Here is a 57671-nt window from a genome sequence, read left to right as displayed (position 1 = left end):
GGTCTGCTCTTTTGGTTCTGCTGATCTCCGCCGTCGAAAGCGGACGGCTTCCGTCGCGGGTTGAGCAGCAGTGTCCGGCGCAGCAGGATGACGAAGCCGGACCCGACAAGTGGCCTTCAGTCTCACGCAAACCTTGCGCCAGTCTGTCGCCAACGCGTGCCGCGGAAAAAATCGCCAGTAGACATGAGGCCAGCTAACGGGCGTGAGCGTGGCCGCAAATACGCCCGCGAATGCAATTTCTGTCGGTAGAAGACCGGCCGGAACTGGTCGCTCCACTGCGGGCAGTGCCACGCGCCATGACATGCTTGTCGATCACGCGTCGAACCTGTCTGATGCCGAGGCGCTTATCGGGAAGGGCAAATACGACGCGGCCGTGCTCGATCGCCGACTATACCGGCAAGACGCTCGCTGCCGCGCGACGGGCGGTCTCCGGCGCGGAGGCGAGCCCGAACGCCGTCCCCAACCCGTTCAAGCCGAGCATCGCGCCGTCGTACTTCACGTTCCAGCCGGACACCGTCACCTCCAACCTGCACGCCGGCGACGGCCGCAATATTCTGGTGGAAGCTCGCAGCGGCGACGTCCTCAACCTCGCGATCGGTGCGGTGGCGCAGGTCTGCAACTCCACCACCGGAAACACCGACATTTGTTATCAGGGCGGCATGCCGGTCCGGGGCCGGGCCGGGCGCGACATCGTCAATTTCGGCCGCGTCGGCTACAGTGATCAATACAACAAGGTGTTTCCCGGTCTGATCGTCGGTGCCGATCCGACCGACGTGTCGATCGTCGCGGCCGGCCGCAACATCCTGTACCTGAACGTCCAGATCGCCGGCCCCGGTTCCCTCGACGTGTCGGCCGGCGGCACCGTCTATCAGGGCAACCTCGGCGCCATCACTTCGTCGGCCCGCTCGCCTCCGGCGACACGCGGTCCGGCGCCTCGATCGTCGTCGCCGCGGGGCTCGGGAGCGACGGGGCGGACTACGCGGCGCTTCATAAGTATCTCGACGCCGCCAATCTCGCCGCCGTCGGCATCCCGCTCGCCGATCATCCCGGCAAGGTCGCTCGGACCTACGAGGCCGAACTGATCGCCTGGCTCGCCGATTACGACGGTTGCCGGGCACAACACGCCGCCGATGCCCGCGCGGTGTTCGCCGCCAAGCCGGTCGAGCAGCAGGCCATCTTCCTGCGCAGCGTGTATTTCGCCGAGCTCAAGGCCGGCGGGCGCGGCTACAACGATCCGGCGTCGAGCCGCTACGGTTCTTACTTGCGCGGCCGTCAGGCGATTGCCGCGCGGTTCCCGGAGGACCGCAGCTACGCGGGCGATCTGATCATGTTCGGCGACTCGGGCATCCGCGCACTGTATGGCGGCGATATCTCGATCCTCATTCGACGGGAGTAAGGATCTGCCTGCATGCCGATCGCGTCCCATGATGTGGTGTAGCTGGCGGTTGCTAACTCGACCAACACGCGAGTCTATCGTGGTGGATAGATAATCCTTCACTCCCAAACGAAACGCAGCTCTTCCCGGAATGCGAAGCGCTCGATGTGGCTGACGACGACCTGCTGGAAGGTCGTCATGTTGGCCGCATCGGTCGCGGTCAGATCGATCATCAAAGCGTCGGACGTGGCGGTCAGCCGAGCCTCTCCCAGCGGCAAAGAAATCCGGCCCTGGGTCGAATCGAATTCGGTTTCGAATTTGTGCGCCCAGTGCTTGCAGAGTTGCTGAAGATAGCGGCTGGCGTTGGCCGTGGGCACGGAGGCGTGGGTCGTTTGTGGGCCGGAGGTCGGGGATGAGTTCATGCACGATCTCGATGTTGCTTGGTTGATGAACGGCTCAGGCGGGGCGCTGCCTGAGCCGTTTCGTTCGTTTGGACGGCGTCGCCGATCGCGCGCCGCACGATCGGCGATCAGAAGTTGAAGGTCGCCGACACCATGTAGGTGCGAGGCGCGCCGACGGCCAGATAGCCGCGCGCAGCGGACAGATAATAGGCCGTGTCTGCGACGTTCTCGATGGTGGCGCGCAGGACCGCCGGTTTGCCGTTCGGGGCCACGAAGGTGTAGCGGGCGCCGAGGTCGACCCGCGTCCAGCCGGAGACGGTCTGCGTGTTGGCCTGATCGTAGAACACGTCGGCCGTGTGGATCACGCGACCGGTGAGGGTGACGCCCGGGGCCATCCAGGCCGGCAGATCGTATTCGCCGTAGAGGGTCAGCGAGGTGGTCGGCACGCCGGGCACGTCGTTGCCGTTGTAGCGGCCGCCGATCGTCGATACCAGTTTGGCATCAATCAGTGCGATGCCGCCAAGCAGCCGGAACCCCTTGAACGGTTCGCCGAAGACGTTGAATTCGGCACCGCGGTTGCGCTGCAGTCCGTCGACCGAGAAGATGTTGGTGGTGGGATCGGTGTAGGCACTGGGCTGCTCGATCTGGAACAGTGAGGCCGTCAGCGCCACGAAACCGAAATCATACTTGGCGCCGACCTCTTGTTGCTTGCTCGCCGTCGGCGGGAAGACCGTGTTGGAGTTTCGCGCCGTCGCGGGCGCCGTCGGTCCGGCTTCGAGCGCTTCGATATAATTTCCGTAGATCGACAGCTCATCCGTCGCGCGGATCACGGCGCCGACAGCGGGGCTGAACCGGGCTTCGTTATAGTAGGACGAGCGGGTTCCCTGCGTTGGCCCTGCGGCAGTGACGAAGCCGCTGAGCGCGATGTCCTGCCATCGGCCGCCGAGGGTCAGAAGCAGCCGGTCGTTGAACAACGAAAGCGTGTCGGAGACCGCGACGCTGCGAGCGGTCAGTCGCGACAGCAGTGGCCGGTCGTCGGACTGCGCGAAGCCGCTGGTCTGAAACGCCCCCGGACGTGGACGCACGGGATTGTAGATGTTGGTCACGTAGCTGTACGGCGTGAAGCCGAGCGTTCCGCCGCGATACAGCTCGTTGTTGGCTTCGACCGCCGAAATGTTGAGCTGGTGGCCGATCACGCCGGTCCTGAATTTCGACCGCAGCCCGATCTCACCGGTGTAGCCTTGCAGCTCCTGCGGCTGGATTGCGAGCGTGTTGGTCGCCGTCCCGTTGAAATTGGTGATCCGATAGGACGAGGTGAGGAAGTCTTCGTTGTAGATGCTGCCGCCGCCGGCAAGATACAGCGTGGTGTCCGGCAGGATGTCGTATTCGGCCCGGCCGGCGATCATCTTGTAGCGGCTGTCGATGTACTCGTCCTTGCTTGCGGTATTGATGCGGCCGCTCGGCGCGGGCGGAATCACGATGTTCGGTGCCGCCGAATTGAACAGCGACGTTGGCGCATTGATGTGCTGGACCGAGCTGTTGAGGTCCAGCGAGGCGCGGAAGTCCTCGCTGCGATAATCGAGACCCAGCGAGGCGACGCCGACTTCGACCGAATTGAGCTCCAGCGGCGTATCGCCCTTGCGGTAGGAGCCGTTGAAGCGAACGCCCCATTCCTTGAAGTCGCCGAAGCGGCGACCGACATCGAGGTGATTCCAGATCTGGGAGTCGCTCATCCAGCCGGTCGTCAGACGCGTCAGCGGTTCGTCGCCGGCCCGTTTCGGGATCAGGTTGATCGTGCCGCCGACCCGGGCGGTGCCGCCGCTGAGCAGCGCGCTCGGGCCTTTCAGGATCTCGACCCGCTCGATGCCCTCGAGGAAGCTGCGCCGCGGATTGGCGAGATAGAACAGTCCGTCATAGGCGGTGTCGAGGTTGGTCACCGAGAAGCCGCGGATGAAGAACGAGTCGCGCTCGCTGAACGGAGGGGCGTCGTTGCGCACCGACGGATCGTTCAACACAACGTCGGCGATACTCCGCGCCTGTTGATCCTCCATCAGCTTGGAGGTGAAACTGGTGATGTTGAAAGGCGCCGAGAAGATCGAGGTGTTGCCGAGCAGGCCGAGCCGCGCACCGCTGCCGACCTGTCCACCGGCATAGGGCACTGGCGGTTGTCCGACCGTTCCGGTCTGCGGCACACCGGGCGTGGGGAATACCGCCGGGGGCGCCTCGGCCTGCCGCGCACGCGGACGGGATGCGACGCGGCGCGGATTGGCGGCGGTGCCCGCAGGCCGGCTCGCCGCGCGCGGACGCGCTTGCGGTTCGAGGATTTCGATCGGCGGCAAGTTCGTCGAGCGCGACGACGATGTTTGCGCCGAGGCCCCATCGGTAAGCGGCATCACGCCGAAGCCCGAAACGACTATGGCGACCTGACCAATGTTCTTTCTCATCAATCTCTCCGAGATGTTCTTCGTGGAATGTCGTGGAGGGCTATCGTCGCGCCGCGGAAGTTTGCGGGCGATCAGCTGTGATCTGGGGCCACGGTTCGCGGCCGCGTCGAGCGGCGCTTCGAGGCCGAATGGGAGGGAAGGAGCGGCAGTTCATCGCAGCCGCGCCATGCAATGGGCGTCCACGAACTCGCCGTCTCTAAAGCTGGCGGCCTTGTGGGTGCCCTCGATTGCGAAGCCGAACTTCGCGTACAGCGCCAACGCTGCGACATTGTCGGTGAACACCGTCATCTCCAGCCGTTTGATGTTCAGCCAGTTGTCGGCGGTGTCGACCATCGCGGCGAGCAGTTTCGAGCCGACGCCGATGCGCGCGTAGTTTTCGTGAACGCCGATCCAGAATTCCGCGGCGTGGGCGCGGCGCCCGTAAAACGGGCGCAAGGCTGACGCGCCGATGACGCGTCCATCCAACTCGGCCGAGTAGTGCAGGTCGCGCGGGGACTGCGGCTCCAGCCATTTGGCGATGGTTTCGAACGACTCGAAGGGAAGGGCGAGAGTCCAGAATCGAAAGGCGTGCTGATTGACGATTTCGTAGATGTCGGCCGAATCTTCCCGGCGCATCGCTCGAATGATCACATGCATGTCGTTGTCCATGGCGCGGGCCAGCTAGAACGTCAGCTTGGCGCTGACGAGGTAGGAGCGGCCGGGGTCATAGAGTGGCCGCACGACGCCGCTGCCGTATTCAAGGCCGTAGGTGCCGCGTGCCGCATAAGTCTGGTTCAACAGATTGCGAACCTCGCCGCGAAGCGTCAGCGACGGCACGGCGATCGGACGGTGTTCGGCAAAGACGTTGACGACTTCGTAGCCGTCGAGCCGGCCGATCCCGGTGGCGGGGTTCAGAAGGCTGTCATCCTCGAACGCGATCTCGACATCACCACCGATCGTCAGGCTCAACGGTACGAAACTGTGCGCGACCTGAACCGTCAGGATGTCGCCGATCGGAGCGGTCAGGTACTTGCCGAGGTAGCTGTCGGCCGGCCTGCCATTGATCGTTGCGTCGGTGCGAACGAACTGCAGGCGAACAAAGCCATCGTCCCAAGAGTAGGCGCCGCCGACGTGGAAGCCCTGGCTCTGCACATCGAAGGCGCGCAGCGCCATGTCGGCGGCCCACAGCGGGACGCGGGCATCCCAGATTCGAGTCCGGAACACGCCACCCTCGATCCGGAAGCTCGCAAAGTGCGCTACCAGGCCGGCGGTGGCGTTGTCCGAGGTGACCGCACGCGGTCCGGTGCCGTAGTTCCAGGCCGGGTTCTGGACATAGTTTTCTGCAAGCGGAACGCCGGCCCAGACGTTGGAGTAACCTGCCTTGGCGGTCAGGTGACTGGTCAGGGCGTATTCGCCCGATACGTTGCTGCTCAAGCCCTGGTCGCTGGAGCGGAAGCCGTTGATGCCGCCGAACTGCTGATGGTCGCCGCGTAGCCCGAACGACAGCTTGGCGTTGTCCAGGAATGTCAGCCGGGCCTGGGCATAGGCGCCGACATTGTCGGAGGTCTCGGCAGTTCGATAAGCCCGTTCGATCGATCTGGCGCGGTCGCGGTAGAAATCGATGCCGGCGACCATGTCTCCGATCGGCAGCGCGAACTTGTTCTCCAGCTTCCCGTTGAGACTGTCGGTGACGCCTTCGCTGGTGTAGCTGTAGGTCTCAGGCGTGGCACCGGCGTACTGATCGACCGCGACCTGGGTGCGGTTGTAGCCAAGCACGACGTTCGGATTCCACCACCCCTCCGGCGAGACATTGGAGTAGCTGACGACCGTGTTTTGCCGGTCGAGCTTGTAGGGACGGACGAGCGGCGTGGTCTGCGAACCGTAGATCTGCACCGCATTGGCGCGGAACGGCCGGATGGCGTCGTCGCGGATCTGCTCGTGGCTGATGGACAAGCGATGTCCGTCGGCGTTCTGATAGGCGAGCTTACCGAGCCCGCTCAGGACATTGGTGGCGCTGCCGAGCACCTGTTCGCCGTTACCGGCTCGAAATTCGCTGCCTTTGCCATAAGTGAACGAGCCGAGCGCCTCGAATTCGCCCTGGCGGCTGTAGCTGGTGAGGTTGGTGGTCGAGACGTTGCCGTTGAAATTGAACGTGGACTTGATCGAGCCCCCGAAACCGTCCGCGGAGAGGAAGTCTCGTGCGTCCTTGGTGAAGTAAGCAATCGCGCCGCCGAGCGCGCCGGGGCCGGCATCGGCTGGCGCCACACCGGCATCCACACGCACCGCCCTAAGCAGGCTGGGGTCGATCATCGTGGTGGCGTTGTGGTGGAAGACCTTGTTGTTCTGGCGTGAGCCGTCGATCGAGATCGCCAGATTGGTCTCCTCGATGCCTTGGACATAGAGCTTCTGAGACATCGGCAATGACGAGCCGACCACGATGCTTGGTTCGCCGCGGAACACGCCTCTCAGGTCCGTCGCATTTCGGCGTTCGATATCGGCGCTGGTGATATCGATCTCGCTGATGCCGCCGCGCCCGATGCTGACCTCAGTCACGCTGATCGTTTCGAGCGCGATGGCGGCGTCGGGCGCCGATTCGATGGTGACGGTGCGTGGGCCGGTGAAGCGATAGGCGAGGTTCGATCCGGCGAGAATTTCGCGCAGCGCGGTCTCGGCGGCAAGGCGGCCGCTGACGGCGGGTGAGGCGCCACTGATTGCACCTCCGCCGAGCCGAACGACCTGAATACCTGTTGTCGTCGTGAAATCGGCCAGCGCCGACAGGCGCGACTTGGGCGCGATCCGGAAGTCGAACGTCGCGTCCGCTCGCGGCCGGGCTTCGGACGCGGTCACGAAAAGTGCCAGCGCACAGAGGGAGGCCCCGCACCTCGATCCGGCGACACTGGCAAATCTTCGCATGGTCTTGACGTCCCCCACGACGGTCGAGGGGTACGCATTCAGAGCCCTCGCTGATCAACGTGCGTGCGAGGCAAAACCCGTAAAAATAATGAGAAGCATTACCGGTAGATCAGCGTGGCCACGCCAGGCACCGACAAGGTGCGCACCCCAAGGGTGGCGCGGAGCGCCTCCAGCACCGTCTCCTGATCGTCGGCGCGAAAAGTACCGGACAGCGTCGTCCGTTCGAGTTGCCGATCGACGATCAGAACGTGACCGGGTGCCATCTTGTCGAGCTCTTTGACCACCTGCGACAATGGCGCGCGGTCGACGATGATCAGGCCGCGTCGCCAGGCGAATGCCTGGTCCGGTTCGATCGCGGCTGGCGTGCTGAGGCGACCGTTCTGGAACGCGACCCGCTGCCAATCGGTCAAATCGACTTCAAGATCTGTCGTCGGAGGGCCTGAGACAGCAACCCGGCCGTGCTCGACAGTCACCGCCGCAGCGTCGCGGTCCACCTCGAAGGCGGTCCCGCGAACCTGAACGTCCACCTGTCCCGCGTGGACGGTGAAAGGACGTGCGGAGTCGGCAACGACGTCGAACCAGGCGCGGCCGCGCAACAGGGTCACGACGCGGCGGCCGCCCGCCATGTCGCTGTTCAGGGCCGTGTCGCCGTCGAGCACCGCCAGCGAGCCATCGGCGAGGCGCACGTCGCGCCGCTCACCAGGGCGCGTGGCCGCATCGGCAAAGGCCCGGTCGATGATGCCGGGATCGCGCCACATCAAGATCGCCGCGACCAGCGTCAGCACCGCCGAAGCGGCGGCGAACTTCACTCCGATCTTTGCCGGGCGGCGAGGACGCGGAGTTGGGATCGGCGCCGGGGTGTCGCGGTGCCATCCGGAAGCGGCGAGCTGTGCCGCCGGCTGGTCGAGTGCACCCCAGAGCTCCGAGACGTCTTGCATCGCCGCAGGATGCGTTGCATCCGCCCTGAGCCAGATCTGGTAAGCGCGGCGGGTTTCGTCCGACACGAGCGGATTGTTGAGGCGGACGAACCACTCGGTGGCCTCCTGGAGCGCCCGCTGACGATCGTCGTTATTCGATGCGGTGTTCATCTCCACGCCATCTCTCGCGACGCGCGGGGGCATGATCGACGCCGCGCGTCTCCGACGCGCGGCCGTAGCCGCATTCTCGCGTATGATCGTAGGATGCCGTGTTTCAATGCATCAAGACTTCATAAGTGGTTCAGAACGATCGGCTTGCCGTGATAGCTTTCGACCGGCATCTCATAGCCGAAGATCCGCTGCAAGCTGGTTGTGTTTGCGATCAGCGCCGGAGGGCCGCTCGCGACTACCGCGCCGTGCTTCAGGGCGACGATGTAATCGGCGTAAGTCACCGCCTGATTGATATCGTGCAAAACGATCACGATGGCCCGCCGTTCACTGTCGGCGATCTCGCGGAGGGCGCGCATCAGCTCGCGCGCATAAAACATGTCGAGATTGTTGAGCGGCTCATCCAACAGCAACCATCGCGTGCCCTGACAGAACGTCATCGCCACCAGCACGAGCTGCCGCTGTCCGCCGGATAGCGTGTCGATGAAGCGGTCGGCGAATGACGTCAGATCAAAGCGTTCGAGCGCGGCCTGGGTCAGTGCCCGATCTTCGTCGGTGATGCGGCCGCCATTGTGCGGGAACCGGCCGAAGGCGACCAGCTCACGCACGCGCAGCCGGCTGGCAATCGCCGGATCTTGCCGCAGGATCGCGAGCGTGCGGGCGAGTATGCGGCTCGGCGTCGCGCCGACGGTCAAGCCGTCAACCGTGATGGTGCCTTGCTGCAATGGCTGAAGCCGGGCGATCAGCGATAACAGGCTCGATTTGCCGGCTCCGTTCGGCCCGATCAACGCGGTGACGCCGGTCTCCGGGATTTCCAGATTGATGTCTTTGAGGATCGGCGCGCCCTGATGGGCGAGCGAGACGTTGTTCACGACGATCATCGCCGGACTCCGTGCAGAAGCATTACGAGGAACACCAGACCGCCGACGAACTCGATGACGACGCCAAGTGTTGAGGCGCCGCCGAGAACATGCTGCAGGATGGTTTGGCCGCCGACCAGCACGATCACGGCGACCAGCGCCGCGGCCGGAAGCAGGATCGCGTGGCGCCGCGTATCGATCAGCCGTTCGCCGAGGGCGACGACCAGCAGGCCGAAGAACGCCACCGGCCCGACGAGCGCGGTCGAGACCGCGACCAGCGCCGCGACCAGCATAATCATGCCCGCAACGACGCGCGGCCATTCCAGGCCAAGGCCGGTCGAGACATCGCGGCCGAGCGCCAATACGTCGAGGACATGGCGCATCCGCCAGACGATGGCGATGCCGACCAGCGTCAGCGCGCAGGCGGCGATCAGAAGCTCGCCGTGGATCTTGCTGAAATTGGCGTAGCTGGCGCCCTGCAGCACCACGAAGTCGTTGGGATCGATCAGCCGGGCGAGCAGCGACGACAGGCTGCGGAACAGCACGCCGACGGTGACGCCGGTGAGCAGCATCAGGATCAGGTCCATGCGGGCCTTCAGCAGCGGCAGAAACAGCAGCGCCGCGAGGATCACCATCACTGTGGTCTCGCCGGCGAACTTGAGGCGCGGGTCAAGCACCGCGATACCAAGCCCGCCGACGGCGAACACCAGCAGCGCCTGGCCGAACACGTAGAGCGCGTCGAGTCCCATGATCGACGGCGTCAGGATCCGGTTGGTCGTCACCGTCTGAAACACCACCGTCGAGACTGCAATCGAGACCGCAACTACGATCAGCGCAGCCAGGCGGACGGCGCGCAGTTCGAGGGCGAACCAGACGTTTCCACGCAGCCCGACCGTCATGTAGGCTGCGATGCAAGCGAGCGCGACCACGCCGAGCGAGGCCAGCACAATCGGCGATCTGTCACGCATCGGACGGACGGCGCAATAGAAGCCACAGGAATGACGCTGCGCCGACGACGCCCAGCACGGTGCCGACGGGGATCTCGTAGGGGAAGTGCAGCAGCCGGCCGATGATGTCGCAGGCGAGCACCAGGGCGGCGCCGCTTCCCGCGACCCAGGGGATCAGCGACCGCATGTTGTCGCCGATCAGCCGCGAAACCATGTTGGGGACCACGAGACCCACGAACGGGATCATCCCGACGATCACCACGGTCAGCGCGGTGACGATCGAGATGATCAGCAGCCCGATTTGCATCATGCGGGCATAGTCCAGCCCCAGCCCGACACTGACGTCGCGTCCGAGCGACATCAAAGTGAGGCGGTCGGCGAACGCCCAGGTCACGGCGAGGACAGCGGCCGAGACCCAGAGGAGTTCGTAGCGACCGCGCAGCACGCCGGAGAACTCGCCGTTGGTCCAGATCTCGATGAACTGCAGCAGATCGGTGTGCCAAGCGACGAAGGTGACGGCGGCGCCGACCACGCCGCCGTAGACCAGCCCGAACAGCGGCACCAGAAACGGCTGTGTCGGCGGCAGCCGATGGGCGATCGCCAGGAACAGCGATGTGCCGGCGAGGGCGGTCAGGCTCGCGACCAGTGTCTTGGTGGCGATCGAGGCCGAAGGGAGCAACAGCGCCACCAACAGGATGCCGAGCGCGGCGCTCTGGCCCGTGCCCGCCGTGGTCGGCTCCACGAACCGGTTGCGTGCCAGCGTCTGCATTACCAGGCCGGCAATCGCGAGGCCGGCGCCGGTCAGAACGGCGGCCAGCGTGCGCGGCAGCCGGCTCGCGGCAACGAGATAAAGCGTATCGGGATTGGTCAACACGTCGCGCGGCGCGACGTCGCCGACGCCGACGAAGATGCTGACGGCGAACAGGGCGACCAGCGCCAGCAGCGCGGTCGTCCCAGCGGAGCGCGAGGCGGCTCGCTCGACTGCAATCATCGCGGCTCCGAGAAGCCGCGGGTGAGAGCCGCCAGAACGCGGGTCATCGCCTGAATGCCCCCGCCGGCGATGTACAGATCGGCGGAGGGAAGATAGATCACGCGGCCGCTCTTCCAGGCCCTGGTGTCGCGCACCAGCTCGTTGTCGAGCGTGGCTCGCGCCTGATTGTCGCCGGCGCCGATCGCCATCGCGCGGTCGACCACGATCAGCCAGTCCGGATCGGCCTTGCGGACGAACTCGAAGGAGACCGCTTCGCCATGGATCGAGGGGGCCATGGTGGTCACCGCCGGCTCGATCTGGAGCGTGCTGTGAATCCAGCCGAACCGCGATCCGAGGCCAAAGGCGGAAATTTTCGGCCCGTTGGTCATCACGATCAGCGCGCGTCCTTTACCCTTGGCCGCATCGCGCGCCGCGGCGATTGCCGCGTTGAACTTCTGCTTTTCTTGCTCGGCGGTCTGCTCCCGGCCGAACAGCCGGCCGTAGGCCTGAAGCCGGGCTTCGGCATCCCGGACCAGTTCCTGTCCGTCGATCGTCATGTCGATCGTGGGCGCGATACGCGAGGTGAACTTCGCCTTGGGCGATGAACGACCACCGAGAATGATCAGATCCGGATCGAGCGCGCTAAGGGCTTCGAGATTAGGTTCAAACAGCGTGCCGACGACCTCGCCGCCGGCAGCGGCTGATTTCAGTTCGGGCAGGAACACCCGATCCGGAACGCCGGCAGCCTTGACGCCGAGCAGGTCGAGCGTATCGAGCGCTGCCATGTCGAATACGGCGACGCGAGACGGTTTTGCCTGCACTCTGACGATGCCCGTCGCGGTCGGAATCTCGATCGTTTCTGCGGATGCCATCGCAGGCAGAGCGAGGGCGGTCAGCACGGTGATCATGCGGATCAAATACATGATTGTCCTTTGGCTGAAGCGGCGAGCCAATGCCGCCCCTTGCCGAAGTGAAGTTTGATGGCGGAACGTGATGGTGCAGACCGAGAGTTTCATCACCGCACACCGGCTCGGCGCTTTTGGGGCGCCGCCCCGGTCAGGCCTTGGCGGGCACACCAACAGACGAACACCTCGTGCAGCTTGGCCTTGATCGCGGTTTCCAGCGCATCCAGCTGGTCCAGCGCCTGATAGATGTCGGCGGCGCAGGCGCGATCCTCTGTCTGGGCCAACCGCAGGATCTTCAGATGCAGCGCCGGCAGGCCGAGCGCGAGCTCTTCGATCCGGTCGCACCACGTCAGGAACGTGTCGTTCGGCAACTCCAGTTCGCGCCAGAAGAAGGCGAAGCCGTGCTCGTAAGCCCATTTCCGGATCGACAGCACGGGAAGCTCACGCACCGCATCGCCGAGCGCCTGCAGGCGCAGGCCATCGCGGCAGCCGAGATGGGCATCGACGACTTCGCGGATGCGGCGGATCAGCGGATTGTCGTTGGATACGAAGCACGCCAGAAAATAGTCGCCGATGTCGGCCGCGGCCGGCAGCTGAATGGCGCGACGATCGAACATGTAACCACCGGCGACGCTCGGTTGAGCGACGGCGTTGATGATACGGTCTTTGGCGATCGGCCCCTCCCAGCGGAAGTCGGGATCGCGAACCCGCCAGATTTCCGGATCTGCCGTCGCTTCGACCATCAGATAGTGCGGAAATGGGTTCTGGTTGAACTTGTTCTCCCGCTCCGGCAGATGGAACATGTCCAGCATCACCATCACGCTTTCGGTCGGCTGCCGGGCGGCGACCAGACCAATCAGCCTGTCGAGATTGGCCTGCTTGGTCGTCGAGTGATCGTACCATTCGGTGACATGCACGCCGTAGAGCCGCTCGAACCAATGGCAAAAGAAGCCGTGGCTGATCTGATCGGTGTGATAGCGCAATTGAAACTTGTCGGAGACAGCGAAGTCGGCGTCCCAGAGACCGAAATACATCGGACGGTGATCGAGGCCGGCGGCCTTCACCGCGTCGCAGAGACACGACACGACGCAATGTACTTTGATGTCCGGACAGACGTCGGCATGGACGTCGGGTGCGTCCGCGACTGCAGTATCACTGGCGCTTGCGGCAGCCGGGGAGGGGACGGCTAACAACTCCACCAGATCGCTCACTGTTTCGATCGCGGTCGCTGCGACAGCCGCTTCGGGGACGACGATGCCGTGATCGAGCTCCAGATGCAAAAGCAGGTCCAGCAGCAACACCGAGTCGAGATAGAGGTCGGCGTTCAGCCGCGATTGTGGGCCGAAGCCGTCGAGATGCCGGTTGTTCATCCGCTCGGCAAGCACCTGGTGGATCGCGGCCGTGATCTCCTGGCGAGTCACGCCGCGGTCTCCTCTGCCAAAAGCTCGAGGCGCCCTTCGGCATGCAAGGCGGCGATGTCTCGCCGGTTGATCTTGCCGTTCGCCTGCCGTGGCAGCCGGGGCAGGCGCACCGTCTCCATTGGGACCTGATGGGGAGCCAGGTTCTTGATACACCAGTCGCGCAGGTCCGCCGCCGCAATGCTGTGGTCGGCGCTGAACGCCACAGCGACTCGCTCGCCCGCGAGGGAATCTTGCCGTCGGAAGACGACCGCGTCGGTCACACCCGGCATCGCCATCACCACGTCCTCGACCTCCTTTGGATAGACGTTGAGGCCAGAGACATTGATGGTGTCGTCGAGGCGCCCGAGGAACACCAATGTGCCATCGTCTTTGGTGTAGCCGAGATCGGCCGTCCGGATTGCGCGTTCGCCGACGTGGACCACGATCTCGCGCGGCTGACCAGCATCTCCGGCCTCGACACGGAGATGGGACAGTGGCACTCCCATGTCGCTTGATGCGGCCAGGTTCGGATTGATCGCCACGCATCCGGCTTCCGAGCAGCCATATTGCTGAAACAGATGCGTGGTCCGGGCCCGGATCGTCATCAGCCATTGGTCGGGCAGCAGGGTGCCGGACGTCATCGCGGCATGGATCGTCTCGCCTGCGGGCAGCAGGCGGGCGATGGTGTGGAGCATCGCGGGCGATGAATACAGCAGCGGCCGGTTGGTCTGGCGCAGGCGAGCGATGAGATATTTTGGATTGGCCGTGCCGAGAATGTGCGGAATCTGGCCGCGGCGGAGCCCGACCAGAACGCCGCAGATCAGTCCATAGGAATGTGTGATCGGGCATGCGATCAGCGGTGTCATGTTCTGTGGGGCGGTGAAAGTATTCACATAGCTGTCGATCTCGCGATCGATCTCAGCCCAACTGCGGGCGACCCGCTTCGGTTCGCCGGTGGTGCCGGATGTGGTCTGCAGCAGCCCGCCGGGACCGGGACCTTCGCCGCCCAGATCCTCGATAGTGAGATCATCGGTCACCAGCCGGTGGCAGCCGAGGTCGATTGCCAGCCGGCGCGCCGCAGCGCGCGGCGTCGACGGATGGATCGGCAGCACGCTGGCACCGGCATCCCGGATGGCGAGCAGCAGTGCCAAGAATTCTGCCGGATCGGACAGGCAGACTGCAAAGCTCAGCTTGGACCGATCATTGAGGCCCACAGCCTGAGCGGCGCGGGCGCCCATCGCCTGCAGCTGGGCCTGATCGTAGAATTTGTCGCCGGCCTGGATCATGCGTACTCCCGTGCGATCGGCGCAACGGCCGTAAGTGGATTTGGGACTTTGTGTTGCAGAGCGTCGCCCGACAGGCCGAGTTTTCGAGCGAGCAGGCTCTCGATCACGATCTCAGGTGCGCCGAAGCCGAGACGGGCGACGCGTTCACCGAGGCCGTGTTCGGCGATGTCGGCGGCCAGACGCAACGACACCCGATGCCAGAAGGCGCCCTCGCTGATCCCGTAGAAGCTCTGCACCAGATGCGAGATCTCGGACAGATTGAACACGAACAGGCAATCGACGAACAGATCGCGCAAGTCCTCCGGCCGTTCCATCCAATAGTACTGGTTCGGCAGCGCGCCACGATAACGAGGATCGAGAGCTGGAAAATCCGGTGCCAGGTTGGGATCGGCGAGGAAGTCCGGCACGAATTCCAGGCTGTCGTGGAAGTCCCGCAGGATCAGACGTTCGGGCCAGCCGTCGCGGTGGACCAGCACCATGTTTTGGCCGTGCGCTTCAGTGGCGATGCCATGGACGACGAGGAGCCGCCACACCGGCAGCACCGCGACGTCGATCAATCGGTCGAGCCATGGCTTGATGCCGTAGCGCTGCAGCCACGGATCGATGAAGGGCAGGCCATCTGCTTCGATCGCCATCAGCGCATTGAACGGCACTGCACGCTCGCCGTCCGCAAGCTTGCTCTCGACGCTCTCCCGCCAGATCGCCGCGACGTCTCCCTCGAGCGAACCATCCCGATCGACGATCGCGCCGGCAAATTCGCGGACGATGTCGAGCCGATAGCGGGTTTTGAACAGCGGGTCGCCGTCGAGAACTGCGTCGAGCCAGCGCGACAGCAGCGGGGCGGTCGCGACCGAATGCGCCTCGATGTTGCGGCGAGTCGAGGTGTTGACGATGCCGAGCGACAGCTTCACGTTGCTCCGGCATGGGCTCTGAGCGTTACAGAGCGTTCGCACGGACTGGCTGGCGCGATACGCGTCACCAGCGGCTCCGAGATAGTGTATATGGCCGGCCTCGAACAGGGGACGCAGGCGGCTGGTCGACAGATCATGCCATTGCCACGGATGGATCGGCATCAAGCCGAAACGTTCGTGTTCGAGGCCGAGGGCGGCAGCGCGCGCTTCGATCTCTGCGAGTCCCGAGGCGCCGAGCTCACGCTGCCAGAACGTCTCTTCCGTGTCTGGCAACGACAGATCGATGTGGTCCCGGGCCACCGCGAGCCAGACCAACTGGAACGAGCCACCCGCTTCAGGGCCGTAGCAGCGGTGGTCGTGCTCATCGAATCCGGTGCGCGACTTGAAGCAGGGGTGGTAGGGGTGCCCTTCGTCGATCGCAGCGTCGAGTGTGGAGAACGACATCAGTCGCCGGTCGTGGCGCGGAGCATTGAGCCGATTCCAACGCACCAGCGCTTCGGTCTGACCGAGTTCCTGAGCGAGCCGCGCGTGCTCTTGCGGGGCCCCGGGAAGGGCCGCGACCGCATCGGCGATCGACGCCTGACGCCACGCGCTGCCGGTACGGCACTCGACCGTTCCCGGCTCGAGCCGAGGCCGGCCGAACGCGCCGAGCCGGCCTCGCGCTCGCCAAGCTTGCGCGCCACTGCGCCACTCGAAGGGCCGCGCCGGGGCGGCCGCCGACGCCAAAGGACCGAACAGGTTTTCGTACAAGGCCGCTGCAATAAGCTGGCGTACGATCCGCTCCTCCGGTCGGGCAGGGATGTCACCGGGAAGCGACACGAGCTTCTCCCCGTCGCGCCGGACGGCGATTGCCGAACAGCGGATTTGCTAACTGCACATAGATCGCGCGGCCGTCCTCGGCCTCCAGCTCATCGATGCCCAACATCCGTGTCAGCAAATTGGCCTTCGCGGCAACGGTCGGGCGCTCGACAAGGCCGATGGCGAAGTCGCGTCCGACGCCGCCGAGTTCGTGCGCCAAGTCGTCGAGCCGCTCGCGCAACATGATCAGCAGCGCTTCTTCGTCGATCAGCCGATCCTGCCCCATGCGGGCGATCACCGAACAGATCTGATTGACGATCAGGTAATAGGCGAACCGCTCCTGGATCACGCGATCGTCGAAATACAAGCCGCCGATCTCGGCGGTGTCCGGCACCAGCGCGACCAGCCGATCGCGATGGGCATTCGACAGGTAGAAGCCCTGATTGTCCCGATAATAGGACGCGGTCGGCAGCCCGGCCGAGACGTCGAGCAGAACGTTCTGCTGATGCGCTTCCAAGGCCACGCCCAGTTCGTCATAGAGCTTGACGAGCGGGTCCAGCGCGCAATCGAGATAGGCCGAGAACCATTGCCGGGAAGCACTCGCCACCGGCAGGCCTTGCTGTGCAGCATGTTCGCGCACCAACAGGTCGAGCCGCGAGCGCGCGCAAGGCGGAGGATCGGCCGTCAGGGCCGCGATCGTGATGCCCTTGCTCTCGTTGCCCGTTGTGAATGGATTCTCGCGGAAGATGACTTCGAATCCACTCTCGATGCGGCCGGGGAGGGCGAGCGTCAGGTAGGCTGGATCGCGGATCAGGCGGAAGCAAGGATGGCGCGCGAGGAAATCGGTGCGCGCGAACAACCGCGACATTGCGACCCCGGCCTTGAGCTCGGGCATCCGATTGATCCGCAAGGAGTTGGTGATCCGCACCGGCAGTGAGAATTTCAGCATCCACGGAATCTCGGCGCTGTAGAGCGTGCGGACCGAGGACGTCGGCGAGAACTCCGCACCGAACGAACCGAGGCGGCGAAGCCGGCCTTGCCTGGCGAGTTCCGCGATGTCGGGATCGAGCATCACGGCTTCGGCCTGCAGCGGATGGAGGGGCAGAAGGGTTTCGCCCGGACGCAACGTCGGGCGGTCGGCCGTAGGGAGGAGAGTCTCGAGAATTCCAGAGACGCAAATCTCATCTGTGCTGCCGTGACGTAATAAAGCTGCGTCGACGGCGAAGTATGTGAGTTGAAACCGGCCGTGATGCTCCGGCGCATAAGCGGGCTGCTGCCAGTCGGCCATGCCTTGCCGACTCTTCGGCGTCGGGTGCAGCCAATGCCCAAACATGAGGCTTTGTTCGCCGTCGAGAAAGGTTCGGCCTGCCTCCCCGGAGAATCGCTGCAGGCTATCGGCAATGCACTGATAGCTCGCGAGTATGCGGCCGAGCAGCTCGACCTCCTCATTGCGCAGCGTTTCCGCCCGTGCGGCGCCCATTCCGGAATAGCATTCCTGCACCATCAGATAGAGCGCGCGGAGCGGCGCGATTTCGTGCCAGGCGTTCTCCGGTGCTCGGCAAATGAAGACACGCCCGAAGCGGAGCGGACCGCACAGCGACTCCCGTTCGATTTCGGCGCGCAATGTCGCAGCCGACATCGGGCATGACCACTCGACGTAGCTCCGCCGATCCCCGCACTCCGGCCGTTCCTGCGAGGGCATTCCCGGGTCGATTTCGCGCCGGTAGCAATTGGCAAAGCTCTGGAACGTTGCGCGTTCGGCGATCTCGCGCATGGATTGGGGCATCGGTGTGTCTTCCGCAGAGCGGCCCGAGTTGCTGGGCCGTATGGGTTCAACGGTCGACAGCGCCCAACCCCGTAATCGTGGCCGGGTGCGTCATTTAGAATTCAACCAATCATCGATTGCAAAGACCGGGCGGCGTTGACAGATCCGCGAGGAATGCGGTTAGAAGAATGACCGGCGGTAATGTCCGCGAGCCTCGCTCCGCGTCGAATTTCGTGGCGATGGTCTCGGCGGTTACTTCGGACGCTTGGCGTTCGGTCGGGGCTGATGCGCTACGATGGGGATCTCATGTCGTCTGCGACAGAACTGCTCAGTATATTCGGAGCGGAGCAGGGCCAGCTCAAACGGATGGTGCGTCGCATCACCGGCAATGCGCATACGGCGGAAGACGTCGTCCACGAGACGTTTATCAAGCTGATGAATCGCAAGGTGACCGAACGGGACGTCGGTCTCGTCGTCACGACCGCGCGCAACCTCGCGTGCGACACGATCCGGGCAGAACGCGTCCGCGCCTCTTACGCCAGCAATGTGTCGTCGGAGCAGTTGCAGACCGGCGTGGTGGACCCAGAAGACGCGGTGGCGAGCCGGCTGGATCTCGACGCGCTGCTGCGTGCGCTGCAGACGCTGCCAGTGCGCACCCAACGCATTTTTCTGCTGAGCAAGGTCGACGGCATGACCTATCCGCAGATCGCGCGCAGCCTGAACATCTCGGTCTCGACCGTCGAGAAGGAGATGATCTCCGCGCTCGAATTCTGCCGCACCTGGCGGCAGCGTCGCGAGACTATCTAATTCTCGTCTCGAGCGGGTTCGGATCGCGAGCGATCGCGATCTCGCTCGGGCGGCGCGGGTCCGTTGCGATCTTGGACGAAGGTCACCACGACGTAAATCCGCGTCCGAGCACCAGACGCATGAAGAGCCAAGGTGCTACCCGAACGAAAGCGCAGCCACGGCGGGCTCATTTCCGGCAAGCATGGGCCAGCGCATTGTCGGCTATGTCTCGTCCACCGGTGGTATCGCCGTTGCGGCCAAAGCACGTCGCCGGAGGCCCCTCGAGGCGTGTCGATCGAGTGCGCATGGATCCGGCAGGAGCCCGGGTTCGTCGTCATTCCGGACTCGAAGAACGGCAGCGCGCGCCATGTCGCGATCTCGGACCGCGCCTACGGCGGCCTGCTCGACCTGACCGACCGGGAGCCGGCGGACAGCAGAGTGTTCAGGTTTTCGTCGCCGAGAACGCGTGGCGGAACGAGATTCGTATCACGGCGCAATGCCCGGATCTCCGCATCCACGATCTCCGACATGAAGCCCTGTCCCGAATGTCGGCGCGTGGCGCCGACCTCGAGACGCTGATGCGGCAGAGCGGTCACAAGACCGTCGCAGTGCTGATGAGATACCTGAACCCGACCCCTGCTGAGCAGAGGTCGAGATTGTTTCCGGATGACTCCATCGTTGCAGCGGAGGCTGGACGGTTAGATTGTCCCTGGAGCTTCGCGGCTCGCAACCGGTGTAACGACCCACGCTTCGGCCGACGGGTGAAATGCGGATTGGTTCTGGGGGCCTACCCTTCGACTCCGTCCACGCCGGCGGGTCTGCTTCACACCGAAAGCGGGCGTTACGTAAACCAGAGGATAATGTCTGGCTCGGGCCCGAAGCGGACTTGCGCATCTCGGTTGGCCAGGTCGGGTTGTCTCCTTCGGCTATGGGCCTTCGACGATCGATTTCGGTTCGAGGAAGGACTCGAGGCCGTACACGCCGAACTCGCGGCCGAGGCCGGACTGTTTCACGCCGCCGAACGGCGCCCGCAATTCCGGTGCGATCCGGTTGATCAGGACTTCGCCGGCGCGAAGTTCGCGCGCCATGCGTTGGGCCCGCGCCGGATCGCCCGACCAGACATAGGCGAACAGCCCGTAGTCCGTGTCATTGGCGAGCTCGATCGCGTCGTCTTCATCGCGGTAGCAGACGATCGAAATCACTGGTCCGAAGATCTCCTCCCTGGAGATCTCCATGTCGCGCGAAACATCGCCGAAGATCGTCGGCCGAACGAAATAGCCGCAGTCGAATCCATCGGGCCGGCCGGGGCCGCCGGCGACGAGCGTGGCGCCTTGCTTGATGCCGCCGGCGATGAACCGTTGCACGCGCTCGAACTGGGCGCGGCTTGCCAGCGGCCCCAGCTCGGTGTCGGGGGCGGTCGGCAGGCCCACCTTCAGGGTGTCGATGGCCGATCGGGCGATCGCCTTGACCTCGTCGATCTTGCGGACCGGAACGAGGATGCGGGTGGCCGCGATGCAGGCCTGGCCGTTGTTCTGCAGGCCCGCGCGCAGCGCCAGCGGGACGGCGACGGCGAGATCGGCATCGTCGAGGATGATCGCCGGCGCCTTGCCCGACAACGACAGGCTGACACGCTTCATCGACTCGACCGCGGATCCGGCGATCACCTTTCCGGTCGGCGTCGAGCCGGTGAATGAAACACGCGCGATCCGAGGATGCCTCGCCAGTTCGTCGCCGACCTCTTGGCCGCGGCCGTTGACGAAATTGACCAGCCCGGCCGGAAGCCCCGCGTCGTGAATCGCTTCGGCGACGATGTGGGCCTGCAGGCCGGCGAATTCGCTGGGTTTGACGACGCAGGCGCATCCGGCGGCGAGCGCCGACGCCAGCTTGCTGCAAATGGTCCCGGCGGCGGCGTTCCAAGGGGCGAACAGCGCCGAGACGCCGACCGGCTCCATCAGCACGGTGGCGTCGCCGATCCGGCGGCTGAACTCGTAGTCGGTCAGCACCTCCGCCGTGAGGGTGAAGCAGTCTGAAGCGTACTGGCTGATCCAGCGCGCGCGGCCGAGCGGCGCGCCGTACTCGGCAATGGTGGCGTCGCGAATGTCGCTCGAACGGCGCAGCACCGCCGCCGCCAGAGCACGCAGCAGGTCGAGCCGCTTTCGCTTCGTCGTTCGCGAGAAGCTGGCTTGCGCGCGGCTCGCCGCGTCGATCGCCCGCCGCGCGTCGCGCCTGCTGCCGAGGCGGAGCGTGCCGATCGAGGTCTCGGTCGCGGGATTGACGATATCGAGCCTCTCGGTCCCCGACACCGCAACGAAGCTGCCGTCGATATAGGTCGTGTCGATCGCGCGCATGGGAGCCAGCTCTCCTAAGGTTAGGGACAGGATGGAGTTTCGATCGGCCCGTTGTTCGCGACGCGGGTCTTCTGCGGTTGCGGCGGCAACCTATCGGCTCGGGGACGGCTCGCAATTCGCCGGAGCGGCGATGCACCTATACCCAAGGCGTAGTGCGGCAGACGCCCAGCCGATTCCGCCGTGAGCGACGCCGGTGCAATGATCGCCAGCAGCATCCGATCAGGAGATAGCCCGATGTCAGACACGCTTGTTCATTCCCGCCGTCGCTTGCTGAGCTTCGCAGCCGGCACGCTCGCGGCCGCGTCGCTCGGCGTCGCGACACCGGCGGCCGCGGAACCGAAGCCCGGTCCTGCGCCGGCGAGGGCGGGCGGAGGCGCAGCGTTCGGTCCGCTCGATCACATCGCCGCCGGTCCCTTGAATGTCGCCTACATCGACGCCGGGCCGAAGGCCGGCCCAGTCGTGATCCTGCTACACGGATGGCCGTACGACATTCACGCTTTTGCCGAGGTCGTGCCGATCCTGGTCGGCAACGGCTATCGCGTCGTCGTGCCGTATCTCCGCGGCTACGGCGAAACCCGGTTCCTGTCGGGCGACACGCTTCGCAACGGCCAGCAGGCCGCGCTCGCGGTCGACATCATCGATCTGATGGATGCGCTGAAGATCGAGCGCGCACATCTCGCGGGTTTCGATTGGGGCGCCCGCACCGCGGACATCGTCGCGGCAGTGTGGCCGCAGCGTTGCATCAGCCTGGTGTCGGTCAGCGGTTATCTGATCGGCAGCCAGGCGGCCAACGAGTCGCCGCTGCCGCCGAAGGCCGAGCTGCAATGGTGGTACCAGTATTACTTCGCGACCGAGCGCGGCCGGGCCGGATACGACAAGTACCGGGCTGAGTTCGCCAGGCTGATCTGGCAGCTGGCGTCGCCGCATTGGGCGTTCGACGACGCCACCTTTGCGCGGTCCGCGGCGGCCCTCGACAATCCCGACCACGTCGCGATCTCGATCCACAATTATCGCTGGCGACTCGGCCTGGCCGAGGGCGAGGCGAAATACGACGATCTGGAACGCAAGCTCGCGGCATTTCCCGCCGTCACGGTGCCGACGATCACGCTCGAGGGCGACGCTAACGGCGCACCGCACCCGCCGCCGGCCAGCTACGCGAAGCGATTCACCGGCAAATATGCCCACCGGCTGATCACCGGCGGCATCGGACACAATCTGCCGCAGGAGGCGCCGCAGGCGTTCGCGGCGGCGATCATCGACGTCGCCGGCGGCGGTACGGTTCGATGATGAACTCGGCGTCCGTTAGGGTCTTCGACCGCGCGGCGGTGGATCGTCTCTCGTATCCGGAGCAAACATGAAACCACTGTTTGCCGGAGTGGTTGTGACCGCCGCCGTGGTCTGCGTGGTCGCGGGCCTGTCTTCCGCGTCGCAGACGGTCGCGAACAAGGACACGGCCGGCTCGGGTGTCGCCTCGCCGATCTATGGCGTGACGTTGCCGGAGGGCTATCGGACATGGCCGCTGGTCGCTCCTGCCGAGGAAGGTAAGCCGCTCGACGAACTGCGCGCGGTGCTCGGCAATCCGATCGCCATGGCGGCTTACGCAAAGGGGCAGTTGCCGTTTCCGGATGGTGCCGTGCTGGTAAAGCTCGCCTGGAAGCGGACTCCGTCCGGCGAGTTCGAGCCGGCCTCCGTTCCAGGCGCAGCGACCACGGTGCAGGTGATGGTCAAGGACGCGCGCAAATTCGCCGATAGCGGCGGGTGGGGCTTCGGCCGGTTCGTGCAGGGCCGGCCGGCCGACGCGGCGGAGCACCGGACCTGCTTCGCCTGCCATCAGGTACGTGTCGTCGGGCACGACTACGTCTTCACCCGCTACGCCCGCTGAGCGCCGTGCGGATTCAGCGGTTCAACAGGCGCGGATGCGGACTGTTCGTTGGGACCGTCGGTGGTAAGATGGTATGTCTTGCTCATGGCACGTTGTTCACGGCTTCTCCGGCCTTGACAGCCGAGCCTGAAGAGGAGCTGACGATGCCATCTCGTCTCACGCGGCAGTTCCTGGCCAAGATAGGCCTCGATTGCGCGTACGCTTGCGCGGTGGTCGCGATCACGGTCGCCGGCGGTTTCGGTCTGCAGGCGTTGCTGGCCATCGCGCCATCGGCTTCGCTGTTTTCCTGTGGGGTGATGTATGTGGCCTGGCGGAGGGGCATTGCCGCGGCCATCGTGGCGATCGCGATGGCGATCTTGGCGTTCGATTACTTCTTCCTTCCGCCGCTGCAAAGCTTCGCCATCCGCGCGCACGACGTTCCGCAGCTGGTGTTCTTCGCCGCCGCGGCGCTGTTCGTCGCCTATCTGTGCGACTCGAATCGTCGGACAAATCAGGCCCGGCGCGGGCTCGAAGTCGAACTGCGCGCGAGCCAGAGCCGCGTCGCCGAGGCGCAGCTCGAACTGCAACAGACCGTCGACTCGATCCCCGCGATGCTGTCGGTGTATCGGCCGAACGGCATCCACAGTCTCGTCAACAAGACCTGGATAGACTACACTGGCCTCTCTCTTGAGCAGGCGGTCCAGAAAGGCGGGACGCTGTTTCATCCGGACGATCCGGAGCGCGAGACGTGGCGGCAGGCGTTGGCGAGCGGCAGACCGATGGCCACCGAGGCGCCGATCCGCGGCGCCGATGGAGCGTTCCAGTGGTTCAGCATCCGCCGGGCGCCGCTGCGCGACGCCGACGGCCGCATCCAGAAATGGTTCTCGATCGGCTTCAACATCGAGGACCGCAAGATCGCCGAAGATGCGTTGCGCGATCGAGAAGCGCGGCTGGCGGCGACCGAGCGTGAGTTGCGCCTCACGCTCGATCTGATTCCGACGCTGGCGTGGCGGACGGCCGCGGACGGCTCGGCCGACTATCTCAATCAGCGCTGGCTCGACTACACCGGACTGTCGCTGGAAGCCGCGCGCGGCTGGGGCTGGATCTCGGTCGTCCATCCGGATGATCGCGCGCAGTTGCACGACCGATGGCGGGAGATGCTGGCCTCGCACGAGCCTGGCGAGATCGAGGCGCGGATGCGTCGCCTCGACGGCAGCTATCGCTGGTTTCTGTTCCGCGCCGAAGCGCATTGCGGCGATGGCGGCGAGGTCGTGAGCTGGTACGGAACCAATACGGACATCGAGGACCGCAAGCGCGCTGAATTCGAATTGCAGCGCAGCCGGCTGTATTTGGCCGAGGCCCAGAAGCTGAGCAAGACCGGAAGCTTTGCCTGGGATCCGGTCGCGGACCGGCATCTGTGGTCCGACCAGACCTATCAGATCACGGACATCGAACCGAGGACGGCGGTGACGACGGATCTTCTGCTGCAGCGGATTCATCCTGACGACCGCCTCAGGATGATCAACCAACTCGGCTGCGCGAAGGACGGCGCCGAGGCGTGGGACTACGAGGTGCGGTTATTGATGCCGAACCAGACGATCAAGCAGCTGCGCGTCGTTGCCCACCGCCTCCGCCGCGGCGACGAGGCCGGAGAGATCGTCGGTGCGCTGATGGACATCACCGAGACTCGGCGGGCGCAGGAGGCGCTCAACACCACACGAAACGCGCTCGCTCACGCCGGTCGCATCGCCACCCTCGGTGAGATCAGCGCGACGATCGCCCACGAGGTCAATCAGCCGCTGGCGGCGATCGTCGCCAATGGGCAGGCCTGTCTGCGGTTTCTTGATCGCCCGGCGCCGGACCTGAACGATGTCAGGGGCGCCGTCGAGTGGATCGTCAAAGACGGCAACCGGGCGGCCGAGGTCATCCGCCGTGTCCGAGGCCTGATGACCAAGGCCGATTTCGAGCGCCGGCAGGTCGGCCTTGAAGGCATCGTGGCGGAGGTGGTGGCATTGATCCAGAATGAAATCCACTCCCAGGGCATCCTACTGCGTTGCGATTTTGGCGCCGCGCCTCCGGTCATGGCCGATCATGTGCAATTGCAGCAGGTGGTGCTCAACCTCATCGTCAATGCCATCGAGGCGATGCACGCGGTGACGGATCGTCCGCGCACGCTGACGATCAGGACGTCGCGCGACGAGACCGGTCGGGCGGTCGTGGCGATGGAGGACAGCGGTATCGGCCTTCCCGACAATCCGCAGGCGCTGTTCGATCCGTTCGTCAGCACCAAGCCGAATGGTCTGGGCATGGGGCTGCCGATCTGCCGCTCGATCATCGAGGAGCATGGCGGGCAGCTCTGGGCGACCGCCAACGCGGATCACCCCGGCGCGACATTCCAATTCGCCCTGGCCCCCGCAGCCGAGTTGGCGCGAGCCGCCGAATGACGGACAAGTCCGACACGCGGCAGATGGTGCTGGTCGTCGATGACGACGAGTCGATGCGTGTCGCCTTGACGTATCTGTTCCGATCGATGGACTTTCAGGTGAAAGTGTTCGGCTCGGCCGCTCAGGTGCTCGAAGCCGGGATTCCGGATCTCCCGTGCTGCCTGGTGCTCGACATCCGCCTGCCTGGCGTCAGCGGCCTGGATTTTCAGGACTCGCTGGCGAAGACCGGGCTGGACATTCCGATCGTTTTCATGACCGGCCACGGCGATATCCCGATGTCGGTGCGGGCGATGAAGGCCGGCGCGGTGGACTTTCTCACCAAGCCGTTCCGCGACCAGGACATGCTGGACGCGGTCACGCGTGCGCTCGCGAAGGATCGCGCGCGGCGCGAGGGCGAGGGCGCCCTGGCCGATCTGCGGCAGCGCTTCGAGTCGCTGACGCCGCGCCAACGGCAATTGTTCACTTTCGTCGCGGCCGGGCTGATGAATAAGCAGATCGCCGGCGAGCTGAATGTCAGCGAAGTCACCGTCAAGATCCATCGCGGCATCATGATGAAGAAGATGGACGCGCGCACGGTTGCCGATCTTGTGCGCAAGGCGGAGGCGTTGGGGGTAAGGGCCCCAATCTGACGGGCGCGCATTGGCGGCGTTCAGAGCACCATGCCGCCATCGATGGTCAGGTTGGCGCCGGTCATGTAGCCGGCATCGCTGCTGGCCAGATACGACACCAGCGCGGCGATCTCGCAGGGCTTGCCGATCCGCCGGAGCGGGATCCTGTTGACCAAGCCCGCGATCATGCCGGCGGTCATGTCGGTTTCGATCGGGCCGGGCTGAACGTTGTTGACGGTGATGCCGCGCGGCGCCAGTTCGAGCGCGAGGCTCTGGACCAGGCTGGCGACGGCGGCCTTCGTCATCGCATAGACGCCGCCTTCGGGCGAACCGGCTCGCACCGCGCCGTTGCTGCCGATCGTGATGATCCGCCCGCCGTCGCGGAGTACCTGCATCGACGCCTGGATCGCGAGAAACACGCCGCGGATATTGATGTCGACGAGCAGATCGAAATCCTCCCGGGGAAACGTCCGCAGCGGAGCGATGCGAAGCGCGCCGGCGTTGACGACGACGACGTCGAGGGGGCCGAGTTCGCGCGAAGCCGCCTCGACGGCGTGGCGGACCTCCGCCGGATCCCGGCTATCGGCCCGCACCGCAATCGCCCGGCCTCCGCCCGTCCTGATCGAATTGCTGACGGCCTCGGCCTTGTCGGCATTGCCGAGATAGGTCAGGGCGACCGCGAAACCGTCGTCGGCCAATTGCTGCGCGATCGCCGCACCGATGCCGCGCGAGCCCCCGAACACGATCGCCGCCGCGCTTTGTCGATCTATGGCAGCATCAATCATGGCATGTCCTTTCGGCAGAATTCGCGGTGGGCGTAGCCGTACCCTGCGGGTCGAACGGCATCGTCGCCTATCGGCTTCCCGCATAGGCCGGCTAACACGTTGGTCGTAGCGGCGATCGAACGCCGCGCTCGACCGCTTGATCTGCCGGTGTGATCGCCCTAAGTATGAGCTCCACTCGTTCTTACCGCTTGGAACCGCGACGATGATTTCATCTCGAACCGCAACGCCGACTTGCCTTGCCTCTCGGGAGTGTCATCCTCGTGTCTGCGCCGATCGTCCTCTCCAAGCTGACTCTGGCCACGCCGAGTGGCCGGCCTCTTCTTACTGATCTCGATCTCAGCTTTGCGCGCGAGCGCACCGGCCTTGTCGGTCGCAACGGCGTCGGCAAGTCGTCCCTGCTTGCGGTGATCGCCGGCGAGCGCGCCGCGTCTGCCGGGACCGTCGCGGTTGCCGGACGCATCGCGCTGTTGCGCCAGGCGGCTCGGCCTCGACCCGGGGAGACCGTCGCCGACCTGTTCGACGCGCGCGTCGCGCTGGCGTTGCTGCGCAAGGCAGAGCGGGGCGAGCTCGCGCCGGGCGAGCTCGCCGAGGTCGATTGGACGATCGGGCAACGTATCGCATTGTCGCTGGCGCGATTTGGACTCGAGGTCGATCCCGAGGCCGATCTCGCTGCTCTGTCGGGCGGTCAGACGACGCGTGCGCGCCTCGCTGCGCTGACGTTCTCCGAGCCGGACTTCGTGCTGTTGGACGAGCCGACCAACAATCTCGATCGGGACGGCCGCCGCGCCGTCCTCGATCTGCTGGCCGGCTGGCGCGGCGGCGCGGTCGTCGTCAGTCACGACCGGGAATTGCTCGAAACGGTCGACGCCATCGTCGAGCTCACGTCGCTGGGTGCGACGCGCTACGGCGGCAATTGGAGCCGCTATGTCGAACGCAAGGATATCGACCTGTCGGCGGCGACCCGCGATCTGGCGGAGGCGGAGCGGCGGCTGGCCGAAACCGGCCGCAAGGCGCAGGCCGCGGCCGAGCGCCAAGCGCGGCGGGACGGTGCGGGCAAACGCAAGCAGGCGAAGGGCGGAATGCCGCGCATTCTCGCCGGCGCGCGGAAGGATCGCAGCGAGGACAGTGGCGGCGAGCTCGCCCGCACCGCCGCGCGCCAGCGTGTTGAAGCGCTGGCCCGGCTCGATCTCGCCCGGCAGCGTGTCGAAGTCCTGCAGACGCCGTCGGTCGCGCTGGCGCCGACCGGCCTCACCGCCGGCAAGACGGTGCTCGCGCTGGACCGTGTCAGCGTCGGCTATCAGCCGGGCCGGCCGGTTCTGAGCGATCTGTCGCTGTCGATCACCGGCCCCGAGCGCGTCGCGGTCGTCGGGCGGAACGGCACCGGCAAGACGACGCTGCTGAAGCTGATTAGCGGCGAGTTGCATCCCTGGCATGGCACCGTTCAAGTCGTGTCGCGTCTCGCGGTGTTCGATCAGCAGCTCAGCCTGCTGCGGCCTTCAGACTCGGTTCTGGCCAATTGTCAGCGGATCAATCCGGATGCGGACGTCAACACCTGCCGCGCAGCATTGGCGCGCTTCCTGTTTCGTGGCGAGGCCGCGCTGCAGATCGTCGGCCGGTTGAGCGGCGGCCAGATGCTGCGCGCCGGGCTCGCCTGCGTCTTGGCCGGGCCGCAGCCGCCTTTCTTGCTTGTCCTCGACGAGCCGACCAACCACCTCGACCTGGATTCGATCCGCGCGATCGAGGCCGGCCTTATCGCCTATGACGGCGCATTGGTCGTCGTCAGCCATGACGAAGCGTTCATCGATGCGATCGGAGTATCTAGGAGAATTGATCTGATTGAGGAGAAGCTCGAGTGAAGGTGGGGCCACCATCTCGCCGAGGCCCCATTTCCTGAAGCTCGGGCTCAGCCACGAAACCTATCCCACGGTCTAGATTTATTGTTTCCCCGACCGGCCTCAAATGGAGTCGCCAATCGGAGACAAAGTCCGCTCGTTTGGCCGCGTAGGTTGACGAGGATTGGCCGATTGGCTCTCCCTCATGACAGAGTCACGCTATGAACAGATTAAATTGGATGGAGGCCGCCCCGCATGGGGCCAAGGCTCTCGGTGGCGTACATCATTACATCACCACAGCCACCAATCTGCCCTCGCAGCTCATTCACCTTGTCTTCCTGCGGGTGTCGCAGATCAATGGCTGCGCTCACTGTATCGATATCCATGCGCGCGACCTGATGAGGGGCGGCATGTCGGTCGACAAGGTCATGCTGGTTCCGGTGTGGGACGAAGCGTCCTACCTCTTCTCCGATCAGGAACAAGCTGCGTTGGCATGGGCCGAGGAAGTGACGCGTGTCAGCGAAACACACGCTTCGGACGAAGCATATGCGGTCGCTTCGGCAGTCTTCGAGCCGAGGGACTTGGTGGACCTCACGATTGCAATCGCAACCATGAATGCGTTCAACCGACTTGGTATAAGTTTTCGTCTTCCTCCAGCAGCCAAGGGCCCATGACGAAGCGGTGGAGAGCGCGTCGACGATGATCCTCGCTTTCTCCGCTGCCTTTTCTCGCGAGCTTTGAGCCCGACTTCAGAGGCTCCAAAGCACAGCGTTGTCTTTCCATGCAGATCGAGCCCTGGAACGCCAAGGCAGAGCGGAGCAGTTTTGTCACGTCGCCCGGCGCAAAAAATTAAAGGCTGACGCGTTTCAGGACGCGAAATCGGGCGCACCAGCTGTCGCTTACGGCCACTGGCTGCAGAAATCCTAAACCTCCGCATAGGCCGGACTAATCGCCCGTACAATCGTCTTCGATTGCCCGCGCCCCCAATATCAGCACCGTGAAGCCGAGGCACGTCGACACGCGTGCCGCTATTCGGGGAGTTCGCGATGGATGCTAACGATCAATCCTCCACGACAATCAATCGGCGTGCCGTGCTGATCGGCGCCGCCGGCGTTGCAGGGGCGCTTTCCCTGCCGTCCGGCCTCGCCTGCGCCGCTCCTCGGCAATCTCCGCTCTCCAGCAAAAGGACCGCACCGATGAGCATCGTTACCACTAAGGACAAGGTCGATATCTTCTACAAGGACTGGGGCCCGAAGTCCGCGCAGCCGATCGTGTTTCATCACGGTTGGCCATTGTCGTCGGACGACTGGGACACTCAGATGCTGTTCTTCCTGAAGCACGGCTATCGCGTCGTCGGCATCGACCGCCGCGGCCACGGCCGCTCGACGCAGGTCGCCGACGGCCACGACATGGATCACTACGCGGCGGACGCCGCCGCAGTGGTCGAACATCTCGATCTGCGCAAGGCAATTCACGTCGGTCACTCCACCGGCGGCGGCGAGGCGACGCGCTACGTGGCGCGCCACGGCCTGCCGCAGGGGCGTGTCGCCAAGCTGATCATCATCGGCGCGGTGCCGCCGCTGATGCTGAAGACGGAAGCCAATCCCGGCGGCTTGCCGATCGAGGTGTTCGACGGATTGCGCGCCAGTCTGGCGGCCAATCGCACGCAGTTCTACATCGATTTCCCGTCGGGCCCGTTCTACGGCTTCAACCGGCCGGGCGTGGCGACGATCCAGAGCGTCGTCCAAAATTGGTGGCGGCAGGGCATGATGGGCGCCGCCAACGCCCATTACGACGGCATCAAGGCGTTCTCCGAAACCGACTTCACCGAAGACCTCAAGGCCATCGATGTACCGGCGCTGGTGATGCACGGCGAGGACGATCAGATCGTGCCGATCGCCGACGCCGCGCCGCTGTCGGCCAAGCTGCTGAAGCGCAGCACGCTGAAGACCTATCCGAAGTTTCCGCACGGCATGTGCACCACCCATGCCGATGTGGTGAACCCCGACATGCTCGCATTCATCAAGGCGTAGCCTCGGTTGCTTCGTCGTTTGACCCGGCGGCGCTGCGTTCGTCTGCGCCGCCGGGCCGGGGGCGGCCATAACAACAGGGAAGGACACAGGATGCGGATAGTTGTGATCGGGGGCACCGGCCTCATCGGATCAAAAGCCATCGAGGTGCTGCGCCGCGCCGGCCATGAGGCGATCGCAGCCGCGCCGAGCACCGGCGTCAACACAGTGACGGGCGAGGGCCTCGACGCCGCGCTGGCAGGGGCCGACGTCGTCGTCGACCTAGCCAATTCGCCGTCGTTCGAGCCTCCGGCGGTGCTGGACTTCTTCACCACGCACGAGGCCAATCTGGTCGCGGCCGAATTGCGCGCTCGCGTGAAGCATCACGTGGTGCTTTCGATCGTCGGCACCGACCGAATCCCGGGGAACGCCTATTTCCAGGCCAAAGTGGCCCAGGAGAACGTCGTCAAGCGTTCCGGCGTGCCGTACACCGTGATCCGTTCGACCCAGTTCATGGAGTTTATCGGCACGATCGCCGAATCAGGCGACCAAAACGGCGTGGTGCATGTCGCGGCCGGACTGTTCCAACCGATCGCCGCGGACGATGTCGCGGCGATTGTCGCCGAGACGGCGCAATCCAAGCCTCGCTACGGCACCGTTGAAATCGCCGGGCCGGAGCGCGCGCCGTTCCACGACTTCGTCAGACGTTATCTCGCTTTTTCGAACGATCCGCGGCCGGTGCGGTCCGATCCGCAATGGGCGTATTTCGGCAACCGGCTCGAGCGATTTTCGTTGGTGCCGCTCGCGGATGCGCGGCTCGGTCGGATCGACTTCGCCACGTGGGGCACCCAGCGCGCTGCAGCGCTCGTCTAAACAATCGGAGGTCGGCAGATGTGGAATCCAGCAATCTTGCTCGTCCTGGCACAGCTCATCGCGACACCCGTCGCGGCGCACTCCGAACAGATGCGGCGGAGCGATCGCTTGCCCGGTGCGACCGACGCCACGGTCACGCTGGTGTACCAGCATGCGCTCCCCGGCGTACCAGGCAAGAGCCTCAAGGGTGTGCTGGTCGAGTACGGGCCGGGCGGTTCATCGCCGCCGCATACGCACGCGCGCTCGGCGATCATTTACGCCACGGTGCTGGAAGGACAGGTGCGTAGCAAGGTCAACGACGGGCCCGAGAAGGTCTACAGCGCTGGCGAGAACTGGACCGAACTTCCGGGCGATCATCATGGCGTCAGCGCCAATGCCAGCGCCACCAAGCCCGCGAAGCTGCTCGCGGTATTCGTGGTCGACACGCACGACACCCAACTCACCGTTCCGGATCCGAAGTGACGTTGCGGATCGTCGTGGCGATCGGCCGCACGCCGATAGCCTGCAAGGATCACGGACGATGAAGACCACACCGCAATGTCCCATCGGCAGCGACTTCGACGTGTCCGCCACGGCGGCGGACGTGCTGGCGGGTGTGGATCTGACAGGGCGAACCGTCGTCGTGACCGGCGGGGCGTCGGGGCTAGGTTTGGAGACCACGCGGGCGCTCAGCGACGCAGGCGCCACGGTGGTCGTCCCGGCCCGCGATCCGGAGCGGGCGCGCGGTGCGCTGAGAGGCATGGAGGCGGTGGAGATCGAGCAGCTCGATCTGATCGACCCGGTCTCGGTGGCGGCCTTCGCGGCGCGCTTTCTCGCCAGCGGACGGCCGCTGCCGATCCTGATCGCCAGCGCGGGCGTCATGGCGACCCCGCAGGGGCGCGACCCGCAAGGCAACGAATTGCAGTTCGCCACCAATCATCTCGGTCACTTCCGATTGGTCCGCGCGCTCTGGCCTGCGCTGCTGCGGGCGAACGGTGCGCGCGTCGTGGCAGTGTCGTCGCGCGGGCATCAGCTGGCCGGCATCGATTTCGACGATCCGAATTTCACCCGCCGCGCCTACGACAAATGGAAGGCTTACGGGCAGTCCAAGACCGCCAACGCCTTGTTCGCCATGGCGCTGGATGCGCGCGGCCAGGCTCACGGCATCCGCGCGTTCTCGCTGCATCCCGGTCAAATCCTCACCGATCTGGCGCGGCATCTGAGCGCAGAGGAGATCGCGGCGTTCGGCGCGCGCGATGCAAACGGCGTGGCGAAGGTCGATCCGGCCCGCGGGATGAAGACCCCGCAGCAGGGTGCGGCCACCAGCGTATGGTGCGCGACCAGCCCACGCCTCGACGGGCGGGGTGGCGTTTACTGCGAGGATTGCGACATCGCGCCGGTCTATCGTGGCGACGAATCGCGCAAGGGCGTCGCACCATGGGCTGCCGATCGGGTACAAGCCGAGCGGCTGTGGGCGCTAAGCGAAACGCTGACGGCCCGTTGAGCGGTCGCTCCTGCCTACCGACTGCCGGATTCTCGGCGCCATGCGCCCGGACTGATCCCGGCGATCGACGAGAACACCCGGGTGAGATGGCTTTGGTTGGCGAACCCCGCGGCGATCGCCACCTCGGAAAGCGGCAACTTGCGGTCCGACAGCAGTTGCTTGGCTTTCGACACGCGCTGCTCCATCAGCCACCGGTGCGGCGGCAAGCCGGTCGAGATCCGAAACGCGCGTGAAAAATGGCTGGTCGAAAGCCCGAATTCGGCGGCGAGGCGCTGAAGCGACAACTTGCCTTCGAGATCGGCCGCGAGCAGCTCGCAGGCGCGCCTGGTCTGCCAGGCGGCGAGGCCGCCGCGCACCGGGCCCGAGACGTCGAGTCCGCCATAGGTCTGGATTACGTGCGATCCAATAGCGAGCAACAGGTGATCGACGAACAGTTGATTGACCTCGTGGGGCCGATGTAGCCCGGCGAGCAGCGATGCGCTGATGTGGCGGACGATGTCGTCGTTGCTGCCGATGCCGGGCTGGTAGGCGAGATCGCCGACACGGCGCGTTCCGGCCTGTTGCCCGATCGCGTTCAGCGCGGTGCGCGGCAGATAGAAGAACACCGAATGAAACGGCTTGTTGATGACGTATCGCGGGTCGCGGCGGAGGTCATACAGATAGGTGGCGCCGCTATGAACGTCCGCGGTGATCACCGGGCGACCTTCCTCCCAGCATTCACACTGCGAATAGTCGCGCAGCTTGAGGCTCACCAGATAGGCGTCCTCGCCCGGCAGCGAACCGGACAGGCCGAATTCGGGTGCGTCGTTGCGACATTCGGTGACGGCGAGCTCGGTGCTGTGCAATGAGTGCGTCGTCAAGGCGGGTGCCTGGTCGGATCGCAAACGCCGTCCGAGGTTGTGTCCGTAGGCGCTGGCCGTCATGTCCGTCACTCCACGCCAGGAGCAGCAGCTCCACGCACTGGAGCCTAGATGCGAGTGCATCGCATCATCGGATATTGTCAGCCCTACGTCCACACCGTTCCGGGGCATTTGTAGGCCAAGACGTTCACAGGTCGGCGAGCCCGACGTTCCGCTAGGCGCGTGACCGTTGGCCGCACGTTCGGGCGCAGAAATCGGCAAGACGCGATTGGATTCGGAAAGACAGCATGGGCCGATCCCGTAAATCTACGGGCACGTTGAATTCCGGCCGGGCGGCAGCCCGGCCTGGAGCCACACGATGATGCTGAGAAACACAATTGCCAGTCCACCCGCGGCTTATGCCCAGGCCCTGCCGCGAATGAGCGCAGCTGTCGAGGCGGGTCGTCCTCTCGTGCTGATCGTGGACGACGACGCCGATGTACGTTCCGCTTTGTACGAGTTGCTGCTGTCGGTCGGACTGGACTCCGCCAGTTTCGCCACCACTCAGGAGCTTCTGCGCACCAAGCTGCCCGATAGGCCAGGGTGTCTGATCCTCGATGTTCGGATGCCGGGGATCAGCGGGCTCGATCTGCAACAACGCCTGATCCGCAGCGGCAACACCAAGCCGATCGTATTCCTGACCGGCCACGGCGACATCGCCATGACGGTGCAGGCGATGAAGGCGGGTGCGGTCGACTTTCTCACAAAACCGGTGCGCGACCAAGCCCTGCTCGACGCCGTCGGCAACGCGATCGAAAAGGACATCGCGCAATCGGCCGTCGCGTCGCGTGTCAGAGAAGCGAGCGAGCGCTTCGCCACGCTCACCCCGAGGGAGCGACAGGTGCTGCGCGAAGTCGCCAAGGGCCGCCTCAACAAGCAGATCGCGTTCGACCTCGGCCTGAGCGAGATCACCATCAAGCTGCATCGCGGCAACGGCAGCCGCAAGATGCAGGCGCGCTCTGCAACCGAGTTGATCCGCATCTGGGAACTGCTGCCGGAGGAATTGCGCGACGAGCGGGGCTAAACCACGGGATAGGTACCAGCCAGTGGTGGATGAGCAGATGGTCCTCGGCGATGCCACGTTCTACGAACCGTCTGCTCAAGGGCCTGCTCGTTGCCGTTGTCGACGACGACGAGTCCGTGCGCGAAGCATTGTGCGATCTACTTGCGGTCATGGACATCCGTTGTCACGCGTTCGATCGAGCGGAGGCATTCCTGATGGACGATGGGGTAGGCGCATTCGATTGCCTCATCACCGACGTGAGGATGCCGGGCTTGAGCGGCCTCGATCTGCAAGACCGGCTGCGACGGATCTCTCCCTCGACACCCGTGATTTTCATCTCCGCAGATACAAGTGCCGCGACGCGTGCTCGCGCGATGACCGGCGGAGCGGCCGCATTCCTGGTGAAGCCGGTCGACGGCGCCGTGCTCTACGGTCACCTGCGCGCCGTCCTCGATCCGGGAGGCGGTGGTCCAGCCGGGCCCTCCGATGAGTAGTCCTTTCGGACAGCGGTCCGGCACGACCTGTGTTCCGGCGGGAAGCCAACGCCGCCTGGATGTCGCCGAACTGATCGGCGCACGTCCGTCGGCCGATGAAGCGAAGGCGTTTTCGGCGAGCACCGAGGACGCGATCGCCAGCGAGGAAAAATATCGTAGCCTGATGCAGCATCTTCCGACTGCTCTGTGGCAGGTCGACTCCCGGCGCACCGGCGAAGTGTTTGAACGCATGCGCGCGGAGGGTGTCCGCGACATCGCGGCGTTCTTTGAGGACAATCCGGATTTTGTCGAGTTCGCCAAGGACGTCGTGGTCGTCTCCGAGGTCAACCGCGCCGCGGTGACGTTGTTTCACGCCGCACATCCCGGCGACCTGGTCAGGCCGGTGCGCTATTTGTTCGAGGCCGATCCCGATCTCGCCAAGAGGGTGATGGTGGCGCACTTCAACGGGTCGCGGCACTTGATCGAGGAAACCCGGATGTTGGCGTTCGACGGTGCGGTGATCGACGTGCTGTTCTCGGTCACCTATCCGCGGCCGCCTGAACAGCTCGACACCACCTTCATCACTATTCAGGACATCAGCGCGCGTTTGAACACCGAGCGCCAATTGCGTAAGCTGCAGGCCGAATTCGCCAGGGCCGCGCGGATTGCCACGCTCGGCGAATTGGCGACGTCGATCGCTCACGAGATCAGTCAGCCGCTTACCGCGATCGTATCCAACGGCGAGGCCAGCCTGCGCTGGCTGGCGCGCGGAGACCACGACTGCGACAAGGTGGCCCAACTCACCTCGAAGATCGTGACCAATGCGCGCCGCGCCAGTGACATCATCCAGCGCATGCGCGGCATGGCGGCGAAGCAAGAGCTGGAGAATGGACCAGTCGATCTCAACGATGCGGTCCAGGAAGCGCTGATGTTCATCGGCCACGACGTCGAGTCGAAGACGATCGTGGTGACGGCGGTCGTCGACCCCGACCGGCCTATAGTCATGGCCGACCGCATTCAGTTGCAGCAGGTCGTGATCAATCTGCTGATCAACAGCGTCCAGGCTCTGGTCCGCGGCGGAGCTCACGAACGCGGCCACATCGAGGTGCGCACCGGCTGCGACGGCAACGGCTTTGCCAGCGTCAGCATCGCCGACAACGGTCCCGGCATCGCCGAGGCGGACCTCGACCGGGTGTTCGACAGCTTCTTCAGCACCAAGGAGTCCGGTCTCGGTGTCGGCCTCGCGATCTGCCACACCATCGTGGCGGCGCATGGCGGCGAGATCCGCGCGACCAACCGGCCGCAGGGCGGCGCGCAGTTCGTCTTCACGATGCCGCTGGCGGATCGGTCGTTCTGCCGAACGCTCTGAGGCGCCGCCTCCGCCCCTCTATTTGTCGCCGCCGTCACCTATGCCTGCGCATAGATCGCCCCGGCCGCCGGCATTAGGACCGTGACCGGTGCGCACGATGGCCGCGTGCGAAACCGGCCGCCATCATCAGAGCGAGTTGTATGGAAGTCGGGAGCCGCCCCGTCCGGTTGGTCCGTCGTCATTCGGGAGACCAGATGTGATAGTTTCGGCCGCAAATTCGAACGTCTCTTCACGTCTCGGATCGGCATCGGACTCGTCCGAGCCGCCCGCGCCGGCGGACGAGATGAAGCGCGTGCTCGGAGCGGCGCCGCTGCGCTTCGCATCCGAACGATCTGGCGGCGCTTTCGCGCTGTGGCGGCATGGCCCGCTGCACGCCGTCGTGGCGCCGATGGCCGACGATGTGGTGATGGCGTATCGCGGCCCGGTCCGCCGGCTTGAACGCCGCGCGGACGGCGCGGTCGCGATCGGCACCTCGCGCGCCGGCGTCGTCACTATCATTCCGGCGGAGTCGAGCGCGCGGTGGGATATCGCCGGCCCGATCGAGGTCGTGCAGCTCTATCTGCCGCGCAACAAGCTGCGCCAGATCGCCGACGAGAACGGCGCAAGCGGCAACAGCCTCGCCGAACGGACCGGCTTCCCGGATCCGATCACGGCTCGTCTGTTGATCAGCGCCGCGGACGTGATCGAGGGCCATGCCATGCTCGACGCGCTGTTCAGGCAGCAGCTCATCGACCTGCTCGCGACGCGCCTGTTGGTGGCGCACGCGACAGCATCGGTCGTGGCGGCGCCCACGCGCGGCGGATTGGCGCCGCACGTCCTGAGACGGGCCATTGACCGGCTGCGCTCCAGCGAGGACGACGACGTCTCGCTCGCCGCCCTCGCCGAGGAGGCCGGCCTGTCGCGCTTTCACTTCTGCCGCGCCTTCAAAGACAGCACCGGCCTGTCGCCGTTCGCCTGGCTGCGGCAGCGGCGGCTGGAGCAGGCGATGGAGATGCTGCGCGACGGCACCCCTGTGGTGTCGGTTGCCGCTGCGCTCGGCTACGCATCGCAGACCGCGTTCGCGGCGGCGTTCAAGAAGCTGACCGGGATGTCGCCGACCGATTGGCGGCGCAACGCGAGCTGACGGCAATCCCGCTGCAGCCGGCGCAATCGCTCTGGCGCAGGCGCGGCGCCGGTTCGCTAAGTCAGCATTCAGACGAAGCAAACGACACGGGAGACCATCGATGTCCAACAGCGCAATGGCCGGCTGGTTGATAGCAACAGCGCGACGCAGGGTCGTCGCGACGACGCTGATCTACGCAGCGTCCCTGACCATCCGCTCCGCCTCGGGCGCAGGCGAGGAGGCGATCCGACTCGCCACGCGAACGGCAGCCCCGCCGCCAATTTCCAGCGTCACGACGACCGACACGCCGGTTGGCAACGCCCCGCTGCGCCGGGCGGATTGCCGCTTGCTCTGCGTTGCGGCAGGCGCGCGGCCGTCCAAGCTGTCCTGCGTACCGTAGGCCGCGGCACGGCTCGCATCATTTCTGCCGACCTCCACCCCTACTAACTGGAGCACGACATGCGCCTTGTCATCATCGGGGCCGGCTTTGCCGGCATGTACGCCGCGCTTTCCTCCGCCCGCCTGCGCGACATCGCGGGCGCTTCGCCGAAGCGCATCAAGATCACCTTGATTGCCCCACAGCCGTCGCTGGTCGTCCGGCCGCGGCTTTACGAACCGCATCCGGATCGGATGACGGCACCGCTCGGCCCTCTGCTCGCCGCGATCGACGTCGACTACGTCAAGGGCTCGGCGCAGACGATCGACACCGCGGCACGCACCGTCGATATCGTCGCGGCGGACGGCGGCCGCACGACGCTGGAATACGACAGGCTGGTGCTTGCGACCGGCAGCCGGCTGTTCAAGCCGAACCTGCCGGGGCTCGCCGAGCACGGCTTCAGCGTCGACAGCTACGACGATGCGGTGGCGCTCGACCGGCATCTACATGGCCTGACGAAGCAGCCGCCATCGGTGGCGCGGAACACGGTGGTGGTCGCCGGCGGCGGCTTCACCGGCATCGAGGCGGCGACCGAGCTGCCTGCGCGATTGCGCGCCATTCTCGGCAACGACGCCAAGCCGCGAGTGGTAATCGTCGAGCGCGGCGAAGTGGTCGGGCCCGACATGGGGCCGGGGCCGCGGCCCTTGATCGAGGCGGCGCTGGCGAAACTCGACATCGAGGCGCGGCTCGGCGTCGGGGTCGCGGCGCTCGATGCGTCGGGAGTGACGCTGTCGGACGGCGCGCGGATCGACGCGGCGACCGTGGTATGGGCGGCCGGGATGCGGGCGGCGCCGCTGACCGCACAGATTCCCGCCGAGCGCGACAATCTCGGCCGCCTGCTGGTCGATCGGCAGCTGCGCGTCCCCGGCGTCGCGGGCGTGTTCGCCACCGGCGATGCGGCTCATGCTGCCAGCGACGACATCGGCAATACCGCGCTGATGTCGTGTCAGCACGCCACCCGCATGGGCGCCTTCGCCGGCCACAACGCGGCCGCCGAACTGCTCGAGCTGCCGACTCGGACCTATCATCAGGAAGCCTACGTCACCTGCCTCGATCTCGGCACTGCCGGCGCGTTGTTCACCCGCGGCTGGGAGCGGGACGTCGAGATGACCGGCGAGGAAGCGAAGACCGCCAAGCGCGAGATCAACACGGTGTGGATCTATCCGCCTTCCGCCGAACGTGCCGCGGCGCTCGCCTCGGCCGATCCAGAACGCGTCACCGCCTTGTAGCGGTAAGGCCTCATTCCAATGCAGGAGGGTCTGCGATGGCGGACGATGCGGAGTTGCGCCCAGCCCGATCGCACCGGGCGCGACTGATTGTCGGCGCGCTGCTGTGTGCCATTGCCATGGCACTAGCGGCGGGCGGCTGGGCGTGGGCGAGCGCGGGCAATGAGGCGTGGACCGACAACGCCTATGTCCGCGGCGACGTGACGTCGCTGGCGCCGAAGGTCGGCGGCTACGTCATCGCCGTCGAGGTCGACGACAATCAGCAGGTGCGTGCCGGCGACGTGCTGTTCCGCATCGATGATCGCGACTACCGGGCGCGCGTCGCGCAGGCCGAGGCCAATGTCGAGGCCGCTTCTGCGCGGCTGGGCAACGTCGATGCCGAAAGCCGCTTGCAACGCGCGCTGGTTCACCAGGCCGAGGCCCAGTTGCGCGCCGCCGAGGCGGAGCGGGTGTTGGCGATCAAGACCGCCGATCGCCGGCGCGAACTGCTGCGCACCAACACCGTCAGTCAGGCCCAGGTCGACGAAACCGAGGCGGGACGCGCCCGCGCTGAAGCGGCGGTCGCCGCCGCCTCAGCCACGCTCGACGCGCAGCGGCTGAAGATCGCGGTGCTCGAGACCCAGCGCGAAGCGGGCGTCGCGGCGCAGGCCCAGGCCAGAGCGGCGCGGGAACTGGCGCAGATCGATCTCGACAACACCGTGATCAAGGCGCCGATCGACGGCGTCATCGGCAATCGCCAGGTTCGCGTGGGCCGTCTGGTCGCGCCCGGCGCCGTGCTGCTCGACATCGTGCCGGTCGACGACGTCTGGCTGGTCGCGAACTTCAAGGAGACGCGGATCGAACACATCGCGCCGGGCCAGCGCGCCAGCGTCACCATCGACGGTTTCCCCAATCAGGTGTTCGACGGCGTGGTCGACAGTCTCGCGCCGGGCAGCGGCTCCGCTTTCAGCCTGCTGCCGACCGACAACGCAACCGGCAATTTCGTTCGCGTCGTGCAGCGCGTCCCGGTGAAAATTCGCCTGATCGGCGCGCCGCTCCCCGGCCGGCTGGTGCCTGGGCTGTCGGCGCGGGTGACCATCGCGCTGAGGCCGTCGTCGTGAACTCCGCCGCCGGCCAGCGGGACAATGCGCCGGCCGACGCGGCGCTGGTCCTCGGCATCGTCTTCGCCGCTCTCACCGAAGCGATCGCCGGAACGGTGCTGTCGCTCGGCCGCGCCGACATCATCGGCGACACTTACGCGACGCCGGATGAGCTCGCCTGGCTAGACGTCGGCTACACCACCGCCAAGCTGATCGGCTTCGTCGTTGCACCGCTGCTGCTGGAGCGCTTCGATGCGCGCCGCCTCGTCGCGGCTGCGACGCTGGCGATGGGAATTGCCTGCGCTGCGGCGGTGGCGACCGCGCAGCTTGAGCTGCTGGTGGCGTTGCGCGTGGTGCAGGGCCTCGCCGGCGGCGCGTTGCTGGTGGCGGGTCAGGTGCTGCTGTTCGCCGCCTTTGCGCCGTCGCGCCAGCCGCTGCTGCAGGCGCTGTTCGCGCTGGGCTCGGTGGTCGCGCCCGCCACGATCGCGCCGGCGCTGCAGGGCTGGCTGCTCGACCACAAGACGTGGAGCTGGATCTTCTTTAGCGTGGTGCCGGTCGCGCTGCTGGCCTCCGGGTTGCTGATCTCCGGCAGCCGGCCGCTACAACCGACCGTCGCGGGCCGGCGCCTCGACGGGCTGGGCCTTGTCTTCGTCGCCGTCGCGCTGTTCTGTGCCACATACGTGCTCGGCCAGGGCAGCCGCTGGGACTGGTTCGGGCAGCCGCGCATCGTCGGGTTGGCGGCCATCGGCGTCGCCGCGGCGCTGCTGTTCGCCGCGCGGCAGGCCACTGCCGGCCCTCGTGCGCTGCTCGATCTGGGCTGCTTCCGCTCGGCCGACTTCGGTTTCGCCTTCGTCGTCAGCTTCGTCGCCGGCGCTGCGCTGTTCGGCAGCGCCTATCTGATTCCATCGTTCGCGGTTTCGCTGCTCGTTTTCACCCCGACGGATGCCGGCCTGTTGCTGCTGCCTAGCGGCGCGCTGTTCGCTGGCTCGCTGTTCATCGCCGCGTTGGTGATACAGGTCTGGCGTCTGCCGCCGATCGCCACCGTGCCGTTGGGAATCCTGATGGTGATGGGCGCGATGTGGATGCTGTCCGGCTCGACCAGCGAAAGCGGCACCGCTGACATGACGCCGGCGCTGCTGCTGCGCGGCTTCGGGCTCGGCTTCCTGTTTCTGTCGATCACCCTGGTCGCGTTCGCCGATCTGGACGATCGCGTACGTGCCTACGGCATCGGGCTGTTCGACCTCGGCCGGCAGATCGGTGGCCTGATCGGAGTCGCCGGCCTGCAGACGCTGATCGACCACCAGGTCGCCGGCAATCTCGTCGTGATCGGCTCGCACGTCTCGACCAGCCTCGTCGCCGTCAACGATCGACTGGGCGCGATCACGGCGCTGCTGGCGGCGCGCGGTATGGAGACGGCGGCGGCATCGCGCGCCGCGGTCGGGCTCCTGAACAAGGCCGTGGCGGCGCAGGCGACCGTGATCGCGTTCGACACCGCGTTTGTGTCCGTCGCGCTGCTGTTCGTCGTCGCGGCGCCGCTGCTCATCTTAGTCAAGATCGCGCTGACCGTCGTGGCCAGGCGGCGCCGCTCCCAAGTCCCAAACCTCGCTTGAAGGAGACTATGCATGCAGCTTGATCGCGTCGTCATCATCACCGGCGGCGGCTCCGGCATCGGCCGGGCCGCGGCGCTCTGCTTTGCCGAGCACGGGGCCCGGGTGCTGGTCACCGGCCGCCGCGCTGGTCCGATCGACGAGACCGCGGCTCTGCACACCAATATCAAGGCACTGGTGGCCGATGCGGCGTCGGCCGACGACGCCAAGCGCACCGTCACCGCCGCACTGGACAGCTGGGGCCGGATCGATGCGCTGGTCAACAATGCCGGTGCCGGCGCGATCCTGCCGCTGGCGGACGTGACGGCGGAGCGGATCGGGCAGATTTTCGCCGTCAACGTCGTCGGTCCGAGCCTGCTTGCCGCCGCAGCGCTGCCGCATCTCGAGGCGACGCGTGGCGCGATCGTCAACATCTCCAGCACGTTTGGTCACAAGCCCGGCGCTGGCCTGTCGCATTACGCGGCCAGCAAGGCGGCGCTTGAACATCTGACACGCTGCTGGGCGCTCGAACTCGCGCCGCGCCGCATCCGCGTCAATGCCGTCGCCGCTGGCCCGACCGAGTCGGACGCGCTCACCGGCATGATGGGGCTCTCCGATGCACAGGCCGAAGCGGTGAAGGCCGACGAACTGGCGCAGATTCCGCTCGGCCGCCGCGGCGTCCCCGACGACATCGCCGCCTGGATCGTGCGGCTCGCCGATCCGTCCGCCGACTGGATCACCGGGCAGGTGCTCGCGGTCGACGGCGGGCTCGGACTGGTGTGAGCGGGCGGTAAGGCACGCGGCGTTCGGCGCAATTGCGCGACACATGCCGCAATCACGCTGGCGCAGCGCGCCGCCACGCTCGGTAACGTGGCCGCCGTGAGATCCACCGAGCAAAAGGAGAACAACATGAATCTCGTAGTCCGCAATCAGCCGCAGCCGGCGCCGATGAAACTGACGATCACGCCGGTCGCCGGATCGGGATCGAAGGAGCCGGTGCCGTCGCGCTACGCCCTGCGCGTCGGCGACATCGACGTGATGGTGATCAGCGACGGCGTGCTGCCGCTGCCGACCGCAATGCTGGCGCACAACGCCGACCCGGTCGCCCGGGCGGCTTGGCTGCTCGACATGTTTCTGCCGCAGGACGCGTTCGACTGGCCGCTGAACGCGGTGGCGCTGCGCAGCGGCAAGCAGACGATCCTGGTTGATGCAGGGCTCGGCCTCGATCCGGACCTGCATCTGCCGCGCGCCGGCCAGTTGCTCCAGCGGCTGGCGGCCGCCGGCATCGATCTGCCGTCGGTCACCGACATCGTGCTCACCCACATGCACATGGACCACGTCGGCGGCCTGCTGATCGACGGCGTGAAGCAGCAGCTTCGCCCCGACCTGCGCATCCACGTCGCCGCCGCCGAGGTCGCGTTCTGGAAGGCGCCTGACTTCTCACGCACCCAAATGCCGAATGGTTTCCCGGACGCGCTGCGAGCGACGGCGAAGAAGTTTCTCGCCGTCTATCGCAAGAATATCTGCACGTTCGTCGATGAGGCAGAGGTGGCGCGGGGTGTCGTCGCCCGCCGCACCGGCGGCCACACGCCGGGTCACAGTGTCGTTCAGCTCGCGTCGAAAGGCGAGCGCCTGACCTTTGCCGGCGACGCGGTGTTTCCGGTCAGCTTCGAGCGGCCCGACTGGCACAACGGCTTCGAACACGATCCGGAAGAAGCGACCCGCGTCCGCGTCCGCCTGCTGCGCGAGGTGGCCGCGACCGGCGAGCCGCTGGTCGCCACGCATTTGCCGTTCCCGTCGATCGGACGCGTCGCGGTCGATGGCGACGCGTTCCGCTGGGTGCCCGCGTACTGGGACTATTAGTTTAGACGAGCGTGAGCCAAGGGTGCAGCTTGTCGCCATCGGCGATGAACCCTTGGCTCTCGTCTCTCGTATCCACAGGGGCCAATGGAGAGCAGTTCAGCTCAACCTTCGGGGTAGGTCCGCTTAGGGTCAATTTCGTCGAACAGCATCGCTCGGACTGCGGTGCATTGTCCGGATCGCTCCGAAACCGGACCCCGGCAAGGGGAAGCCAGATTGCGGTACAACGGCCTGTTCTCTTTCCAGCAAAGGAGAGTGGCTGTGCAGAGCAGCGAAGAAATTGCGCGGTCCGGCCATGTGATCCCGTGGAATAAGGGGAAACTGATTGGGCCCAAGCCGCCGCTCCAGACGAAGCACGTTTGGGCGATCCGGAGTAAGCTTCAGATGGAGAGCGGACGCGCGAACCTCGCGATGTTCAATCTCGGTATCGACAGCAAGCTGCGGGTGCGACCTCGTCACCCGGGCAGAGCGGACCAGCTCTGCCCTGTTCTTTCGGCGCAAACGGGCCAGAAACGCGCATAATCTTAGCACTGCAATCTGTGGCCAAAAGGCGCGCGCCGGGTTCTTGCTCTAACTGCAAGGGAGCGGAACGGCCGACCTGGTCCTCCAAGTCCATCTCCGTCCGGGGACATGAGGGGCGCGATGCGCGTTCCCCAAAACCAAACCTGGCGACTATCTCTTCAGCATCGCGTCGAATGCCTGGTCGAAGCCTTTGAACGACACCGGGATCGAGATCAGCTGATCGGCTGCGTCCCTGAACTGCAGCTTGCCGTTTTCGCTGAGGCCTTTCAGCTTCTTGATCTGATCGTCCTTGATGTCGGCGTCGGCGAAGCAGGCGACCGGGACGCAGCGGCGATACGCGGCGGCGATGCCGGGGTCCTTGTCGTCGACGACGAGGCGCGGGCCGTCGCCGAGCGCGACGTTGATCGGCACTTGAAACACGATCTTCATCGGCGAGGTCTTGCTCTGCTGACCGATCGCGATCTGCGTCACCGGCTGCGGCTGGCCCTTGATCTGCATCGCCTGCGCCATCTCGCAAGTTTTCGCAGCGTCGCGGATGTCGCAGCGCACGGTCCAATCCTGATAGGTCGCGGTGGTGGCCTGCGGGGTCTGCGTATCTGCGATTGCAGCCGGCTTGTCCGGTGCAGCCTGAACCGAGGTCGTCGCCGCGATCGTCAGAACAAACGCCATCATGCCCCAATCACGAACCTTGGCCATCGCACTCCACTCCGTTTTCGTTTCGCGTGTTCACGTCGGCGGATTGTTCGCCGCGTGCGAAGACCCTGTTAGGCGTGGCATCAGGAGAGGACCAATTGAATTTGGAAATAAGAGCTATTGAGTACGCCGATATCACCCGTTGCCGAGTGATGCATCCTTGCACTTGTGCTGACTGCGATATCCGTCGAAGAACGGAGCAGGTAGAGGCGAGGGTGCATGCGCGAGTGGAGTCGTTTCAAAGCAGCGGGCGCGACGGCGTGCTTGATCGCCGCGGCCGCTTGGCAATCGACAGACGCTGCGGTCGCGCAGATCGCTCCGCCGCCGAGTCAGGTCGCGCCTCCGGTCGTGCCGCCCTCTGTGTCCGCGCCGACGCGCATCATTCTGCCGCGCGTCGAAGCCGGTGCCACGATTCCTCCGGGCGCCAAGGCGCTGACCTTCAAGCTCACCGGCATCACCATCGAAGGTGAATTCGAGGAGCTCGCCGCCGAACGCAAGCGGCTTGCCGCACAACTGGTCGGCAAGCGCATCTCCGTTGCGCAGGTGTTCGATTTCGCGACCGCATTGCAGGCGGTGTATTCCCGCGCCGGCTATCCGCTGGTGCGCGTCGTGGTGCCGCCGCAGGAGCTCGGCGCTGCGGCGGGTGTGAAGGTGACGATCGTCGACGGCTTCGTCGAGCAGATCGATGCCAGCAACATCGCCGAGCCTGGACGCAAGGCCGTGGTCGCGGTGGTGTCGTCGCTGATCGACAAGCGCCATTTGACGCAGGCTGAATTGGAGCGGCGCCTGCTGCTGGCCGGCGAGACGCCCGGCATCGTGCTCAACGCGGTGTTCAGCGCGGGCAAGCAGGTCGGGGGCGCGGTGCTGGTTCTGGCCGGCACCTACAAGCCGGTCTCCGCGTCGGTCTATGCCGACAACGCGATGCCTTCGGTGTTCGGCACCGGGCAGGTGGTGGCGAGCGCATCGCTCAACAGCGTGTTCGGCATGGGCGAGCAGATCACCGTGTCGGCCGCCGGATTGCCCGATAGCGATTACACCAGCACGTTTCCGACGCGGCGATATCTGAGCGCGACATTCGCCACCCCGCTGGGCACCGACGGCTGGAAGTTCGACGGCGGCTTCACCCGCGGCATCACCACGCCGCAGGCAGCCTCACTGCTGACGGCGTCGCAGGGCTTCCTGACGCAGGGCTACGGCCGACTGTCCTATGCGGCACTCAAACGCCGCGATGCCGAACTGACGTTCAGCGTACGGTTCGACTCGACCGATGAAGAGATCGAGTCGCTGCTGTTCAGTCCGGCGCTGCCGCTCAGCCTCGATCGGGTGCGGACGGTGCGCGGTAGCGTCGAGGGATTGTGGCGGCTGCGCGAGAGCGGCACCGTGATCGGTTACGGCGCCACCCTGTCGCGTGGTCTCGACGCGTTCGGAGCGCGCACCGCCGCCGACGCCAACCCGTTGCTGCCGCTGTCGCGCGCCGGCGCGGATGCGGTGTTCACCAAGCTGGCCGGGCATTTCGAACTGACGCAGAGCCTTCCGGCCGGCTTCTTCGTGGCGGCGTTCGCCAACGGCCAGACCTCGTTCGACAAGCCGTTGCTGCATTCCGAACAGTTCGATCTGGTCGGCGCCCGGATGCTGTCCGGCTACAGCGCCGGCTCGTTCATCGGCGACACCGGCTGGGTCGTGCGTACCGAATTCGGCCATCCGTTCGCGGTGCCGAACGTGACGGCGGAAGTGACCCCGTATCTGTTCGCGGCCACCGGCGAGCGCATTCTCGCGCAGCCGAGCATCCTGGAAGTCGCCAGCCAGCACGCCTCCAACTGGGGCGCAGGCGTGCGCTTCAGCATGCCGCAGACCGCCGCGATGCCGGTCGACGTGTTCGGCTTTCTCGAAGGCGCCCGCAAGGTCACGGACGACCCGTTTCAGCAGCCCGGCTGGCGTGTCTTCACCGGCCTGTCGCTGCGCTACTGAAACGGTTCGCGACGCCAGTACTCAGGCGTGGAGCGGCGCCGCTGTCGTGATCGCGCGTTGCGCTCACGCGGGAGTTGGGGCGACGTGCTCGTCGATCTGGCTCGGCTCCGGGCGGGCGCCCCATCCCGGATGAATCGCCTGCAGCATGCTTTCGCGCAGCCATCGATGCCCGGGGTCGTGTTCGCTGTTGACGTGCCACATGATGTAGCCGTGCTGAAGCTCCATCTCGATCGGGACCTCGTGCAGATCGAGATGGAAGTTGCCGGCGACTTCCTCGGCAAAGCGCCGCGGCAGGAAGGCGATCAGATCGGTGCGCTCCACCATCGGCGGAATCGACCAGATCTTCGCCGCCGCATAGGGCGTGCGGCGCTTGATGTTCTGGGTGACGTGGACCTTCTCGATTCCCGTCATGCCGCGTAGTTCGCGTCCGATCGTGATCTGCGGCAGCGTCAGAAAGGTCGCGCGATCGAGCGGCTTGGTGATCGCCGGATGGTCGCGGCGGCTGACGATCACGAAGTCGGTCTGGCCGAGCGACTTCACGACGAGATCGGTGGTGTCGACCGGAAACACCGAGCACGCCAGATCGATCGAGCCCTCGCGCAGCAGCTCGGCGAATCCTGCGGTCGGCTGAATGCACTCGATCTCCACGCCCGGAGCTTCCGCCGCGACGACTCGCACGATCGGCGGCATCATGATCGGCTCGTAAGGATCGGTGATGACGATGCGAAACTGCCGCCGATAGGTCGATAGATCGATGCTGCTGCCGGCGACAAATTGTCGCCCGATCACCGACAGCGCCTCGCGCACCGGGCCGATCACTTCCTGCGCCTTCATCGTCGGCTTCAGTCCGCGCGATTGCCGCACGAACAGCGGATCGCCGATCAAATCGCGCAAGCGGGCGAGTGCATTCGACACCGCAGGTTGACTCATGCCGAGCCGTTCGGCCGCGCGGCTGGTGTTCTTGGTGGCGTACAGCGCCTCGAAGATCACCAGAAGGTTAAGATCGATGGTTCGCAGGTTAATGGGCATTAGTCGAGTACGTTCAATCGGTTGTCGGTGCGAGAGAGGTGAAATCAGCGAGCCGAATGAAAGCTATACCGATTTTCAATTTCTCATCACCGGCACACTATTCCACAAAACTCGCACTGTAAGAAAATTTTAGTGATCCCTCCGATGCGCGGCGTGTCGCCGCGCCGTCCGAGGGAGGGAAGGCGACAATGCGTTCGGCTCGGTCAGTCAAGCGTTCGGCGATTTTGCAACCTCGTGCCCGCGCGGCCGATAGCAGAGGGTCGCGCTCGCGCAAGATCGTGGCGGTGGTGGCGGCCACCGCGCTGGTGCTGACGCCGACTTTGTCGATGGCGCAGCAACTGCCCAGCGGCGGCAGCGTCGCCGCCGGCAGCGCGACGATTAGTTCGCCGAACGCCGCGACCCTCAACATCAACCAGTCGTCCGACCGGGCCATCATCAACTGGAATTCGTTCTCGGTCGGCCAGGGCGGCACCGTGAACTTCAATCAACCCGGTGCATCATCGGCGACTCTCAACCGCGTCACCGGCGCCACGCCGTCGAGCATCGCCGGGTCGATCAACGCGCCCGGGACCGTGCTGCTGGTCAATCCGAACGGAATCGCCATCACCCCGACCGGCACCGTCAATGTCGGATCGTTCGCGGCCTCGACGCTGAACATCAAGGATTCCGACTTCATGTCGGGCAACTACACGTTCAGCGGCAACGGTGCCTCTGCGGCTGTCACCAATGCCGGACGGATCAATGTGTCCGACGGCGGCTTCGCCGCGCTGCTCGGCGGCCAGGTCGCCAATGACGGGCTGATCTCGGCGCGGCTGGGCAAGGTCGGGCTTGGCAGCGGCGAATTGATCACGCTCGATCTTGCCGGCGACGGCTTCCTGTCGGTCGCGGTGCCGACCAGCTCGCTCGGCGGAATCGTCGGCTCGGACGGTCGTCCGTTGGTGTCGAACAAGGGCAAGATCATCGCCGATGGCGGCACCGTGCATCTCAGCGCCGCGACCGCGGCCGGTCTGTTGCGCGATGCGGTCAACGTGCCGGGCACGATCCGGGCGAATTCGGTCGGCACCCGCAACGGCAAGATCATCATCGGCGGCGGTGCAGGCGGCAAAGTGCAGATTTCCGGCAAGGTGACCGCGAGCGGCGGCAGGACTGCGCGGGGCGGGTCCATCGACGTCTCGGGTGCCAAGGTCGCGGTGTCCGGCAAGGTCAAGGCGAGCGGCACGACCGGGGGCCGCATCAAGATCACCGGAACGGAGTCGGCGAAGGTTTCCGGCGAAGTCGCGGCCAAGGGCAAAACCGGCAGTGGCGGTGTCGTCGTGATCACCGCCAAGGACGTCACCATCGAGTCGTCCGGCAAGGTCGACGTCAGCGGCACCAGCGGCGGCACGCTGCTGATCGGCGGCGACTATCAGGGCGGCGCCAACGCCGCCAACAACTTCTCGACCGATCCGGTCGCCAATGCCGAGACCACGACCGTCGCCGCGGGCGCGACGCTGAGCGCCGCCGGCACCAGCGGGCAGGGCGGCCGCGTGGTGGTCTGGTCCGACGACTCGACGACCTTCGCAGGTGCGCTCGATGTCTCGGGCCAGGGCGGCGCCGGCGGCTTCGCCGAAGTCTCCGGTCACCGTCTGCTCGACTTCTCCGGCACCGCCAATCTCGCCGGCACCACCGGCGCCGGCACGCTGCTGCTCGATCCGCGCAACATCACGATCTCGAACGCCACCGGTTCGGGTGGCTCACTGTCCGGCGGCACCTACACTCCGTCGGCCGACGATTCGGTGCTGAACGTCGCCACGCTGCAGGCGGCGCTCGCCTCCGGCAACGTCGTCGTCACCACCGGTTCGACCGGATCGCAGGCCGGAAACATCACGGTGGCGAGCGCCGTCTCGTGGACGAGCGGCAGCACCCTCACCCTGACCGCCGCTAACAATATCGCCATCGACGCGGCGATCACGGCGACCAGTGGCGGGTTGACCATCAACGCCACCAACGGCGTCACCGCGACCGGCGCCATCAATGTCGGCACGTTCACGCTGCAATCGGGCGCGTGGGTGCAGAACGGCAGCACATTGCCGGGGTTCGCGGCGACGAACTTCAGGATCAACGGCGGCTCGTTCCTGCGCGTCACCGGCGGCGACGGCACCGCCGCCACCCCCTACCGGCTCGCCGACGTGTACGGCCTGCAGGGGATCGGCTCGTCGACGGCGCTGCGGGCGGCCAATTACGTTCTGGCCAACGACATCGACGCCAGCGTCACCGCAACCTGGAACAGTGGCGCCGGATTCGTGCCGCTCGGCAAGGTCGGTACGGAATTCAAGGGCAGCCTCGACGGCGCCGGCCACGTTATCGCCGGGCTCGTCATCAATCGTCCGAGCGAGGACGATGTCGGCCTGTTCGGGTATGTCGGCAGCGCCGGATCAAGGTTCAGCAATCTCGGCGTCGTGGACGCGCGGGTCACGGGCCGGAACCACGTGGGCATCGTCGCAGCAGACAGCTACGGAACGTTCGACAACGTCTGGTCGAGCGGCGCCGTCTCCGGTGCCTATCAGGTGGGCGGTCTCGTCGGTTATGCCCACGCGACCATTTCCGGCTCCCATTCGGACGCCACCGTGACGGCCACGGGAGACGGCGTCGGCGGCCTCGTCGGGATGTCGGCCTCGACCGCCGCCATGGTGACGGGGTCGTATGCGACCGGCGCCGTCAGCGGGGCCGGCTATGTCGGCGGCCTCGTCGGCCAATCCGCCGGCCCTATCGAAAACTCCTTCGCGACCGGAACCGTGTCCGGCACCTCGAACTTTGTCGGCGGACTGGTGGGGTACACAGACACCGGTGTCACGATCACAAACACCTACGCGACCGGTGCCGTCAACGCGTACAATCGCGCCGGCGGTCTCATCGGCTATTTCGGCGGCAGCACGGTCAGCAACTCCTTCGCGAGCGGCTACGTCACCTCCTCGGGCGCGTCGCGGGGCGGGCTGATCGCGCAATTGGGGGCGGGCACCATCACGAACTCCTACTGGGACACCCAGACGAGCGGCCTGTCGACGAGCGACGGCGGCACCGGCGTCACCACGGCGACCCTGCAGGCGGCGGTGCAGTCCGGATGGGACACCGGCATTTGGGGCATCGTCGCGAACCGCAGCTATCCCTATCTGAAGAGCTTCTGGTCCGGCACGCCGCAGGTGGTGTCCGGCACCGTCCAGTCGTCGAACTTCACTAGCTTGGCCGGCGAGCGTGTCTCGTTGCTGATCAACGGCAACAGCGCCGGATCGACCTCCTCGGGCGCGAATGGCTACTACAATCTGCTGATCGCCCCCGGCACGATCACCGGCAACAGCCAGCTGGTGGTCTACACGACCGGCGCCAACGCGGGCCTCACCCACCAGCAGAACGTCTCCGGGCCGGTGGCCGGCGTCAACGTCGCGGCGAGCTATCTCCGGCAGACCACCCAGGTTACCACGCTGTCGGCGCTCTCGGCCGGCCTCGCCGCCGCGATCGGTACCTCCGGCGTGTCGACCACCTATGCGAACCGATCCATCGGCGCGAACGGGGCGAGCTTTACCATCGATCAGGCGATCACCCAATCGGGCCTGCTGATCATCTACACCGTCGGTGACCTGACACAGACCGCTGGTGCATCGATCACGGCGGCCCGGCTGGCGTTCTCGGCTCCGTCGGGCGCGAACGTCACCTTTCTCGATCCCGGCAACTCCGTCGGTAAGCTACAGGCCGTGGCCATTGGGGCCGGTCGGCTCGCCTTCTACAGCAGCAGCGATCTCACTCTCGAACAGTCCATCACGGCGAACGGCGGCCTGCTGATCCAGACCGCCGGATCCTTGACCCTGAGCGGAACGCTCGCATCGACTGCGTCGGGCGACGCCGCCGTGCTGGCCGCCGGAACCACGTTCAAGAATCAAAGCGTCTCGAACGCCATCTCGGTGCCGAACGGCCGCTGGCTGGTCTACTCGGCCGCGCCGACCGGCAATACGTACAACAATCTCGACAGCGGCAACGCCGCGGTCTGGAACGCGACATACGCCGCCAACGCGCCCTCGACGATCGCGTCGGGCAATCGCTACGTGTTCGCCTATCAGCCGACGCTGACCTTCAGCTCGACCGACGCGTCGAAGTATTACGGCGCGACCGCCGACGTGTCGTCGTCCTACACGGTGACCGGCGCCAGCGCCGGCGTCAGCGGGGCGTTCAAGGCCGACACGCTGTCGTCGCTCTACACTGGCACGCCGGTTCTCTCGTCGGTCGGCGCCGCAGGCACCGCGACCGTCGCCGGTGGCCCGTACCTGATCGACATCGCGCAGGGCAGCGTGGCGTCGACCGGCACCTATGCGCTGAACTTCGCCAGCACTGGTCATTTGACGGTGAACAAGGCGTCGCTGATCATCTACGTGTCGACCGCCTACAAGACTTACGGCACCAGCTACACCGGCTCGTCCAGCGCTTATTCGGTCTCCGGCCTGCAGAATTCCGATGGGGTGTCGTCGGTGAGCTTCGCCAGCGCCGGTGCCGACGCGAGCGCGGCCGTCGGCACCTATGGCCTGACTGCCAGTAATGCCCAGGGGCAGGGCCTGTCGAACTACAATGTGCTCTACGCCGACGGCAATCTGGTGGTCAGCAAAGCGAGCCTGACCATCACCGCGTCGAACGGCTCCAAGGTCTACGGCAGCAATCTCACTTTCGCCGGCACCGAGTTCACCGTGTCCGGGCTGAAGAACAATGACGCGGTGGCGTCGGTGACGCTGACCAGCAGCGGCGCGGCCGCAACCGCCAACGCCAACAGCTACCAAATCACCGCCAGCAACGCGACCGGGACCGGGCTGTCGAACTACCTGATCTATTACAATGCCGGCTATCTCAGCGTCACCCCGGCGCCGCTGACGATCACCGCTAACGACCGCTCCAAGACCTACGGCAGCGCGCTGCCGCTGGGGTCGACTGATTTCACGTTGTCGGGCACCTTGTACAACAACGACAAGGTCGACGGCGTCACCTTCACCAGCGCTGCTGCGGGTGCGGCGGCGGCGGTGGGCTGGTCGACGATCTACGCCAACAATGCAACCGGCACCGGGCTTGCCAACTACAGCATCAGCTATGTGACCGGCAAGCTGACGGTGAATCCGGCGCCGCTGACGATCTCAGCCAACGATGCGACCAAGACCTATGGGGCCGCATGGGGAGGCGGAGGGTATTCGGTTTCAGGCGCGCTCTATAACGGGGACACGATCAGCGGGGTGTCGCTGTCGAGCGCCGGAGCGGGTAGCGCGGCGAATGTCGGCACCTATGCGATCGCCGCCAGCGGTGCGACCGGCACCGGTCTCTACAATTACGCCATCACCTATCAGCCGGGGACGCTGACGGTGAATCCGGCGCCGCTCACCATCACGGCCAACGATCAGAGCAAGATCTACGGCGCGTCGCTCGACCTCGGCTCGACCGCCTATACGGTGACGGGCAACCTGTACAACGGCAACAAGGTCAATTCGGTGACCCTGGCGAGCGATGGTGCGGCGGCGGGCGCAGCGGCGGGTTCGCATGCGATCACGGCGAGCGCGGCGCAAGGCGACGGTTTGTCGAACTACGCCATCACCTACGCCGACGGCACCTTGACGGTGAACAAGGCGACGCTGATCATCTATGCCGGATCGGCGAACAAGACCTACGGCACGACCTACAGCTCGACCAGCAACTTCGTTGCGTCCGGTCTCCTCAATGGCGACAACGTGAACAGTGTCACGCTGTCCAGCGCCGGTGCTGCGGCGACCGCGACGGTCGCCAGCTACGGCCTGACGCCGAGCAACGCGCAGGGAACAGGTCTGTCGAATTACAACATCTATTATCAGGCGAGCACCCTGCAGGTGTCGCCGGCGACGCTGACGATTACCGCTGCCAATGCGACCAAGACGTATGGCACTGATCTGTCCTTCGCCGGCACCGAGTTCACCACGTCCGGGCTGACCAATGGTGACACGGTGTCGGGGGTGACGCTGAGCAGCGCCGGCGCCGCAGCCAGCAAGGGGACCGGGAGCTATCAGATCACCGCCAGCGCGGCGACCGGAACCGGATTGTCCAACTATCTGATCTACTACAATCCCGGTTCGCTGAACGTCACGCCGGCGCCGCTGACCATTACCGCCAACAGTCAGTCGAAGACCTACGGCAGCGCCATCTCACTCGACAGCACGGCATTCACCGTGACGGGTACGTTGTACAACAACGACAAGGTCACGGGCGTCACGTTGTCGAGCTTTGGCACCAATGCCACTGCGGCCGCAGGCGGATCGACGATCTATGCCAGCAATGCGACCGGGAGCGGGCTGAACAATTACAGTATCACCTATGCCACGGGCTGGCTGACGGTGAATCCGGCGCCACTCACGATCACGGCCAACGACGCCAGCAAGATCTATGGTGCCGTGTCGGGGATGGCTGGCTATTCGGTGACGGGATCGCTGTATAACGGTGACACGTTGACGAGCGTAGCGCTGTCGAGCGCCGGAGCTTATGGTACGGCCGGCGTCGGCTCGTACAGCATCAGCGCCAGCGGAGCAGCGGGGACGGGGATCTACAATTACGCGATCACCTATCTGCCGGGCACGCTCACGGTGAATCCGGCGCCGCTCACCATCACGGCGAACGGCCAGAGCAAGGTTTACGGCAACACGATCGATCTCGGCTCGACGGCCTATACGGTGAGCGGATCGCTGTATAATGGCGATAAGATCAACAGCGTGACGCTCGTGAGCGACGGTGCGGCGGCGACGGCGGCGGCCGGATCGCATGCGATCACCGCGTCGGCGGCTCAGGGCAACGGCCTGTCGAACTACGCCATCACCTATGCGGACGGTGCTTTGACGGTGAACAAGGCGACGCTGATCGTCTATGCGGGCATGGCGAGCAAGCTCTATGGCGACACCTACACGTCGACCGCCGATTTCACCACGTCCGGCTTGAAGAATGCCGACAAGGTGACCGCGGTGACGCTGGGCAGCGCGGGCGCGGCGGCGACTGCGGGGGTCGGGAATTACGACCTGATCGCCAGCGCCGCCATCGGCAGCGGGCTGTCGAATTACGCGATCAGCTATCAGCCTGGAACGCTGCAGGTCAGTCCGGCGATCCTGACCATCACGGGCACCGATCTGTCCAAGGTGTACGGTTCGGCGCGTTCGTTCAGCGGTACCGAGTTCACCTCGACCGGCCTGGTCAACGGTGACACCGTCGACACGGTCAGCCTGAGCAGCGCCGGCGCGGCCGCGACGGCCAACGTCGGCAGCTATCAGGTTGCGGTCAGTGGTGCGGCCGGAACCGGTCTCGGCAATTACCTGATCTATTACAATCCGGGCAATCTGGCGGTGACCCAGGCGCCGCTCACGGTGACGGCGCTCGACCAGCACAAGACCTACGGCACCGATCTGGCGCTGGGGTCGACCGGGTTCTCCACGACGGGCACGCTGTTCAACGGTGACAAGATCGACGGGGTGACGCTGCTCAGCGGCGGCGCGGGCGTGTCGGGTACTGTCGGGACGTATGGGTTGACGGCGAGCAACGCGGTCGGCAGCGGGCTTTCGAACTATGCGATCACCTACGCGGCCGGCACGTTGACGGTCGATCGGGCGCCGCTGACGATCACGGCCAACGATCGGACCAAGACCTACGGCGAAATGCTGACGTTCGTGCCGAACGGCTACACCGTGACCGGTTCGTTGTATAACAGCGACACCATCAATGCGGTGAACCTGGCAAGCGCCGGCGTCGCGGCGACGGCGAATGCTGGCGGCTATGCCATCACGGCCGGCGGGGCGCAGGGCGCCGGGCTGGAGAATTACGCGATCACCTATGCCAGCGGTTCGCTGACGGTGAACAAGGCGGACCTGACGGTGACGGTGGCGAATGCCACCAAGACCTATGACGGCCAGGCGTTCACGGGCGGCAACGGCCTCAGCTATGCGGGCTTCGTCAACAACGAGAATGCCTCGGTGCTCGGCGGCACGTTGACTTATGGCGGCACGGCACAGGGTGCGATCAATGCGGGCGGCTACACGCTGACGGCATCGGGCCTGACCTCTTCGAACTACAATATCAGCTATGTAGCCGGCGGGTTGACGGTGAACCGGGCGGTGATCTCGGCGATCGCGGTCGCCGACGACAAGGTCTATGACGGGACCACCACGGCGACCGGTTCGATCGTCGGGTTCAATGGCGTCGTGCAAGGCGACGCGGTGAACGTCGGCGGTTCCGGGACCTTCGTGTTCGCCGATGCCAATGTCGGCTCCGGCAAGACCGTGGCGGTCGGCGGCCTGACCCTGAGCGGCGCGGATGCCGGCAATTATATCCTCTCGACTACCGCCAGCTCCTCGGCGTCGATTACGCCGGCGACGCTGACGATTGCCTCGCCGGGCAGCGTGGCCGGCAGCAAGGTCTACGATGGCACCACATCGGCGGCCGTCACCGGCAACGGCACGCTGGCTGGCATGATCGGCGGCGACGCCGTCAGCCTGCTGCTCGCCGGCACCACTTATGCGGACAAGAACGTCGGCACCGGCAAGACGGTCACCGGCAGCTACAGCCTGACCGGAGCGGGAGCCGGCAACTACGTGCTGTCCTCGACCGGCTTCACCGGCGCGGCCGATATCACACCGGCAACGCTGACGATCGCGTCGGCGGGCAGCGTCGCCGGCAGCAAGGTCTACGATGGCACCACGTCGGCAGCCGTCACCGGCAACGGCACGCTGGCGGGCGTGCTCAACGGTGACGCTGTCGGATTGCTGCTCGCCGGCACCACTTATGCCGACAAGAATGTCGGCACCGGCAAGACGGTCACCGGCAGCTACAGCCTCACCGGGGCGGGTGCCAGCAACTATGTGCTGGCCTCGACCGGCTTCACCGGTTCGGCCGACATCACGCCAGCGACGCTGACGATTGCCTCGGCAGGAACTATCGCCGGCAGCAAGGTGTATGACGGCAACACGTCGGCGGCCGTCACCGGCAACGGCACGCTGGCTGGCGTGATCGGCGGCGACGCCGTCAGCCTGCTGCTCGCCGGCACCGTCTACGCGGACAAGAACGTCGGCACCGGCAAGACGGTCACCGGCAGCTACAGCCTCACCGGGGCGGGTGCCAGCAACTATGTGCTGGCCTCGACCGGCTTCACCGGTTCGGCCGACATCACGCCAGCGACGCTGACGATTGCCTCGGCAGGAACTATCGCCGGCAGCAAGGTGTATGACGGCAACACGTCGGCGGCCGTCACCGGCAACGGCACGCTGGCTGGCGTGATCGGCGGCGACGCCGTCAGCCTGCTGCTCGCCGGCACCGTCTACGCGGACAAGAACGTCGGCACCGGCAAGAC

The 57671-nt window shown here is 65.6% G+C and carries 43 protein-coding genes and 1 pseudogene; 26 read left to right on the top strand and 18 right to left on the bottom strand.

Features of this window, described 5'->3' with window-relative positions:
• The first annotated feature begins 332 nt into the window (after nucleotides 1-332).
• Both DWA33_RS12035 and DWA33_RS12030 read left to right on the top strand, forming a co-directional pair.
• Entirely contained in the window at nucleotides 333-1082 is a 750-nt protein-coding gene (locus tag DWA33_RS12035; protein ID WP_114358336.1) for a hypothetical protein, read from the top strand.
• 59 nt (nucleotides 1083-1141) lie between these two features.
• Nucleotides 1142-1396 (top strand): hypothetical protein, encoded by a 255-nt coding sequence (locus tag DWA33_RS12030; RefSeq protein WP_114358335.1) that lies wholly within the window; start codon nucleotides 1142-1144, stop codon nucleotides 1394-1396.
• 98 nt (nucleotides 1397-1494) lie between these two features.
• On the opposite strand, the gene DWA33_RS12025 is transcribed toward DWA33_RS12030, so the two are convergent.
• The 13 genes from DWA33_RS12025 to DWA33_RS11965 all read right to left on the bottom strand — a co-directional run bounded on the left by DWA33_RS12025 (nucleotide 1495) and on the right by DWA33_RS11965 (nucleotide 18060).
• On the bottom strand, nucleotides 1495-1797 hold the full coding sequence (locus tag DWA33_RS12025; protein ID WP_114358334.1) for a DUF2218 domain-containing protein: 303 nt from the start codon (nucleotides 1795-1797) through the stop codon (nucleotides 1495-1497).
• A 107-nt stretch (nucleotides 1798-1904) separates the two neighbouring features.
• Nucleotides 1905-4220 carry a TonB-dependent receptor gene (locus DWA33_RS12020; protein ID WP_114358333.1) on the bottom strand — a complete coding sequence of 772 codons (2316 nt, stop codon included), beginning with the start codon at nucleotides 4218-4220 and terminating at the stop codon, nucleotides 1905-1907.
• Nucleotides 4221-4370: 150 nt separating this feature from the next.
• Nucleotides 4371-4856, bottom strand: a complete 486-nt coding sequence (locus DWA33_RS12015; protein WP_244601269.1) for a GNAT family N-acetyltransferase — start codon at nucleotides 4854-4856, stop codon at nucleotides 4371-4373.
• A gap of 24 nt (nucleotides 4857-4880) precedes the next feature.
• Nucleotides 4881-7046 (bottom strand): TonB-dependent receptor, encoded by a 2166-nt coding sequence (locus DWA33_RS12010; RefSeq protein ID WP_244601268.1) that lies wholly within the window; start codon nucleotides 7044-7046, stop codon nucleotides 4881-4883.
• 164 nt (nucleotides 7047-7210) lie between these two features.
• Nucleotides 7211-8200 (bottom strand): FecR family protein, encoded by a 990-nt coding sequence (locus DWA33_RS12005; protein WP_114358331.1) that lies wholly within the window; start codon nucleotides 8198-8200, stop codon nucleotides 7211-7213.
• Between the two features lie 119 nt (nucleotides 8201-8319).
• Nucleotides 8320-9078, bottom strand: coding sequence for an iron ABC transporter ATP-binding protein (locus tag DWA33_RS12000; protein WP_107355504.1), 759 nt, complete (start codon nucleotides 9076-9078; stop codon nucleotides 8320-8322).
• Nucleotides 9075-10025, bottom strand: coding sequence for an iron chelate uptake ABC transporter family permease subunit (locus DWA33_RS11995; protein ID WP_114358330.1), 951 nt, complete (start codon nucleotides 10023-10025; stop codon nucleotides 9075-9077). The genes DWA33_RS12000 and DWA33_RS11995 overlap by 4 nt, the downstream gene beginning before the upstream one ends.
• Nucleotides 10018-10995: an ABC transporter permease gene (locus tag DWA33_RS11990; RefSeq protein WP_114358329.1), complete on the bottom strand. Its 978-nt coding sequence runs from the start codon at nucleotides 10993-10995 to the stop codon at nucleotides 10018-10020. The genes DWA33_RS11995 and DWA33_RS11990 overlap by 8 nt, the downstream gene beginning before the upstream one ends.
• Nucleotides 10992-11897 (bottom strand): siderophore ABC transporter substrate-binding protein, encoded by a 906-nt coding sequence (locus tag DWA33_RS11985; protein ID WP_114358328.1) that lies wholly within the window; start codon nucleotides 11895-11897, stop codon nucleotides 10992-10994. The genes DWA33_RS11990 and DWA33_RS11985 overlap by 4 nt, the downstream gene beginning before the upstream one ends.
• Before the next feature lie 92 nt (nucleotides 11898-11989).
• Nucleotides 11990-13300, bottom strand: a complete 1311-nt coding sequence (locus DWA33_RS11980; protein ID WP_114358327.1) for a DUF6005 family protein — start codon at nucleotides 13298-13300, stop codon at nucleotides 11990-11992.
• On the bottom strand, nucleotides 13297-14565 hold the full coding sequence (locus DWA33_RS11975) for an AMP-binding protein (RefSeq protein ID WP_114358326.1): 1269 nt from the start codon (nucleotides 14563-14565) through the stop codon (nucleotides 13297-13299). Before DWA33_RS11975 ends, DWA33_RS11980 begins: the two co-directional genes overlap by 4 nt.
• Entirely contained in the window at nucleotides 14562-16295 is a 1734-nt protein-coding gene (locus tag DWA33_RS11970; protein ID WP_114358325.1) for an IucA/IucC family protein, read from the bottom strand. The genes DWA33_RS11975 and DWA33_RS11970 overlap by 4 nt, the downstream gene beginning before the upstream one ends.
• Complete coding sequence (locus DWA33_RS11965) at nucleotides 16279-18060, bottom strand: IucA/IucC family protein (protein WP_114358324.1); 1782 nt, start codon at nucleotides 18058-18060, stop codon at nucleotides 16279-16281. The genes DWA33_RS11970 and DWA33_RS11965 overlap by 17 nt, the downstream gene beginning before the upstream one ends.
• Before the next feature lie 264 nt (nucleotides 18061-18324).
• Here DWA33_RS11965 and DWA33_RS11960 point away from each other — a divergent pair, with 264 nt between their 5' ends.
• Both DWA33_RS11960 and DWA33_RS25650 read left to right on the top strand, forming a co-directional pair.
• Nucleotides 18325-18846: an RNA polymerase sigma factor gene (locus DWA33_RS11960; RefSeq protein ID WP_114358323.1), complete on the top strand. Its 522-nt coding sequence runs from the start codon at nucleotides 18325-18327 to the stop codon at nucleotides 18844-18846.
• A 119-nt stretch (nucleotides 18847-18965) separates the two neighbouring features.
• Nucleotides 18966-19400, top strand: a pseudogene (locus DWA33_RS25650) (site-specific integrase); the annotation flags it as partial.
• 351 nt (nucleotides 19401-19751) lie between these two features.
• On the opposite strand, the gene DWA33_RS11950 reads toward DWA33_RS25650, so the two are convergent.
• Nucleotides 19752-21173, bottom strand: coding sequence for an aldehyde dehydrogenase family protein (locus DWA33_RS11950; RefSeq protein WP_114358322.1), 1422 nt, complete (start codon nucleotides 21171-21173; stop codon nucleotides 19752-19754).
• Nucleotides 21174-21407: 234 nt separating this feature from the next.
• Here DWA33_RS11950 and DWA33_RS11945 point away from each other — a divergent pair, with 234 nt between their 5' ends.
• The 4 genes from DWA33_RS11945 (at nucleotide 21408) to DWA33_RS11930 (ending at nucleotide 26107) form a co-directional block, all read left to right on the top strand.
• On the top strand, nucleotides 21408-22460 hold the full coding sequence (locus tag DWA33_RS11945; protein WP_114358321.1) for an alpha/beta fold hydrolase: 1053 nt from the start codon (nucleotides 21408-21410) through the stop codon (nucleotides 22458-22460).
• Nucleotides 22461-22527: 67 nt separating this feature from the next.
• Complete coding sequence (locus DWA33_RS25430; RefSeq protein WP_114358320.1) at nucleotides 22528-23055, top strand: cytochrome P460 family protein; 528 nt, start codon at nucleotides 22528-22530, stop codon at nucleotides 23053-23055.
• 68 nt (nucleotides 23056-23123) lie between these two features.
• Nucleotides 23124-25478 carry a PAS domain-containing protein gene (locus DWA33_RS11935; protein WP_114358319.1) on the top strand — a complete coding sequence of 785 codons (2355 nt, stop codon included), beginning with the start codon at nucleotides 23124-23126 and terminating at the stop codon, nucleotides 25476-25478.
• Nucleotides 25475-26107, top strand: a complete 633-nt coding sequence (locus DWA33_RS11930; protein WP_114358318.1) for a response regulator transcription factor — start codon at nucleotides 25475-25477, stop codon at nucleotides 26105-26107. The genes DWA33_RS11935 and DWA33_RS11930 overlap by 4 nt, the downstream gene beginning before the upstream one ends.
• A 20-nt stretch (nucleotides 26108-26127) precedes the next feature.
• Here DWA33_RS11930 and DWA33_RS11925 read toward each other — a convergent pair whose 3' ends face one another.
• Nucleotides 26128-26871, bottom strand: coding sequence for a 3-oxoacyl-ACP reductase family protein (locus tag DWA33_RS11925; protein ID WP_181902404.1), 744 nt, complete (start codon nucleotides 26869-26871; stop codon nucleotides 26128-26130).
• 260 nt (nucleotides 26872-27131) lie between these two features.
• Here DWA33_RS11925 and DWA33_RS11920 point away from each other — a divergent pair, with 260 nt between their 5' ends.
• The 6 genes from DWA33_RS11920 to DWA33_RS11895 all read left to right on the top strand — a co-directional run bounded on the left by DWA33_RS11920 (nucleotide 27132) and on the right by DWA33_RS11895 (nucleotide 33068).
• A complete protein-coding gene (locus tag DWA33_RS11920) occupies nucleotides 27132-28727 on the top strand; it encodes an ABC-F family ATP-binding cassette domain-containing protein (protein ID WP_114358317.1) in 1596 nt (531 codons plus the stop codon).
• A 197-nt stretch (nucleotides 28728-28924) separates the two neighbouring features.
• Entirely contained in the window at nucleotides 28925-29377 is a 453-nt protein-coding gene (locus DWA33_RS11915; RefSeq protein ID WP_114358316.1) for a carboxymuconolactone decarboxylase family protein, read from the top strand.
• A 522-nt stretch (nucleotides 29378-29899) separates the two neighbouring features.
• Entirely contained in the window at nucleotides 29900-30736 is an 837-nt protein-coding gene (locus DWA33_RS11910; RefSeq protein WP_114358315.1) for an alpha/beta fold hydrolase, read from the top strand.
• 90 nt (nucleotides 30737-30826) lie between these two features.
• Entirely contained in the window at nucleotides 30827-31585 is a 759-nt protein-coding gene (locus DWA33_RS11905; RefSeq protein WP_114358314.1) for an SDR family oxidoreductase, read from the top strand.
• Between the two features lie 90 nt (nucleotides 31586-31675).
• Complete coding sequence (locus DWA33_RS11900; protein ID WP_244601284.1) at nucleotides 31676-32047, top strand: cupin domain-containing protein; 372 nt, start codon at nucleotides 31676-31678, stop codon at nucleotides 32045-32047.
• 58 nt (nucleotides 32048-32105) lie between these two features.
• Nucleotides 32106-33068 (top strand): oxidoreductase, encoded by a 963-nt coding sequence (locus DWA33_RS11895; protein ID WP_114358312.1) that lies wholly within the window; start codon nucleotides 32106-32108, stop codon nucleotides 33066-33068.
• 14 nt (nucleotides 33069-33082) lie between these two features.
• Here DWA33_RS11895 and DWA33_RS11890 read toward each other — a convergent pair whose 3' ends face one another.
• Nucleotides 33083-33991, bottom strand: a complete 909-nt coding sequence (locus DWA33_RS11890; RefSeq protein WP_114358311.1) for an AraC family transcriptional regulator — start codon at nucleotides 33989-33991, stop codon at nucleotides 33083-33085.
• Between the two features lie 298 nt (nucleotides 33992-34289).
• Here DWA33_RS11890 and DWA33_RS11885 point away from each other — a divergent pair, with 298 nt between their 5' ends.
• The 10 genes from DWA33_RS11885 to DWA33_RS11840 all read left to right on the top strand — a co-directional run bounded on the left by DWA33_RS11885 (nucleotide 34290) and on the right by DWA33_RS11840 (nucleotide 44104).
• On the top strand, nucleotides 34290-34991 hold the full coding sequence (locus tag DWA33_RS11885; RefSeq protein ID WP_167443201.1) for a response regulator transcription factor: 702 nt from the start codon (nucleotides 34290-34292) through the stop codon (nucleotides 34989-34991).
• A 29-nt stretch (nucleotides 34992-35020) separates the two neighbouring features.
• Nucleotides 35021-35464 (top strand): response regulator transcription factor, encoded by a 444-nt coding sequence (locus DWA33_RS11880; RefSeq protein WP_208639119.1) that lies wholly within the window; start codon nucleotides 35021-35023, stop codon nucleotides 35462-35464.
• Nucleotides 35457-36812 (top strand): sensor histidine kinase, encoded by a 1356-nt coding sequence (locus tag DWA33_RS11875; protein WP_114358309.1) that lies wholly within the window; start codon nucleotides 35457-35459, stop codon nucleotides 36810-36812. Before DWA33_RS11880 ends, DWA33_RS11875 begins: the two co-directional genes overlap by 8 nt.
• Nucleotides 36813-37011: 199 nt before the next feature.
• A complete protein-coding gene (locus tag DWA33_RS11870) occupies nucleotides 37012-37935 on the top strand; it encodes a helix-turn-helix transcriptional regulator (protein WP_244601283.1) in 924 nt (307 codons plus the stop codon).
• A 100-nt stretch (nucleotides 37936-38035) separates the two neighbouring features.
• Nucleotides 38036-38314 carry a hypothetical protein gene (locus tag DWA33_RS24910; RefSeq protein WP_147270238.1) on the top strand — a complete coding sequence of 93 codons (279 nt, stop codon included), beginning with the start codon at nucleotides 38036-38038 and terminating at the stop codon, nucleotides 38312-38314.
• Between the two features lie 59 nt (nucleotides 38315-38373).
• Nucleotides 38374-39579: an NAD(P)/FAD-dependent oxidoreductase gene (locus DWA33_RS11860; RefSeq protein WP_114358307.1), complete on the top strand. Its 1206-nt coding sequence runs from the start codon at nucleotides 38374-38376 to the stop codon at nucleotides 39577-39579.
• Nucleotides 39580-39614: 35 nt separating this feature from the next.
• The gene (locus DWA33_RS11855; protein WP_114358306.1) at nucleotides 39615-40676 is read left to right on the top strand and encodes an HlyD family secretion protein; all 1062 of its coding nucleotides are present in this window, start codon (nucleotides 39615-39617) and stop codon (nucleotides 40674-40676) included.
• Complete coding sequence (locus DWA33_RS11850) at nucleotides 40673-42265, top strand: MFS transporter (protein WP_114358305.1); 1593 nt, start codon at nucleotides 40673-40675, stop codon at nucleotides 42263-42265. The genes DWA33_RS11855 and DWA33_RS11850 overlap by 4 nt, the downstream gene beginning before the upstream one ends.
• 12 nt (nucleotides 42266-42277) lie before the next feature.
• Nucleotides 42278-43024: an SDR family NAD(P)-dependent oxidoreductase gene (locus DWA33_RS11845; RefSeq protein WP_114358304.1), complete on the top strand. Its 747-nt coding sequence runs from the start codon at nucleotides 42278-42280 to the stop codon at nucleotides 43022-43024.
• A gap of 165 nt (nucleotides 43025-43189) precedes the next feature.
• The gene (locus DWA33_RS11840; protein ID WP_430707892.1) at nucleotides 43190-44104 is read left to right on the top strand and encodes an MBL fold metallo-hydrolase; all 915 of its coding nucleotides are present in this window, start codon (nucleotides 43190-43192) and stop codon (nucleotides 44102-44104) included.
• Nucleotides 44105-44773: 669 nt separating this feature from the next.
• Here DWA33_RS11840 and DWA33_RS11830 read toward each other — a convergent pair.
• Complete coding sequence (locus DWA33_RS11830) at nucleotides 44774-45319, bottom strand: invasion associated locus B family protein (protein WP_114358302.1); 546 nt, start codon at nucleotides 45317-45319, stop codon at nucleotides 44774-44776.
• A 357-nt stretch (nucleotides 45320-45676) separates the two neighbouring features.
• Here DWA33_RS11830 and DWA33_RS11825 point away from each other — a divergent pair, with 357 nt between their 5' ends.
• Nucleotides 45677-47284: a ShlB/FhaC/HecB family hemolysin secretion/activation protein gene (locus tag DWA33_RS11825; protein WP_167443195.1), complete on the top strand. Its 1608-nt coding sequence runs from the start codon at nucleotides 45677-45679 to the stop codon at nucleotides 47282-47284.
• Nucleotides 47285-47347: 63 nt separating this feature from the next.
• Here DWA33_RS11825 and DWA33_RS11820 read toward each other — a convergent pair whose 3' ends face one another.
• Complete coding sequence (locus DWA33_RS11820) at nucleotides 47348-48313, bottom strand: LysR family transcriptional regulator (RefSeq protein WP_114358300.1); 966 nt, start codon at nucleotides 48311-48313, stop codon at nucleotides 47348-47350.
• Between the two features lie 284 nt (nucleotides 48314-48597).
• Between DWA33_RS11820 and DWA33_RS11815 the strand changes: the two genes are divergently transcribed.
• On the top strand, nucleotides 48598-57671 hold a 9074-nt coding region (locus DWA33_RS11815), incomplete at its 3' end, for an MBG domain-containing protein (RefSeq protein ID WP_167443194.1).

The sequence above is a fragment of the Rhodopseudomonas pentothenatexigens genome (assembly GCF_900218015.1).
In the GTDB taxonomy this organism is placed as follows: domain Bacteria; phylum Pseudomonadota; class Alphaproteobacteria; order Rhizobiales; family Xanthobacteraceae; genus Rhodopseudomonas; species Rhodopseudomonas pentothenatexigens.
The sequence above is the reverse complement of the archived record's forward strand: the minus strand, read 5'-3'. Positions and strand labels throughout refer to the sequence as shown.

Coding starts and splice junctions, on each gene's coding strand:
- DWA33_RS12015 (WP_244601269.1), bottom strand. CDS start 4,856: ATGCATGTGATCATTCGAGCGATGCGCCGGGAAGATTCGGCCGACATC.
- DWA33_RS11985 (WP_114358328.1), bottom strand. CDS start 11,897: ATGTATTTGATCCGCATGATCACCGTGCTGACCGCCCTCGCTCTGCCT.
- DWA33_RS11950 (WP_114358322.1), bottom strand. CDS start 21,173: ATGCGCGCGATCGACACGACCTATATCGACGGCAGCTTCGTTGCGGTG.
- DWA33_RS11905 (WP_114358314.1), top strand. CDS start 30,827: ATGCGGATAGTTGTGATCGGGGGCACCGGCCTCATCGGATCAAAAGCC.
- DWA33_RS11945 (WP_114358321.1), top strand. CDS start 21,408: ATGTCAGACACGCTTGTTCATTCCCGCCGTCGCTTGCTGAGCTTCGCA.
- DWA33_RS11935 (WP_114358319.1), top strand. CDS start 23,124: ATGGTATGTCTTGCTCATGGCACGTTGTTCACGGCTTCTCCGGCCTTG.
- DWA33_RS12005 (WP_114358331.1), bottom strand. CDS start 8,200: ATGAACACCGCATCGAATAACGACGATCGTCAGCGGGCGCTCCAGGAG.
- DWA33_RS11855 (WP_114358306.1), top strand. CDS start 39,615: ATGGCGGACGATGCGGAGTTGCGCCCAGCCCGATCGCACCGGGCGCGA.
- DWA33_RS11915 (WP_114358316.1), top strand. CDS start 28,925: ATGAACAGATTAAATTGGATGGAGGCCGCCCCGCATGGGGCCAAGGCT.
- DWA33_RS11900 (WP_244601284.1), top strand. CDS start 31,676: ATGCGGCGGAGCGATCGCTTGCCCGGTGCGACCGACGCCACGGTCACG.
- DWA33_RS11840 (WP_430707892.1), top strand. CDS start 43,190: ATGAAACTGACGATCACGCCGGTCGCCGGATCGGGATCGAAGGAGCCG.
- DWA33_RS11925 (WP_181902404.1), bottom strand. CDS start 26,871: ATGATTGATGCTGCCATAGATCGACAAAGCGCGGCGGCGATCGTGTTC.
- DWA33_RS11995 (WP_114358330.1), bottom strand. CDS start 10,025: ATGCGTGACAGATCGCCGATTGTGCTGGCCTCGCTCGGCGTGGTCGCG.
- DWA33_RS11820 (WP_114358300.1), bottom strand. CDS start 48,313: ATGCCCATTAACCTGCGAACCATCGATCTTAACCTTCTGGTGATCTTC.
- DWA33_RS11830 (WP_114358302.1), bottom strand. CDS start 45,319: ATGGCCAAGGTTCGTGATTGGGGCATGATGGCGTTTGTTCTGACGATC.
- DWA33_RS11895 (WP_114358312.1), top strand. CDS start 32,106: ATGAAGACCACACCGCAATGTCCCATCGGCAGCGACTTCGACGTGTCC.
- DWA33_RS11875 (WP_114358309.1), top strand. CDS start 35,457: ATGAGTAGTCCTTTCGGACAGCGGTCCGGCACGACCTGTGTTCCGGCG.
- DWA33_RS11860 (WP_114358307.1), top strand. CDS start 38,374: ATGCGCCTTGTCATCATCGGGGCCGGCTTTGCCGGCATGTACGCCGCG.
- DWA33_RS11960 (WP_114358323.1), top strand. CDS start 18,325: ATGCGCTACGATGGGGATCTCATGTCGTCTGCGACAGAACTGCTCAGT.
- DWA33_RS11910 (WP_114358315.1), top strand. CDS start 29,900: ATGAGCATCGTTACCACTAAGGACAAGGTCGATATCTTCTACAAGGAC.
- DWA33_RS12000 (WP_107355504.1), bottom strand. CDS start 9,078: ATGATCGTCGTGAACAACGTCTCGCTCGCCCATCAGGGCGCGCCGATC.
- DWA33_RS11880 (WP_208639119.1), top strand. CDS start 35,021: ATGAGCAGATGGTCCTCGGCGATGCCACGTTCTACGAACCGTCTGCTC.
- DWA33_RS12035 (WP_114358336.1), top strand. CDS start 333: ATGCCGAGGCGCTTATCGGGAAGGGCAAATACGACGCGGCCGTGCTCG.
- DWA33_RS25430 (WP_114358320.1), top strand. CDS start 22,528: ATGAAACCACTGTTTGCCGGAGTGGTTGTGACCGCCGCCGTGGTCTGC.
- DWA33_RS24910 (WP_147270238.1), top strand. CDS start 38,036: ATGTCCAACAGCGCAATGGCCGGCTGGTTGATAGCAACAGCGCGACGC.
- DWA33_RS11885 (WP_167443201.1), top strand. CDS start 34,290: ATGCTGAGAAACACAATTGCCAGTCCACCCGCGGCTTATGCCCAGGCC.
- DWA33_RS11930 (WP_114358318.1), top strand. CDS start 25,475: ATGACGGACAAGTCCGACACGCGGCAGATGGTGCTGGTCGTCGATGAC.
- DWA33_RS11975 (WP_114358326.1), bottom strand. CDS start 14,565: ATGATCCAGGCCGGCGACAAATTCTACGATCAGGCCCAGCTGCAGGCG.
- DWA33_RS12020 (WP_114358333.1), bottom strand. CDS start 4,220: ATGAGAAAGAACATTGGTCAGGTCGCCATAGTCGTTTCGGGCTTCGGC.
- DWA33_RS11990 (WP_114358329.1), bottom strand. CDS start 10,995: ATGATTGCAGTCGAGCGAGCCGCCTCGCGCTCCGCTGGGACGACCGCG.
- DWA33_RS11845 (WP_114358304.1), top strand. CDS start 42,278: ATGCAGCTTGATCGCGTCGTCATCATCACCGGCGGCGGCTCCGGCATC.
- DWA33_RS11965 (WP_114358324.1), bottom strand. CDS start 18,060: ATGCCCCAATCCATGCGCGAGATCGCCGAACGCGCAACGTTCCAGAGC.
- DWA33_RS11890 (WP_114358311.1), bottom strand. CDS start 33,991: ATGACGGCCAGCGCCTACGGACACAACCTCGGACGGCGTTTGCGATCC.
- DWA33_RS12025 (WP_114358334.1), bottom strand. CDS start 1,797: ATGAACTCATCCCCGACCTCCGGCCCACAAACGACCCACGCCTCCGTG.